The organism is Nocardioides pocheonensis (genome assembly GCF_003725535.1).
Classification (GTDB): Bacteria; Actinomycetota; Actinomycetes; order Propionibacteriales; family Nocardioidaceae; genus Marmoricola; species Marmoricola pocheonensis.
Window position 1 is genome coordinate 14,321 of sequence record NZ_RJSF01000009.1, and the last position, 55,860, is coordinate 70,180.

A 55,860-nucleotide genomic window follows, 5' to 3' on the forward strand; every position below is an offset into this window, starting at 1 on the left:
TGGTGCTTGAGGATCGCCTGGTGCTTGAGGATCGCCTGGTGCTTCAGGATCGCCGAGTGGTTCAGGATCGCCGAGTGGCTGCCGCCGTCGAGGATGGCGGCGTTGGCAGTCGAAGCAATGCCGGCCACGGGCACGGCGGCCATGACGGTCGAAGCTGCCAACAGGCCCAGCGTGCGGACGCTGCCCATCTTGCGGATACGGTCCATCTTGCGGATTCGGTCCATCTTGCGGATACGGTCCATCTTGCTGATTCGGTCCATCTTGCGGATGCGCATGGTGTTGTCCCTCCCTCTGCCTCGAGCCCCGATGACCCGAAGACGTGCTCACTATTGAGGGCAGTGGGACGGAGGGGGAACCGAATGGAACAAACCCTTCCGGCTTGACTAGACCGACCCCTTCGGCGGTTCCGATCCATACGTTACGAATGCCCGAAAATGTCCATGCCGTAAGGGCGTTTGTCCCCATAAATCGCGGTAAAAGGGCGTGTTCCTCTTGACGCCTAGACTCCGATCGTGGATGCCACGCACCCCCTCTCGGCGACGTCGCTGGCGTGGCCTCTGCCCGATCGGACCGACCTCCGCGACCAGCTGCTCGCGGCCTACGCGAACGGCCGCGGCTACCACGACACCCGGCACCTCGCCGAGGTGCTCGAGCGCCTCGACGAGCTGGGCGAGTCCGGCAACGCCGAGCTCGTGCTGGCGGCCTGGTACCACGATGCTGTCTACGACGGCCGACGCCACGCCGAGGAGCGCTCGGCCCGGCTCGCCGAGTCCGACCTGACCGGCGCCGACCTGCCCGGCACGGGCGTCGACGTCGCCGAGGTGGCCCGCCTGGTCCGGCTCACCGCGCACCACGACCCGGGGCCGGGCGACCACGCCGGCGAGGCGCTCTGCGACGCCGACCTGGCCATCCTCTCCGCCGGCCCGGAGCGCTACCGGGAGTACACCGCCGGCGTCCGCGACGAGTACGCCGCTCTCTCCGACGAGACCTTCCGGGCGGGCCGGCTCGCGGTGCTCGAGGAGCTCGCCGGCCGCGACCGGCTCTTCCGCACGGCGTACGCACGCGAACGGTGGGAGCCACGGGCCCGTGCCAACCTGCGCCGGGAGATCGAGGAGCTGCGCTCGGTCCGCTGACGCTCCGCCGGGGAGTGCCCCTCAGGGACGAGGCCCGACCGACTTCCGACCGGGCATCTTCCGACCGGGCATCTTCCGGCGGCGGAGCCCGGCCCGGACCAGCCGCTCGACGAGCTCGCGGCTGCGCACCGGCACGGCACCCGCGGCGACCAGGTCGTCGTAGGCCTCCGCCGGAACGTCGTAGTGGTCGCCGTCGAAGCCGCGCTCGGGCACGCCCAAGCGCGCCGCGAACTCGTGCAGCTCCTCGTAGGAGACGTCGGACGCGAGGTGGGACCACATCCGGCCGCGCCACGGCACCTGCGGCGGGTCGATGAGGATCGTCACCCCGTCAGGCTAGCTGCGGCTAGTGCGGCAACCCGTCGCGGTGGCGGCGCACGTGGAAGTGGACGACTCCACGACCGCGGTCGTAGCTGTGCACCGCGAGGAAGGTGCCGAAGATCAGCATCGCGAAGAACGTCAGCGTCATCGCGATGAACCAGATGAATGCGTCACTGCCTGCCATGTTGCCTGCCATGGTCGACCTCCTGCCGATCGCCCGGGACACACACGTTCTGCTCCGACGGTAGGCCGGTTCGACCCGGATCGGAAGGCCCGACCGGGAGGCCCGCGACCGGCGCTCGCCGACGTCCACCGCAGACCCGGGGCGCGGTCACCCACCGCGTGCGCACCTACCCTCTCCCTCGTGACCACCGATGAGCTGCAGATCCACCGCCGCGACGGCGTCGTCGAGGTCGTCTTCGACCGGCCGGAGCGCCGCAACGCCTTCACCGCGGCCATGTACGCCGGCATGCGCGCCCTGGTCGACGAGCTGGGCACCGACCCGAGCACCCGGGTTCTGGTGCTCCGCTGCGCCGGCGGCAAGGCGTTCGCCGCGGGCAACGAGATCTCCGACTTCCTCGACCGCGACGCGGTCGCCTACGAGGAGAGCATCCGCGAGCTGCTCGTCGCGCTCTTCGAGCTGCCGCAGGTCACGATCGCCGCGGTCGACGGCGCCTGCGTCGGCGGAGGTCTCGCCGTGGCGACCCACTGCGACCTGCGGATCTGCACCCCGCACTCCCGGTTCGGCTACCCGATCGCCCGTACGCTCGGCAACGCCCTGTCCGCCTCGATCGTGTACCGCTGCGCCAGCGTCTTCGGCGAGTCGCTCACCCGCGAGATGCTGCTGACCTCGCGGCTCACCAGCGCCGACCGCGCGTACGCCGCGGGCGCGGTGATGTCGGTCGTCGAGGACCTCGACGCCGAGGTCGGCCACGTCGTCCACGGCCTGCTCGAGGCCTCGGCCGTGACCCTGCGCGCGACGAAGGGGCAGCTCACCCACCGGGCGCGCCTGCTGGAGGCCGAGCCCGACACCGACGCGGCACTGCTGGCCGAGGTCTACCAGGGCCCGGACTTCGCCGAGGGCGTGCGCGCGTTCCTCGCCAAGGAGAAGCCGGCCTTCCGGCGCTGAACCCGGCGGACGCGCTGACGAGCGAGCCCTCGGAACAAGCCCGCGGTCACTCCGGTTCCACCGACATGCGGAGCAAGCCCGTCCTCACGCCCGGCCCGCGGCACCCGATCACGATCGAGCCGGCCGCGGGACGCGTGCGCGTGACCTTCGCCGACCGCGTGATCGCCGACACCGACCGCGCCCTGGTGCTGCGGGAGGCCGGCTACCCGCCCGTCCACTACCTGCCGCTCGCCGACGTGGACACCGCGGTGCTCGAGCCCTCGACCCTCCGAACGTACTGCCCGTACAAGGGCGACGCGACCTACTTCACCCTCCGCGCGGGCGACCGGATCGCCGACGACGCGGTCTGGCGCTACGAGTCGCCGTACGACGCGGTCGCCGCCATCGCCGGCCATGTCGCCTTCTACCCGCAGCACGTCACCATCGAGCAGGTCGACGAGCACGAGCCGGCCTGAGCCCGGGCGCCGGGTATTGCGTGAGCCGTCGAGGCGTGGGTAAGTGGGACAGGTCACATTCGCTCGTCCCGAGGAGTGTCATGTCGTCCAGCAGAACCAAAGCCCTCGTTGCACTCGGAGGAGCTTTCGCCCTCGTCGCCGCCGCACTCATGCCGGCGCAGGCGGGAACCGCGGTCCGGCAGAGCGCCGACCGAAGCGGCCAGTCCAGTCGGCTGGTCACCGTCACCAGCGACCTCACCGGGCCTCGCGGGCTCGCGGTGATCTCCAAGAGGAAGGCCGTCGTCGGTCAGGCGGACGGCACCATCAGCCGCGTCGTCAAGCACCCCGGCATGCCGGCCACGGTCACCACCCTGACCCACGTGCCCGCCACCTTCATCGCCCCGGCCGTCGCGCGCGGTCGGCACCACCTGATCTGGATCCTCACCGCCGGCGGCGACCCCGGCACCGGCGCCGCCACGCTGTACAAGTGGAAGCCCGGCTTCACCGCTCCCAAGGTGGTCGCGGACATCGGCGCGTTCCAGCAGACCGACCATGACCCGTTCAACCTCGCGGACGACCCAGGCGAGAGCGACCCGTACGGCGTCGTCGCCCTCGGGCGGGGAGCGCTCGTCGCCGACGCCGCCGGCAACGACCTGCTGAAGGTCAACCGCCACGGCCGGGTCCAGCGCGTGGCGGCACTCAAGCCGCGTACCGTCGCCGTCCCGCCCGGTCTGCCGGCCACGGATCCCGAGTCCGGTCAGCCGATCCCGCCGGCCGGCACGATGATCCCGTCCGAAGCGGTCGCCACGTCGGTGACCGTCGGCAGCGACGGCTTCTGGTACGTCGGCGAGCTCCGCGGCTTCCCGGCCACCCCGGGCACCTCGGAGGTCTGGCGGATCAAGCCGGGCACCAGGAACGCCGTCTGCGACCCGGTGCACCCGAACCGTGGCCCGTGCAAGCGGTACCTCGACGGGATGACCTCGATCGAGGACCTCGCCCCCGCCCCGCACGGTCGGCTCTACATCCTCGAGCTGTCCAAGATGAGCTGGCTGAAGATGGAGCTCGGCATCGCCGGCTCCGACGTCGGCGGGCTGTTCAAGGTGCGTCGTCACCACGTCATCCGGGAGATGGCGAAGAACAAGCTGACCCAGCCCGGTGGCGTCGACCGCCGGATGGACGCGCTGTTCGTCACCGGCCCGGTGTTCGGACCCGGCAAGCTGTTCCAGTTCCGCTGACGCCGGTCCGGCGCAGCTGACGATCGGCCGGCCCGGCTCCCCCACAGGGAGCCGGGCCGGATCGTTCGCGTCAGGGCCGTTTGGGTCAGGGCCGGTTGCGGCCCAGCTCGTCGTGGGCCTGGACCCACTCCTCGACGACCACCGCCGACCCCAGCGACAGCTCGCCCGCGAGCACGGTGGCGGCCACGATCTCGGCGAGCTTCAGCACCTTGCCGGCGCCGTAGCAGCCGAGCAGCTCCAGGCACTCCCGCTGCGTGGCCAGGCCGGTGCCCCCGCCGTACGTCGCCACGATCAGCGCCGGGATCGTGACGGCTGCGTAGTAGTCGCCGTTCGGCAGCAGCTCGGAGAACCCGTAGGCCGCCGAGCTCTCCGCGACGTTGGCGACGTCCTGCCCGGTGGCGATGAACAGGGCGGTGATCCCGTTCGCCGAGTGCAGCCCGTTGTTGTTCACCCCGGCCATGAAGCCGCCGAGGTTGCCGACCAGGCGGGCCTTCCAGAGCTTGTCGGTGCTCACGCCCATGTGCTCCTCGACGAGCGCCGCCGGCAGCGTGATCTCCGCGACCACGCGCTTGCCCCGGGTGTGCAGCATGTTGACCGTCGAGCTCTTCTTGTCCGTGGCGAACTGCCCCTCGAGGTAGAAGTGCAGCTCGCCCGGGTAGTTCTGCTTGATCCACGCGCACGCGGCGAAGGTCGCCTTGCCGGTCATGTTCTGCCCCGCGGCGTCGCCGGTCGTGTAGTTGAACCGGGTGTAGAGCATCCGTGCGGCCGAGAACTTCTGGATCTCGATCAGCCGGCCCGAGCGCGTCGTCGCCTCGGCCGCCGCGGCGATCTCGTCGAGGTGGGCGTCCAGCCAGCCGCTGAACTCCTTGACCCCGCGCGCGCTCTCGAAGAGGAAGACCGGCGCCCGCTGCATCCGGTCGTCCAGCACGGTCGTGGTGATCCCGCCCGCCTCGCGCATCAGCTTCATGCCGCGGTTGTAGGAGGCGACCAGGGTGCCCTCCGTCGTCGCCAGCGGCACGTAGAAGTCCCCCTGCGCGTGCTCGCCGTTGACCAGCAGCGGGCCGGCCAGCCCGATCGGCACCTGCGCGACGCCGAAGAAGTTCTCGACGTTGCCCGGCAGCGTGGCCGGGTCCAGGGAGTACGACGCGACGTGCTCGAGCGTGCTCCCGGTCCGCTCGCGCACGAACCGCTGCCGGGCGGCGACGGCCTCGGCGCCGTAGTCGTCGTCGCGGTCGCGCGGGATCCGGTCGTCCGCGGTCTGGCCGGTCGGGGGCTGGCCGGTCGGGGGCTGGCCGTTCGAATCCTGGGGAGCGCTCATGCGCAGGAGGATGCCACGACCCCGTGCGCCGACCTCTTCCCGGAACCAGGGTTCGGATCAGGCGTGTCAGCATATGCTGACAGCATGAGGACACGACCATGAAGACGTCCGTGGGCACCGGCGACCACGACCCGATCGGCGAGCTCGCCGCGGTGCGCGAGGCCAAGCGCGAGCTGAGCCGCCGCGAGGAGGTCGCCGTCCGCCGGGCCCGCCACCACGGCCTGAGCTGGGCGGAGATCGGCACGCTCCTGGGCGTCACCCGGCAGACCATCCACCGCAAGTACCGCAAGGTCGGCTGAGGCCGGAAACCCGGGCGCCGACCGCTCCACACCGTCGACGCCCGGGGCGGCCCACCAGAGGGGGGCACTCCACACGCCCGGGCTGCGCGCCGCGAGGCCCGCAACCCGGTTCCCCCGCCACTCTCCCGCACGGGAGTAGCGCGTCGCGTCGAAGTCCGGCAGATCCACCCGAACGGCGGCCGACCAGGACCCAAGGTCCCGGCCGGCGGCGCCTCACGCGGTCGCGTCGAGCACCTGCTCCTCCCGGACGAAGTCGACCACGGCCTTCACGACCGCCGCGTCGCGCAGGATCTTGCGGTGGCCCAGACCGTCGGTGGTGAGCAGCGGCGCCCGGATCGACCGGGCGAAGTCCTCCACGTCGGCGTACGGCGTCTGCCGGTCGTCGCGGTCGGCGATCACCAGGGTCGGCACCGGCCCGGCGTACTCCGCCTGCACGCGTGCGTCGAACTCGCTGACCGCGATGCCCACGAAGTCGTCGACGGCACGGTCGAAGGCCCGCCGCGTGCGCGGCCCGAAGCCGAGCGAGGCCTGGAAGGCGTCGAACAGCGACTGCGACTCCACCATCGGCGCCACGAGCACGAGCCGGTCGGTGCCGAGCCAGCCGAAGCGAAGCGCCAGGTACGTCGCGATCGTCCCCAGCGAGTGCGCGACGACGGCCTCGGCCGGCCCGAACCGGCAGAACACCGCGTCGAGGGCGTGCGCGAACTCCAACCCGCTGGTCCGGCGCCGGCCGGCCACGCCGTGCTCGGAGTCGCCGTGCGACGGAGCGTCGAACAGGACGACCCGGAACCCCGCGGCGAGCAACGGCTCGACCATCGCGCCGAACTGCGCGCCGCGGCCGCCCCACCCGTGCACCAGGTAGACGGTCCCCGGCGATCCCTCCTCCGGTGCGCCGGTGACGGCCGGCTCCCACACCGCACCGCGGACGACGTGCCCCTGCGCGTCCACCTCGAACGGCGCGCCGCCGTCCGGGACGGGCAGTGCCGGCATCCGCGGCGGCGCGGTGAACCACAGGTCGCGGGCGAGCCGGCCGGTGCGGCCCGGAGCGACGTGCTCGCCGTACCGGAAGACCGCGCGCGTGGCCGCGTTCCTGAGACGAACGATCGTGCTTTTTTGAGCCCAGTCCATGGTTGCTGTCCTCCTGCGGGTGGTGGTGGCGGTCGGGTCCGGGCTACGCCGCGCTGGCGGCGATCAGCTGGTCGAACGCGACCCGGGTGCGCTCGAGCGCCTTGGGGTCGTGCATGAGCCGGGAGGCGTGGTGGAAGCCGTACATCAGCGCCTGCACCTGGAACGCGAACTGCTCGGTGTCGAGGTCGGCGCGGAAGTCGCCCTCGCTGACCGCGGTGCCGGCGACGGTCACGATCAGCTCGGTCCAGTCACGCTCGCCCTGCACGAGGGCGTCACGCACCGGGCCGGGGCGGTCGTCGTACTCGATCGCACCGGTCACGAAGATGCATCCGCCCTCGAGGACCTCGGTCGCCCAGTACAGCCACAGGTCGAAGAGCGCCCGGACGCGCTTCACCCCCCGAGGGGTGGCCAGGGTGGGCCGGACGACGACGTCGGTGAGCCGCTCGCGGGCGCGAGCGAGGGTCTCGAGCTGGAGCGCCTCCTTGGACCGGAAGTGCGCGAACAGCCCGCTCTTGCTCATCCCGGTGCGCTCGGCGAGCTGCCCGATGGTGAGCCCGGTGAAGCCGACCTCGGACGCGATCCCGACGGCGTCGTCGAGGATCGCCGCCTTGGTGTCCTGGCCCTTGCTCATGCGGCCAAGAATCGCACGGTCGTGCTTTTCAGGTCAACGGTTTTCCGCGGGCCTCCTCCGGCCGCTGCGCTCACTCGTAGCCGCTGGGCAGCCGCGGCGTGTACGGCGCCTCGAGCGCCGCGATCTCCTCGTCGGTCAGGTGCACGTCGAGTGCGGCCACCGCGTCGGCGAGGTGGTGGTCCCGGGTGGGGCCGACGATGGGTGCCACGACCGACGGGTTCTTCAGCACCCACGCGAGCGCGACCTGAGCCATCGCGAGGCCGCGTGACTCGGCGACCTTCTGCACGGCGTCGACGACCGGCTGGTTCTCCTCGCCGACGTACCGCCGGCCCATGGCGTCGGTCTCGGTGCGTTTCGTCTCGGTGCCCCAGGGACGTGCGAGCCGCCCCTTCGCGAGCGGGCTCCACGGGATGCTGCCCACGCCCTGGTCGGCGAGCAGGCCGAACATCTCGCGCTCCTCCTCACGCTGGAGCAGGCTGTACTGGTTCTGCATCGAGACGAACCGGGTCCAGCCGTGCACGTCCGCCGCGTGCTGCATCTTCGCGAGCTGCCAGGCCCACATCGAGGAGGCGCCGAGGTAGCGGACCTTGCCCGCCTTGACCACGTCGTGCAGCGCCTCCATGGTCTCCTCGACCGGGGTCTCCGGGTCGAAGCGGTGGATCTGGTACAGGTCGACGTAGTCGGTGCCCAGGCGCGTGAGCGAGGCGTCGATCTGCTCCATGATCGCCTTGCGCGACAGACCGGAACCACCGGGCCCGTCGTGCATCGGGAAGAACACCTTGGTCGCGAGGACCACGTCCTCGCGCCGGGTGTACGTGCGGAGCGCGCGCCCGACGATCTCCTCCGAGGTGCCGCTGGAGTACACGTTCGCGGTGTCCCAGAAGGTGATCCCGAGCTCCACCGCCTGCCGGAAGATCGGCGCCGCGGCGTCGTCGTCGAGGACCCACTCCGGCGCGCGGCCGCGCGACGCGTCACCGAAGCTCATGCACCCCAGCGCGATCCGACTGACCTTCAGGCCCGAGCTTCCCAGTCGTGTGTAGTCCATGGTTTCGAACCTACCCACCGGCGCCACGGCATTTCCCGGTCGCGAGCGGCCCTCACCAGCGCGCCAGCCGGACGTCGCACGGCTCCGCCGGTGGGGCCCCGCGCGTGACCCCGTCGCGCAGCAGCAGGGGGTGTCCGCAGACCGCGCCGACCGCGCGGTAGTGCGCGGCGACCACGGCGGCGAGGCGCTCGCGTGTCGGCGGGGGGAAGGAGGGACGGTTCCAGGGCACCAGCCACGTCGGCGCGCCGGGGCCGTTCAGCAGCGCGATCAGCCGGGTGAGGTGCGGGTCGTCGACCTGGGCGGGAAGCGTCCACAGGTAGGGGTACGGCGACATCAGCCCGGACGCCTCCACCGTCTCGGCGTCCCCGACCAGGCTGACCACGGTGTCCCCGGGTGCGGCCACGGCCGCGATCGCCGTACCGGCTCCGACGCCGCGGTCGGACGCCTTCGTGCCCCAGGCCAGGGCCCAGTGGGTCAGTGCGACCAGGACCACGGCAGCGGCGGCGAGCGCGGGGACGAGCCGGCCGAGCTCCCGGCGGCGGAAGGACCCCGTCCCGCCCAGCGCGAGACCGCCGGCCACCGACACCGGCACGACCAGCTGGACCAGGTAGTGGTCCCAGAAGCCTCCGCTGAGCAGCACCGAGGCGGCCGCCCAGACCAGCAGCGCGCAGAGCCCCCAGGCCACGGGCTCCGGCACGCGCCGGCGGACCGTCGCCCACACGAACGCGCCGACCACGAGCAGCACCCCGCTGGAGAGCCACGCGTCCATGAACACCCCGAAGCGCTGCGCCTGACCCTGGTCGGGGAGGGTCGCCAGGACGACCGCGGCCCGGACGCGGAAGGGGTACATCGCACCGAAGACGCTCGTCAGTGAGGCGCCGCGGATCATCGTCCAGGTGCCGACCAGGACCAGTCCGGTCACCAGCCCGCCCGCCGCGCCGACCGCGGCACGGCGTACGACGCTGCGGTGCACGGCTCCCGTGCCCCAGGCCGCCGCCAACGCGCTGGCCGTGCCGAAGACGATCGGGTCGGCCATGTTCTGCTTGACCAGCACGGCGCAGGCCGCGAGCACACCGGCGCCGAACGCGGCCGGGGCGGCCCCGGGGCGCTTCGCGGGCAGTTCGCCTGGAGGCTGGCTGTCGAGGGGCTGGGGCAGCGCACGCAGCCAGCACGCCACCGACCACGCCACGAACGGCGCCGCGAGCAGCTCGCCGTTGACCTGGACGGTCCCGAGCTGGGGTGAGGCGAGCAGCGCTGCCGCCAGCGCCGCACCCCAGACCGCGGCGCGGTGACCCGCGACCCGGCGGGCGGCGTCGGCGACACCGAGCACCGCGACGCCCGCGGCCAGTGCTCCGAGCACGCGCACCGCCGGCATCCCGCCGAACGCGGAGGCGACCTGGAACAGCGCGATCAGCAGGGGCGGCCGGTCCACCCAGTAGTGGCCGTAGAGCGACGGACCGGCACCGTGCCACTGCCGGGCGACGGCGAGGTAGCCGCCCTCGTCGGCACCTTCGGGAGCCCCGAGGAACGGCAGTCGCAACGCGACGGCGGCAGCGGCGAGCGCCAGCACCGTCCCGTGCCGGCCGACCACGCCCGCTCGCACGTCGCCTCCTTCGCCCCTCGCGGGGGCTTTCTCCCGCAGAGGCACCATCCTCGGCCTCGCCGCCTGACCGCCGGCTGACCGGCGGGGCGGGCAGCGGGGCGGGCAGCGGTACCGTCGGAGGCGGAGACCCACCATGCCGCCACCCGAGCGCTTCACCGACCAGCACCGCGAGAAGTTCTTCGCCTACCTCGACCGCCTGCCCGCGAAGGATCGGCCGGTCTACGGCTTCTCCGGGCAGCGCCCGTCGCTGTGGGAGCGCCTGGGAGGCGGTACGACGTACGTGCTGGTGCTCTTCTTCCCCGACCACGTCGTGTTCTCGACGCGCCGGATGAGCAGCCACCGGGAGGCGGGACGGACCACGCGCCTCCTCGCCGAGATCGCGTCGATCGAGGTCAGCCCGGGCCCGCTCCGGTCGAGCGCGCTGATCCACTTCGTCGACGACAGGCCGATCCGGCTGTCGAGCATCACGCCGGCGGCAGCAGAGCCGCTGAGGAGGTTCGCCGACGTGGGCCTCACCGCATTCGCGCGATCCGACCTCGAGCGCGACGCCGTGCGGGCGTTCTTCGTCGCCTGCAGCCGGGCGCTGCCGTTGCCCGACGGGCTGTTCGACGAGGGAGACTGACCAGCGCGCACGCCCGGCGCAGCCTCAGGCGTCGGCCGGCCGCTCGTTGTACGCCGCGACGCGCTCCTGCCCGGTGAGGGCATGGATCGCGTCCATGATCTCGTCCGTCGCCTCGCGCCGCGCGCGCCCGGGAGGCACGCCGTCGAAGCGGCCGGTGAAGTCGATCGGCTCGCCGAACCGCACGGTCACCTTCGCCAGCCGGGGCCAGCTCGCGTCGACCGGCTGCAGGTCCTCGGTGCCGATCAGGCCGACCGGCACCACGGGCGCGCCGGCGGTGAGCGCGAGCTGGGCGACACCGGTGCGCCCGCGGTAGAGCCGGCCGTCGCGTGAACGCGTGCCCTCCGGGTAGATCCCGAACGCATCCCCGCGCCGGAGCACGTCCAGCGCGATGTCGAGGGAGTCGATCGCCGAGCGGGCGTCGCCACGGTCGACCGGCACCATGCCCAGGCCCTCGAACCACGTCTTCGTCAGCCAGCCCTTCACGCCGCTTCCGGTGAAGTAGTCCTCCTTGGCGAGGAACACGACCTTGCGCGGCGCCACGACCGGGATCACCACGCTGTCGGCGAAGCTGAGGTGGTTGCTGGCGATCAGCACCGGCCCCGACATCGGCACGTGCTCGACACCCTCGACGGTCGGCCGCCACACAACGCGGGCCACCGGAGGGACCACGGTGTGGAGAACCTGGTAGAGCACCCACCCAGCGTAGGAGTTCGGAGGGTCCCCGCCCGACCGGGCCCCCGGGCGCGGACGCTACAGCCGCCGCATCGCCGTCGTGGTCAGCACCAGCTCGCCGAGGTCGTCGGACGCGTGCACGTCCACCTCGGCCTCGATCACCCAGTCGTGGTGGCCGGCCGGGTCGGCGAGCGTCTGCCGGACGGGCCAGCGCGCGCCCGTCCGCTCCACGACGAACAGGTCCGGTCCGCGTGCGTCGCCCGACGTGCCCACGGTGTCGTGCTCGGCGTAGTACTCCTCGATCGCGGCGTCCCACGCGTCCCGGGTCATCAGCACCTCGCGCGGCGGGTCGAAGTGCGCAGCCGCGCGCTCCTCCAGGGCAGCGAGGCCGTCGAGGTCGTCGCGCGCCACCAGCTCCACGCGGCGCCACAGCGCGTTGCGGATCATCACCCGGAACGCCCGCTCCTGCTGCGACAGCGGCCTCGGCGGCGGAGGTGCGGCCGCGTCGAGGGTGTGCGGCAGGTGCTCGGGGTCGCTCAGCGCCTCCCACTCGTCGAGCAGCGAGGAGTCGGTCTGCCGCACCGTCTCCCCCAGCCACTCGACCAGCTCCTCGAGCTCAGGGGGCCGGTGCGCGTCGGGCACGGTCTGGCGCAGCGTGCGGTACGCGTCGGAGAGGTAGCGGAGCAGCAGCCCCTCGGACCGGGCGATCTGGTAGCGACCGACGAAGTCGGTGAACCCCATCCCCTGCTCGTACATGTCGCGCACGACCGACTTCGGGTCGAGCGCGTCGATCGGCAGCCACGGGTGCGTCTGCCGGTAGGTCTCGAACACCGGCTCGAGCAGGTCGGCCAGCGGCTGCGGCCAGGTGACGTCCTCGAGCAGGGCCATCCGCTCCTCGTAGTCCAGCCCGTCGGCCTTCATCTCCGCGACCGCCTCACCGCGCGCCGCCTGCCGCTGCGCCATCAGGATCTGCCGCGGCGGGTCGAGCACCGCCTCGATCACCGACACGATGTCGAGCGCGTACGTCGGGGCCTCGACGTCGAGCAGGTCCAGCGCCGCGATCGCGAACAGCGCGAGCGGCTGGTTCAGCGCGAAGTCCGGCGGCAGCTCGACGGTGAGCACGTAGCGGCGGCCGTGCTCGTCGGGCTCGTCGAGCCGCTTGAGCACGCCGTTGTGCACCAGGCTGCGGGCCAGCCGCAGGGCGCGGCGGGCCAGCCGCAGCTGGGTGCGCCGGTCCTCGTGGTTGTCCATGAGCAGGCGCCGCAGCACCGGGAACGCGTCCTCCTCGCGCGCCACGACGTTGACCAGCATCGCGTTGTCGACCTTCATCCGGGACCGCATCGGCTCGGGCTCGCCGGCGACCAGCTTGTCGAAGGTCTTCTGCGTCCAGACCACCGTGCCCTCGGGCGGCTTCCTCAGCTGCGCCTTGGACTTCCGCTTGGCCAGCTTGGCCTCGCTCATCGCCGCGTTCTTCGCGGCCGCCTTGGCCTTGGCCTTCTCGTTCTCGATGACGTGCTCGGGCGCCTGGACGACGACGTACCCGTTCGTGTCGAAGCCCGGCCGGCCCGCGCGCCCGGCGATCTGCAGGAACTCCCGCGTCCGGAGCACCCGCTGCTTCTGGCCGTCGTACTTCGCCAGTCCGGTGAACAGGACCGTCCGGATCGGCACGTTGATCCCGACGCCGAGCGTGTCGGTGCCGCAGATGACGGTCAGGAGGCCCTCCTGCGCCAGCTGCTCCACCAGCCGCCGGTAGCGCGGCAGCATCCCCGCGTGGTGCACCCCGATCCCCCGGCGCAGCAGCTGCGAGAGCGTCCGGCCGAACCCGGCGCCGAACCGTACGCCGGCCAGCCGCTCCTTGAGAGTCTCGGTCGTCGAGCCACCCCCGGTGGTTGACCCGCCCCCGGTGGTCGAGCCGCCCCCGGTGGTCGAGCCTGCCGCGGTGGTTGAGCCTGCCGAAACCCCGCCTGCCGGTGGTTGAGGTGCGAGCTTGCGAGCCTCGAAACCCCCGGCACCCTTCAGCAACGACCCGGCGTGCTCCACCGCCCCCGCCTGGGTGAAGTGCACGACGTACACCGGGGCCTGCCCCGTCTCGACCAGCTCCTGCAGGGTCTCGTCGAGCGGCTCGAGCGACCAGCTGAAGTGCAGCGGCACCGGCCGCTCCGCCTTGTCCACCACCGCGGTCTCGCGGCCGTTGCGACGGGTCAGGTCGTCGGCCAGCTCCCGGACGTCGCCGAGCGTCGCGGACATCAGCACGAACTGCGCGTCGGTGAGCTCCAGCAACGGCACCTGCCACGCCCAGCCCCGCTGCGGGTCGGCGTAGTAGTGGAACTCGTCCATGATCACGAGCCCGGCATCAGCCGCCCGCCCCTCGCGCAACGCGATGTTCGCGAGCACCTCCGCGGTGCAGCAGACGATCGGCGCCTCGGGGTTGACCGAGGCGTCGCCGGTGAGCAGACCGACGTCTTCGGCGCCGAACACCTCGCACAGCGCGAAGAACTTCTCGCTGACCAGCGCCTTGATCGGCGCGGTGTAGAACGACCGACGGCCCTCCGCCATCGCGGCCATGTGTGCCGCGGTCGCCACCAGCGACTTGCCGGACCCGGTCGGCGTGGCGAGCACGACGTTGTTGCCCGACAGCAGCTCGAGGATCGCCTCCTCCTGGTGCGGGTAGAGCTCCAGCCCTTGCTCCCCCGCCCAGCCCAGCACCCGCTCGTACGCCGCGTCGCTCACCGGGCGGCCACCTCGCCCGACCGGCGCCCTGCGGTACCGATCGGGCGGTGCCGCGCTGTGCCGATCGCGGTGGGGTCCATGCCGAGACCGTACCCATGCCACCCGATTCCCCGGCCGATCCCGGCCCGGCCCCGCCGCCTGAAGCAGCCCGACACGGCCGTACCGCCGCCCCGTTCCGCTCGTTGGACGCGACATGACTTCTGCCGACCCCATGTCTCCGGACGCCTCCACGAGATACGTTGCCCGCGAGGGCGATGCGAAGGCAGGAGGGGGCATGGACGACTTCGTCGTCGAGACCCGCGCGGACGGCGTCATCGTCGTGTCCGGTGAGCTCGACATCGCGACCGTGGACGAGCTCAGCGCGGCTGCCCGCGCGGCGCTCGAGACCACCGCCTCGACGCTGGTGCTTGACTTCGGCGGAGTGACGTTCGTCGACTCCACCGGCCTGGGCGCGCTGGTGCGCCTGCGCAAGGAGGCCGAGCACCGCGGTCTGGGGCTGCGCCTGGACGGAGTCCGTCCCGAGGTGCGCCGTGTCCTGGACCTCACCGGGCTGTCGGAGATCTTCCCCGACCAGGCGGAGCTCTGAGCCGGTTGGCCGGCACCCAGACCACGTCACCGGCCGGACGTTCGTCCGACGAGGCCCCGCCGAGCGCGCCGCGGCCGGGCCCCGCTGGCGGCACCGTGGGTGCGGAGGCCGAGCCGCCGGGACCCTCGCAGCCCGCGGCTCGCCCGGCTGGGCCGCGGCGCCATCCCGGGCGCGTCGCCGCAGCCATCACCCTGGTCGGCCTCGTGCTCACCGCCGGCTCCACGCTGGCGACGGCCAGGATCGACCGCACCACCGAGCAGCGCCTGCTCGACGGCCAGACCCGGCAGGCCGCCACGGTCCTGTCGACGGCGATCATGGTCATCGAGCTGCCGCTCCAGTCGACCCTGGCCGCCCAGCGTGCCAGCGCGCCCGCCGGCTCCACGGCGCCGTTCGAGCAGGTGATGGGTGCGCAGGTCGGCGCCGGCAAGATGTTCCAGACCGCCTCGCTGTGGCGGCGTCAGGGCGCAGACCTGCGCCTCGTCGCGACGCTCGGCGACCCACCGGCGCTGAGCCCCAAGGCGGCCTCGACCCTCACCTACCTGCGTCACGCGTTCGACACGAAGACGACCACCGTCCGCCTGGTCACCGTCGGCAGTCGCTCGGAGGTCGCCTACGCCCACGCCGATCCGACCAGCGGCTGGCTCGTGTACGCCGAGCGGGAGATCCCGGCGAACCGGCGCGCACCCGTCGACCGTGACTCGGCGTTCAGCCAGATCCACTACGCGATCTACCTCGGCCGGCACACCACCGCCGACACGCTCTCCACCACCGACGTGGACCCGCGCACGCTGCCGTTCCACGGTGTCCGGTCGAGCCAGACGGTGCCGTTCGGCGACACCAGCCTGACCCTGACCACCACTCCCCGGTCCCGGCTGGGGTCCGACCTGAGCGGCGCGCTGCCCTGGCTCCTGCTGGGCGGTGGCCTGCTGCTCACGCTGGCCGCCGCGCGGGTCGGGCAGCGGCTGACCCGCGACCGCGAGTCGGCCGAGCACGACGCAGCGACGATCACGACCCTCTACCAGCAGACCGAGACGCTCTACGACCAGCAGCGGGAGCTCTTCGTGAGGCTGCAGCGGGCGCTGCTGCCCAGCGCCAACCCGGAGCTGCCCCACCTCGAGGTCGCGGCCGAGTACGCCGCCGGCGCCCGCGGGCTGGACATCGGGGGCGACTGGTTCAGCGTCATCGAGCTCGACGGGGAGCGCTTCGGCTTCGTGGTGGGCGACGTCTCCGGCCGCGGCGTCGACGCGGTGGCGGTGATGGCGCGCGCCAGGTTCACGATCCGCGCGTACCTGACCGACGGCGACGACCCGGTGACCGTCCTCGAGAAGTGCTCCCAGCAGTTCGACATCCTGACCGACGGCCACATGACCACGGCGCTGGTCGGCGTCGGCAGCTGGCGGACCGGCGAGGTCACGCTCGCGAGCGCCGGTCACCCGCCGCCCGTGCTGCTCGGCGACGGGCCCCCGCATTTCGTGGAGGTGACCCCGGGCCGCCCCCTCGGAGCCGGCGTCGCGCCGTACCCGGTCTCGACCTTCACGATGCCGGCGGGCGCCACGTTGTTCTGCTTCACCGACGGCCTGGTCGAGCGGCGCGGCGAGGACATCGACACCGGGCTCACTCGGCTCGCCGACGTGCTGGCACGCGCCGCGGAGCGACCGGTCGGAGACCTGGTCGCCCACGTCCTCGCGACGTTGCGCCACGAGGACGCCCCCGACGACATCGCCACGCTGGCGATCCGCTGGACCGGGGAGTCATGAAGACCGACCTCCGCGCCGACCACCGTGCGCCGGCCGCCGCGCGGCGGTTCATCGCCGCGGCGCTCGCTGCCCTGCCGCGCGCCGAGGGACCCCGCGGCGAGGACGTGATGCTCGTGGTGAGCGAGCTGGTCACCAACGCGGTGCGAGCCGGGGCCACTGCGGTCGGCGTCGAGCTCCGGGCCACCGCCCACCACGTCGTGCTCGACGTCAGCGACGACGCCGAAGGCTGGCCCGCGACGCGACACCCGGCGTGGGACGACCCCGGCGGGCGTGGCCTCGCCATCGTCGAGGACGTCGCCGACGAGTGGCACACGACCACGCTCATCTCGGGGAAGCGGGTCAGCGCCAGCTGGCTCCTGACGCCGGCCGCGACCGTCGACTGAGCCTCGTCGTCGGGCGGGCCCGACGGGTCAGCCCTCGTCGGGCACCCTTCAATTCTCGTCGAGCACGCTTCAGTCCCCGTCGAAGACGCTGCGCAGGGTCGCGCCGAACTCCACCGGCTTCCCGGCGTACGGGTTCTCCGGGCCACCGCCGATGAAACCGCCGTGATGGCTCGGGAACAGCACGGCCTCCTCACCCAGCCGCTCGGCGAGGGCTCGCGCCGTGCGCGCGGTGATCGTGTCGCCGGTCTCCTCACCGACGCCGGCGACGACGCGGGTCGGGGCGGCTGCGATCGCGTCGAGGTCGTAGCGGTACGTCGTGACGGTGGCCGAGCGCTCCGAGAGCAGCGGGTCGTCGCGGCTGCCGTCGTCGTCGTTCGGCATGCCGAACATCGCCGGATCGGCCGGAGGCTGGGCGAAGTAGGCGTCGGTGAGCTCGCCCGGCCACATCGTCAGGGCGATGAACTGCGCCATGCCTCGCCCCTGCCCCCCGGCCTGATAAGCCTCCCGGACCGCACCGAACGCCCGATCCACCTCCGCGGCGTCGGGCAGCAGCCAGGTCGAGGGCGGCTCGTGCGCGACCAGCGTGGCGACGTCGTCGGGGAAGAGCGCGACCCAGGCCAGCCCGGCGACCGCGCCGCCGCTGCTGCCGAACACCTCGACCCGCCCACCGGGAGCGAGGTGCTCCTTGAGCGCGTGCAGGTCGGCCGCCTGGTCCTCCGGGCGCTGGTCGGTGCGTCCGTCCCGGCGCACCGTGCTGCGGCCGAGCCCCCGCGGGTCGTAGGTCACGACCGTGCGGTCGGGGAACTGCGCGGCCAGGTCGGCGAACCCGTCGGCGCACATCGGCTGCCCGATCATGAAGAGCAGCGGCCGCCCGTCCGCGGGCGGAACCGGCCCGTGCAGGTCGTGCACGAGGTCGACGTCGGGCAGGTGGAGGGTGCGGGTCTCGCTCACGGATCGCTCCTTGCGTCGGTGGGTCCTTGTCTACCCGTCGTACGACGCCCGCGGTCCTCGACACGGGGCTGGAAGTTCAGCTCTTCGGGCCGCCGCGGACCCGCGCGTCACCAGCCCCGCGTCGTCCGCTCGACCAGGTCGGCCAGCAAGCCGGGCATCCCGCCGGTCGCGTGCACCCGCCGCTGCCGGTCGGGCTCCGGCTCGTTCGCCAGGATCCGCTCGACCTCGGCGAGCGGAGCGTCGGCCCCGAGCGGGCGCAGCGCCGTCCGGGCCTGGTCGACCAGCTCGGCCGCGATCTCCCGGACCGGCCGCATCGAGCCGGTCGGGTCGGCCATGGTCGTCTCCAGGCCGTGGCGCATCGCGCGGAAGTCGTTCTCGGCCAGCACCTCGCCGGGCACGTCGATGACGACCGGGTGCTCCAGCGCGTGCGCCGCGATCCCCTGCACCAGCGCGGCCAGCCCGGCGGTGGTCGCCAGCGACGGCTGCGGATCCATCACCCGGATCTCGACGGTGCCGAGCCGCGCCTGGATCCGCGCTCCCCACCAGACGAACGAGGGGTCCGGTGCCTCCGCGGCGGCGAGCACGGCCGCGGTGAGGGCGAGGTACTCGTCCCAGGAACGCACGACCGGCGGCAGGCTGCTGCGCGGGTAGGACGCGATCACCGCGGCCCGCGCGGAGGCCAGCCCGGAGTCGCGTCCGTGCCAGTACGGCGACCCGGCCGCCAGCGCGCGGAGCACCGGCAGCTGCTGCCGCAGCGCCCGGTACGCCGTGACGGCCGCCGCCGCGTCGGGCAGACCGACGTGCACCTGCAGCGCCGCCGTCGGGGTGCGCAGCACGCCCGCGAGGCTGTCGCCGATGTACTGGTAGCGCGGGGCGTGCGTGACCCGTGGCTCCCCGAACGGGGCCGCCGGGTGCAGCCCGACCGCCATCGCCCGCGCCCCCGCGCTCACCAGCGCCGCGCGCAGGTCGGCGAGGTGCTGCGCCGCCGACGCCGCGTCCGGGCACACGACCGTCGCGAACTCGATCTCGCTGCCGAAGAGCTCCCCCGACACCACCCCCGAGCCCGGCCCGCCGAGCTCCTGCACCCGGGCGATCCAGCCCTGGGAGCGGCGCTCCTCGACCAGCTGGTCGGCCTCGTCGACCAGGAGCAGCTCCTCCTCGACCCCGAGCGTGAGCTCCCCTCCGGGGCCGAACGTGTCCGTCCCAGCGTCGGGCCCAGCGTCGGGCCCACCGCCGGGCACCGGGTCCGGCCCGGGTCCGTTCCTGAGCAGCGAGAGGACCATGAGCGCGCCCTTTCCGTCCCCGCGGGGCCAGCCCTCTGAACCCGGTCCGTCTCGAGGTACCCACTTCGCGCCCCGGCGAACCGGTGGAGGGCCACTTCTGCGAAGGAACGGTGACAGCGACCCTCGGAGCGGCATCCACGGTCGCGTCGCGCGTGACGGTGGTGCCCGCCACCGTCATGACGGATGATCGGACTCGCGTGCGGGGCAGGACCTCGGCACGCCGCGGCGTGCTCACCGGGCTGGTGGCCGCGGTCACGGGCAGTGTCGAGGAGGAGCACGCGGCTTGAGCGAGACCGAGACCGAACCCCGGACGGAGGCGGCGCCCCCGACCACGGGAGTCGGCCGGCTGCGCGTCGTACGCCGGCTCGCCTTCGTCGCCTACCTCGGCGCCCTCGCCTTCACCTTCGGCACCCAGGGCGCGCCGCTCGACCGTGAAGGCGTGGTGCTCTGGGTCGTCCTCGGACTTGCCGTGGCCTCCATCGGCCGGCGACCGATCCGGATCCTGTGGCTGGTCCTCGACTTCCTGCCGTTCGTGCTGGTGCTGGTGTTCTACGACTACCTGCGCGGCCTGGCCGACACCGTCGGGATGCCGACCTGGTGGCGTCCGCAGATCGAGGTCGACCGGTTCCTCTTCTTCGGGCACGTGCCGACCGTGTGGTTGCAGGAGCACCTCAAGCACCAGCGGTACTCCGGGGTGCGCTGGTACGACCTGATCGCCTGCCTCAGCTACTACTCGTTCTTCTTCCTGCCCTACCTGACCGCCGGAGTGATGTGGCTGCGCAGTCGCGCCGACTTCTACCGCTGGGCCGTGCGCTTCGTCGCCCTGAGCTTCTCCTGCTTCCTGCTGTTCATGCTGATCCCGACGGCGCCACCGTGGGCCGCCGGCCACTGCACGGCCGCCGACGTGGCCGATCACCCGAGCTCCGCACCCTGCATGTACGCCATCGGCGTGCCCCCGGCCGACGGACTTCTCGGCCGCTTCACCACCGTGCAGGCGGGCGCCAACCCGTGGGTCGAGCGGATCGCCGGCGACGGCCTGCAGCAGCTCCACCTCGGCGTGGCCCACGAGCTGTGGACGAAGGGCTTCTCCACCGCCGACCCGGTCGCCGCCGTACCCTCGTTGCACCTCGGCGGCACCGTGCTGTTCTGCCTGTTCCTCTGGCGCCGCACCAGCACCACCTGGCGACCGCTGCTCGTGCTGTATCCGCTGGTGATGATGTTCAGCCTCGCCTACACCGGCGAGCACTACGTCGCCGACGGCATCGCCGGCGCACTGGCCGCCTGGCTGGTGCACACGGCGGCGAACCGGCTCGAACGTTGGCGCGAGCGTCGCCGGGTGCGGACCGACCCCGCCGCGACTCCCGCCGAGAGCGCGTCCGTCTCGATCTGAGCAGCACACGCGACGGGGGGGTCATGCCGCCCCACCTTGCCCGCCCCTGACCACGGAGCCGCGGTCCGTCGGCCGGGCTCGCCGCAGCTCGAGCTCGCCGTCCGGACATCGTCGGACGTCGACGGCCGGGTCGTGGGCACGATGGTGGTGGAAGGAGCACAGCAGGACCCCGTCCGCCAGATCGGTCGCGCCACCGCGCGCCCACGGTTTCAGGTGGTGGGCCTCGCACCACGTCGCCGGGATGCTGCAGCCCCGGGCCCGGCATCGTCGATCGCGCACGCGCAGGGCCTTGCGCTGCGCCCGGCTGAACAGGCGGCTGGTGCGGCCGAGGTCGAGGACCTCCGACGCACCGCCGAGCACGACCGGGACGATGCCTGCCGTGCAGGCCAGCCGTCGCGCCTCCGCGGCCGTGATCCGGTGGTCGTCGCCGCTGATCAGGCCGGCGGTGGCGAGATCGCTGCGCAGCTGGTCGAGGGTCATCGTCACCATGACCGTCGTGGCGTCACCGCCGTGCACGGGGAGCTGGTCGGGGTCGAGGTGCTCGAGCAGGGCGCAGAAGGCCCGACCCCGGCGACGCTCGATCGGGCCCGGAACGACGGCGCGGTCCTCGGAGCGGCGCGGCGACGTGAACGCGTCCAGGTAGGTGGCCAGTCGATGTGCCGTCGCGTCGGGCAGCTGACCGCGGACGCGGGTGGTGCCGTCGCCGTACGGGGTCAGGGAGAGGGTCGTGCTCTCGGCCGCGCGCCGTTCCTCGGCCTCGAGCGCCCGCGCCTCCGCGGCCTCGGCGACCTCGGGCGCAACGACGTCCAGGATGCGACGGCCCAGGATCCGCAGGTCGCGCGGACCGAACTCCGCGGCGTACGCGACGAGCTGGGCCTGGGCTCCCGACACCACGTCTGCCGGTACGTCGCCCGGCAGCTCGTCCAGGGCGTGCGCGATCACGCGCGCCTGTGCGAGGTTGACCGTGCCGGCGGCGAGCGCCGTCGCGACAGCCTGCCAGCGCTCGGCCAGGGCCACCCCGAGCCGGAGGGCGCGTTGCTGCTCGCTCCGGTCGGCCCGCACTTCATGAGCCAGCCAGGCTCCGGCGTCCCGGGCGCCGCACTCGGCGGCGACGTCGTCGGCCGAGGCCAGGAGGCGCAGCCGCAGCGCCTCGAGCCGGTCGGCGGTCGCGCTGATCGCGACCAGCGCCGCGGCCTTGTCGTCCGCGCCCATCAGCTCGACCGGCACGTCGGCGATCGCACCGACCTCGTCGGAGACGTGCCTGGCGCAGGCGAGCACGGGGTGGACGCCGTACGCGTCGCGGGCCACCGCCATCGCACACCTCCCAGCACGCAGGATCGAGGGACACTCGTCCTCACGCGTGATGGGCAGCAGGCCCGTGAGAGGCCGACCCGACGCTCGGGCCAAGGTCCGGGGCCTCAGCCATCGCGTATCACCACCGTACCTAGGCTTATCGTACACCCATTCGATTGTGATGGCCAACGGCAAAAGCGCTAGGGCCGCACCAGGAACGTGGCGAGCCAGCTGTCCATGTCCTCGCCGTCGATGGTCAGGTGGAACTCGTACTTCTCGCCCGCCGCGAGCGGAACGCCGCCGGCGAGTGCGATCGCGAGCTGGTGCCGCATGGGCGTCCCGGCGGGCACGCCGGGAGGTCGACCGACCTCGAACTCGGCCTCGACGTGGAGGGCGGGCAGCGGCTGGCCCTCGGGACCGCGCTGGAACGAGACGGCCCGGCCGTCGGCGTCACGCAGCTCGATGACGAGCTGGTGCTTCTGGTTCGTCTGGTCCCACGGGACGTCGATGACGGCCACGAGCGCCATCGGGGGCGTCGGGGTGGCGGTGACGCTCCACCCGGCCCCGAGCGACGAGACCTTGCCGTTCGTCACCTCGGCGGCGTCCGCGAGGAGGAGGACCGCCTTCACGAGCTGAGCACGCGAGCGTCGACGAGCGTGCTGTCCAAGGGGACTGGGGTCATGACGGTGGACTCCTGGCGGGTCGGGGCTCTTCGCACAGTCTGTACCCGAGGTCACGAGTCCGGAGACGTTTGACGCCGCCTGGTCACACCACCCAGCGCACCGTCCGCGCCAGCCCGGGCCCGACGTCGAGACGCACGGACGCGATCCGTACGTCGCTCGGCACCTCGAAGACCAGCGCGCCGGACAAGGTGTGGTGGGCCCGCACCGTCGGCGACCCGCTGACCACGCGGCCGCCCTGCACAGCCGGGTAGTCGGCGCTCGGCGCATAGGTGACGCCGGCACTGTCGACCAGCGCGAGCCGGGTGTTGCCGTCCCACACCCAGCGCTGGTCGCCCCGGTTCTCCAGGCGCATCGTCACCGCCACCAGCCGGTGCCCTGCCGGGGGCTTCGTGCCCTTCCCGACCACGTGGGTGTCGACGACGGAGGCGACGGTCATCGCCAGCTCCGGGTGGCCGTCGCCCGCGGCCACCGTCTGCGTCGTACCCACGGGCTTGGCCGGAGCGACCAGGTTCTGCACGCGCTGTGACGCCGCGTTCGTCAGCGCATGAATCACTGTCGGCACCATCGCGACGGCGAGGACGAGGGCGGACACGGCGAGGGCGAAGCGCGTCACGCGCGGCCCGCGCCGTCGGGGGCCGAGCCGGGGCCGTGGACGCGCGGGGCGTGGACCCCACGGGTCGCGGACCGGCACGCCCTGCACCGGCGGAGGTGCCGCCGTCGCAGCCGGGAAGAGACCACGGGTGAGCACCGGCAGCAGTCGGTCGATGGTCGCGGCGTGCAGGACGGCCGGCCGCGAGGTGAGCATGTCGTTGAGGTTCGCGGTCGAGCAGACCATCACGTCGCGCGCCCAGCCCGCGACCGGCTCCTCGCGCACGAAGCACAGCACCGGCACGGCCGGCACCTGCCCGATCACCCCGGTCACGGCGAGGGCGGCGTCGGCGATCGACGCGACCTCCTTCTCCCGGGACCGACCGTTCTGCCGGAGCACGTCGCCGGCCACGGCCACCGTGCCGCTCCAGTGCTTGCTGTCGATCACGAAGACTCCGCCCGGACCGATCACCACGTGGTCGATGTTGGCGCGCCGCCGACCCGGCCACCGTACGTCGTGCAGGACCGTCCACTCCGGGGGCAGCAGCGCCAGCGCGCGGGCGGTCGCCTCCTCGCCGGCCGCGCCACGCTCCCAGGCGTCGGCGACCCGCGTCAGACGCTCGGCCTTCTCACGCCGCTTGCGCGCGATCTCGCGCGCGGACTCCCCCGCGCTCATGGCATCCCTCCTGCCCCCTCCCGGCGAGGGTAGGGGCGACCGGAGGACGCGCGCGGGGAAACGGTGCAAATCGGGCGCCGCCTGCCGGTTGAGGTGCGACGCCCCCGCCGCTCACATCGACATGGTCTGGTGCAGGCCCGGCAGCAGCGCCGGGTGAGCGGGCACCAGGACCGCGAACCCGATGATCGCGAGCCCGAGCACCTTGCTCAGCCCGACTCCGTGGCGCCACGTCTTCTCGAGGAGCACGACTCCCGCGATCGCTGCCATCCAGACCAGGCTCATGATGCCGACCACCAACAGGACGACCATCAGCCCCCAGCAGCAGCCCACGCAGAACGCCCCGTGACGCACCCCGACCTTGAGGTCGCGCGCGCGACCCGTCACGGCTCCGTACTGCAGCAGGAACGAGACCGGCGACCGGCAGTGACCCAGGCAGAAGTCCTTGGCCGGCGTGAGCTGGTACATCCCGGCCGCGACGAGCGCACCCGCACCGACCCAGGGCGCGCCGCCGGGCGACTGACGGGCGAGCTCGTCCCCCGCGCGAGCCAGCCCGAAAGCCACCAGACCGACGGCACTCCACGCCGTGAGGTAACCGGCCACGAGGCTGGTCGTGCGCCACGTGCGCACTCGACGCGAGGGCTCGCCGCGGAGCCGGTGCAGGTACAGCGACACGACGGGGTGCACCGAGGGCAGCATCATCGCGGCCATCATCACGGTCCAGAGCGCGACGAACCCGACGACGTCGAGGCCCATCGTGCCCGGCGCGGCGGGCATGTCCGCGGCGTACCAGACCGTCACGACCCAGGCGGCCAGCGAGCAGCCGACCAGCACCACCGTGCTCGTGGAGCGGAGTGCCGCTCCACGAGCCGTGTCCGTCATCGCGCTAGCCCGACCAGGCGAACGGCGCGGAGAAGGAGTTCTTCCCGCTGGTGTCCCAGCTCAGGCCGAACGCGTCGACCTTCGCCGAGGTCGCGGTCCCGGCGGCGAGCGTGTCCGCGGGGAAGCCGACCCCGCTGACCCGGATCCCCTTGCCGGTGGCGTCCAGCGGGGAGACGAAGTCGGCGACACTCACGTCGACCATGTCGCCGACCCGGACGCTGTGGTTGCGCCCGTCGTCGGCGTACTCGATCGGCGCCGGGCCCCCGCCCACCATCTCCCCGATCAGCGGAGCGAGGTCGGCCAGCGGTCCGCCGGCCTGGCCGCCGAAGATGGCGTTGATCGCCTCCGTCTGCTCCGCGCTGGCCTTGTCGTCGACCAGCAGCGCTGCGCGCCAGTTGCCCTCGGTCATCAGGGCCGGGGTGTCGGCGAGCATGCACACGGTGATCCCGGAGAGGTCGAGGTCGTCCGACCTGCCGGAGTCGATGTGGAAGGCGAGCATGACGGTGCACCGCTCGGTGTCGGCGGCCACGGTCAGGCCGGACGTCGAGCACGGGCACACCATGTCGCAGCTGCAGTTCTCGAAGTAGGTTCCCTCAATCTGCCAAGCCATGGCTGATCCCTTCAGGTCGAAGAGGGTGGATCCGGACGACGGTCACGCGGACGCGAACCACGGGTGGCGCAGGTCGTAGTAGCGCGCCCCGGCCATCGCCTTGCCGAGGACGTCACGGACCTCGGGCGGCGGCTCGAGCCGCTCGCCCTTCCGCGCGCTCTCCTCGTCGGTGAAGGCGACAGTCTGGGTGAACGTCCCGTCGTCCGCGACGCCGACCACACCGCCGATCACCTCCGGGCGCATCTCCCGCAGGTCGTCGGTCGTGGACATGAGCGTCTCGATCAGGCGGCGATCGTCGACCTTGCCCTGGATGACCTGGACGAAGCCGGCGTCGTCGGACCCGCCGTCGAGGAAGGTCATGGCGTCGTCGTAGTCGTGGAACTCCAGTGGAGCGTCCAGCGCCGCGGCGAGCTTCGCGGCCCAGGCGTCCTGCTCGGGCCGGGCGGAGTTCGCCATCGCCTCCTCACGGGAGTTGAACCGGACCACAGCGACGAACTGGTCGTCGTCGGTGACCCCGAAGGTGGCGCCGAGCCAGCCCTTGGCCCCGGCGGCGAGCTCGGAGCTCCACGTGTCGAGGACGGCACGTACGTCGTCGGGGCGACGGCACGGAGCCTGCATCACCTGGATGAACATGCGCTCTCCCGACGGATCGCACGGTGGGCCTGGTCGAGCGTGTGGACAACAGAGGTCATCGCAACGCCTCTCGCTTGCATCAACGTTGATCGCGATTCGCGGATCCCCGGCGAGCACTCCCGTCCGGGTAGATCCGGCGGGCCCGACCCCGAGCTCGGGTCTTGGCGGTGTCGGGCCGACGTGTCGGCCTCCGCTGAGAGTAATCCCGGCCGCTCGTCCCACGCGAGACCCGAATAGACCACCTGGTTCAGCAAATCCGTCGGGGCATGCGGTTCGTCGCTGCGTCGCGACTCGAGGACGGGCCGTCCTCCCCCGCCCTCCCGGGAGCGCCGAAAAGCAGACGGGGCGCGGGCTCCTCGTCGCCTACCATCCAACGATGCCCGACGACTGGCTGTCCGACGCCCGCACCTCCTACGACGCCGACGCCTCCGGGTACGCCGACGAGGTGCGCGGCCTCCTCGACGAGCACCCCTTCCTCCGCTTGAGCCTCGCCTGGCTGGCCGAGCACGTGCGCGACGTCGGAGGGGGTCCGGTCGCGGACGTCGGCTGCGGCCCCGGTCACGTCACCCGCTACCTCCACGATCTCGGCCTGGACGCCTTCGGCATCGACCTGTCCCCCGAGATGGTCGAGCTCGCGCGGCGCGACCACCCCGGCCTGCGGTTCGAGGTCGGCTCGATGACCGACCTCGACCTGCCCGACGACGCGGTCGCCGGCGTGCTCGCCTTCTGGTCGGTGATCCACGTGCCCGACCCCGTCGTACCGACGGTCTTCGCGCAGTTCCGCCGCGTGCTCCGCCCCGGCGGCCCGCTGCTCGTCGGCTTCCACGTCGGCGACCGGACGATCCGCTCGACGCAGGGCTACACCGGCCGCGAGATCGGCGTCGACAGCCACCGGCGCCGCCCCGAGCAGGTGTCCCGCTGGCTGCGCGACGCCGGGTTCACCATCGACGGCGAGCTCCTCATGCGCCCGTACGACGACGTCCCGGGCGCGATCGTCTTCGCCACCAGCCCCGCCTGAGGCTCACGTCGTGCAGCTGACCCGCTTCTTCACCAGCGAGCACTGCACGGTGCGCGTCGCCCGACTCTGTTGCCCGTCGGTGAGCGTCACGGTGTAGCTGCCCTTCGCGGCGTACGTGACACTCACCGGCGATCCAGAGGCGCCCTTGCCGTTCCCGAAGGTCCAGGTGAGCGTCGGCGTGCCCTGCCCCGCGAAGGTGCAGGTGGCGCCGCTGCACGACGCCGACGTGATCGTCGCAGGCGTGGTGACCGTGACCGGGCCGGCGGAGGCGGAGGTGCCGCAGCCCACGCTGTTGCACGCCCGCACGGCGTAGTAGTAGCTCCCCGCGGCCGGCTTGTCGGTCGCGCTGGTCGCGCTGCCGCTGTAGATCGGCGTGGTCGACGTCGAGACGGTCGACGTCGCGCCCCGGAAGACTTCGTACCGGCTGATCGCCGCTCCTCCGTCGCTGGTGGGCGCGGTCCACGAGAGCGCGACCGACCCTGCGCCGCCCGAGGCGGTCAGGCTCGACGGGGCCGCGGGCGCGGTCGCGGTCGAGCCGGCCATCCGGCTCGCGACGTCGCTGCGGATCGTGGGCAGCTGGGCGTACAGGTTGCCGCCGGGACACGCGGTCGCCTCCCAGTCGCGGTGACCGGAGATGGTCGCGACGTCCTTGGCGGCGCCCGTGACCGGGTTGACGTAGTGGACGCTGCCGGTCGGCTTCAGCCCGTGGCGGGTCGCGAGCGAAGCGAGGAGGCCCTCGAGGCCGTCGACCGCCGCCGTCGGCGGCGTGGTGCTGCCCGAGCACGCCGTGGTCGGCTCGTAGCAGCCCATCAGCGCGACGCCGGCGTTGCCGGAGTTGTAGTTCGCCACGTGTGCGCCGGTGACGACCTGGTCCGTGCTCGTCTGGTGGGCGAAGTCCGAGCCGTCGCCGCCGTCGTACAGGCAGGACCGGCTGGTGTGTCCGGAGTTTCGGCCTTCGTAGACCACGCCGTGGCCGTCCACGAGGTACTGGTAGCCGATGTCGGACCACCCGTTGGTCTGCACGTGGTAGCTGTAGATCGCGCGGACCGTCGCGCCGTAGTCCTGGGTGAGGTCGTTCGAGCCGGCGGTGTGGTGCACGGTCAGCGCCTGCAGGGGGAAGTAGGTCTGCGTGTCGCCCTTCGCCCACCCGCTCAGGGACTCGTCAGCACCCCAGTCCGCGCGCGACCGGCACGACGCGGAGGCGGACGCGGCGTCCGACCGGGCCTTGCCGACGGTGAGGGTCGGGCCGTCGGTCGTGTTGATCGCCGCCGCCCGCCAGTGGCTCGCGCCCGCCGGCAGGTTGCGCACCTGGTACGCCGTGGCGCGGTCCACGCTGACCAGGGCCCCGGTGAAGTGACCCGTGGACTGCGCTCCGTCCTGGTCGAGGTCCTGCCAGGCGGTCCACGCGCCGTCGACGCGGAACCGCGCCTGCCCGTACGCCGAGGGGTCGTGGGCCTCGAGCGGCGCACCCGAGGGCAGGTCCGCGACGAGTCCGAAGTACTCGATCGGGAAGCCCACGGCGACCGCGCCCACGCCGACCGGACGGGTGTCGTTGAGAGCACGGTGGCTGCTCACGGCGTACGCCGCGGGAACGGCGGCAAGGACCACCGAGGCGAGCAGCGTGGCGACGGCGACCGCTGCGGCGCGTGCGAGGAAGGGGCGGTGAGGAGACATCAGGGGCCTTCCGAGGCGAGTGTGGACCCGACGGGAAAGCCACCATCCGACGAAAGGCCGAACCCGGTCCCCCCACTGGGCCGAAGGAGCCATCGTAGGTGACTTTCGGCCCGATACCCACCGATCGTGAGGACCTCGCTCGAGACGAGCGCGACCTGACCGACCACCCGCACGGGGCATACCGGGGAGCAGCCCCCGCCCCTACAGTCGCGGTGGGAGGAAGGGGCGCACATGCGGGTGCTCGTGCTCGGCGCGGGGTTCGGCGGTCTCGAGCTCAGCACGCGTCTCTCCGAGGCGCTCGGCGACGACGTCGAGGTCACCCTGCTCGACAAGGCCGACGGCTTCGTCTTCGGGTTCTCCAAGCTCGACGTGATGTTCGGCCGGACCACCGCGCCGGCGGTCCAGCACGCCTACCGCGACCTCGCCCGGCCCGGCGTACGGTTCGTGCAGACCGAGGTCCTCGCCATCGACCCGGTCGCCCGCGCCGTGAAGACCGATGCCGGCACGTTCGAGGGTGACGTCCTGGTGATCGCCCTCGGGGCGGACCTCGACCCCGCCGCGACCCCGGGGCTGGTCGAGTGCGGCCACGAGTTCTACACCGTCGCCGGCGCGTTCGCTCTCCGCGAGGTGCTGGAGCGGTTCGACGGAGGACGCGTCGTCGTCGGCGTCACCTCGACGCCGTTCAAGTGCCCGCCGGCACCGAGCGAGGCTGCCCTGCTGGTGCACGACCACCTCCTCCGACGCGGCCTGCGCGACCGCAGCGAGGTCGCCCTGGTGATGCCGTTCGGCATACCGATCCCGCCGTCGCCGGCCGCGTCCCGCGCGCTGCTGGACGCCTTCGCCGAGCGCGGCATCGCCTGGCACCCGGAGCGACTCGTTCGCTCCCTCGACCCGGACCGCCGTGTCGCGGTCACGGCCGAGGGCGACGAGCTGCCGTTCGACCTCTTCCTCGGCGTACCGAAGCACTGCGCGCCCCAGGTCGTCGCCGACTCCGGCCTGTGCGTCGACGGCTGGATCCCGGTCGACCCCGCGACCCTCGAGACGGCGTACCCGGGCGTCTACGCCGTCGGCGACGTCACCAGCGTCGGCACCCCGAAGGCCGGCGTCTTCTCCGAGCGCCAGGCCGCGGTCGTCGCCGACGAGATCATCGCCCGCGCCAGCGGCGGCCGCTTCGAGCCGTACGACGGCCGCGGCATCTGCTACCTGGAGTTCGGCAACGACGAGGTCGCCCGCGTCGACGTCACGTTCCTCCCGGGCCGGGCGCCGTCGGGCGACTTCGACGCGGCGTCCGACGAGCTCGCGGCCGACAAGGCGGAGTTCGGCACCAGCCGGATCCGGCGCTGGTTCGGCCGGGAGTGGTCGGCGCACTGAGCCGACCCTTCGCCCTGCTGTCGGGCCATCGGTGACGACACCGGGCTGCCTGCGGTCGGGTCCACGCCGACCACGGCGAGCCAAGGGCTGACGGCGAAATCCGTCGGGAACCAGGACTGCCGCTCGCGCCTCGTAGGGATGAGACTCGAACCGGACGGAGGTGGCTCATGCGCGACGCGGTCGACCTCCACGAGCTGTTCGACGCGGCGTACGCGCGCCTGGTCGTCCAGCTCTACGCGATCTGCGGCGACATGGCCGACGCCGAGGACGCCGTCCAGGACGCCTTCGTCACCGCGATCCGCAAGCAGCGTCAGCTCCAGCACGTCAGCAACCCCGAGGCCTGGGTCCGCACGGTCGCGGTGAGCCGGGTGCGGGGCGGCTGGCGGCACGCGGCCGTCGTACGCCGCTACCAGCCGCGGGTGCCCGGGCCGCAGACGCCCGTCGAGGTCGGGCCGGAGCACGTCGCGATCGTGACGGCGTTGTCCGACCTCGACGTCGACCAGCGCATCGTGGTCGTGCTGCACCACCTGGTCGACCTCGGCACCGCGGAGATCGCCGCGGAGCTCGGGATCCCCGAGGGGACGGTCAAGTCGCGGTTGGCCCGCGCGCGGGCGCGGCTCGCAGCGCTGTTGGAGGAGGAGCCTCGTCATGCTTGATCTCCAGCCGCTGACCCGCCTGCGCGAGCAGGTCCAGCCGCCGTCGTACGACGCACTCACCGACACCGCGCGCCGCCGCGACCGTCGCGCCGTCGTCCTCACGGCAGCGGGATCCGCCGCCGTCGTCCTCGCCGTCGCCGCGGGCGCCCTGGTGGCCGCCCGGGGCGAACCCGACTCCGCGCCCGCACCGGTGATCACGCCGACCCCGACCCCGACTCCGTCGCCCACGCCATCCCCGACGCATCACTCGGCGACCTCGATGACGCCGCGCGAGGTCGTGCTGTCCGACAACGCGCACCTGCAGTGGACCGCTGTGTCCGCCGACGACCCGGACTTCCGGGTCTCGGTCTGGGAGGCGGTGTGCACGTGGTGTCCCCGGTCGCCACGCGACTCGCGGTTCGCCCATCCGTCGTTCCTGGGCATGGCGATCACGAAGGACGGGTTCGCCACCGCGACGTACCGGCACACAGGTCCGCTCGAGTTCGAGGAGGGCGGACTGCGCCCGGTCCACGTGGTGTCGCCCGGGCCCGGACTGCTGCTGCTCGTGGACGGCTCGAACGGCGGCGTGTGGCTGGTGCGCGACGACGGGACGGTCACCCATGAGGCAGAGTCGACTGACGCGACGCCGACCGGCGACCCGCGGGCCTGGTTCGTCTGCCAGACCGGCTACGACCACCCGCCCTGGGTGAATCCGCCCATCCCCTCGACCACGTGGTGCAAGCTCGATCCCGACGCGAACACCGTGCACGTGCTCGGCAGCTCCTGGTGGGGAATGGACGAGATCGGGCACGACACGGTCTCCGTCGCCGGCCCGGCGTCCGGGTCCGTGCGCTGGGGGCTTCGCAACCAGAGCTTCGACCGGCTCGTCGGGTGGTGGGACGCCGGTGGCTCGCGGCACGCCAAGGACTTCGGGCCGGCGGACGCGAGCGGCGCCGTCGGCAATGCCCCGGCCGGCGTGATGTCCTACTGGGCCTGGTCCAAGGGCTCGGCGACGCTGACGGTCTACACGAGCTCCGACCAGGGCGCGTCGTGGCAGAGGTCGACGTTGCCCGCGCCGTACCGGCCGATCAGGTACTACGACTTCAAGCTCGCCTGGACGCCGGACGGCGCCCTGCTCGGGCGACAGGAGGACGCCTTCGAGGTCACCGACAGCTCTGGCAACACGGACCTCGGCATCCGGCTGTGGCGCAGCGCGTCCGGCGGCGCCTTCACCAAGGTCTACGAGGGGAACGCGGGAACTCCCGCCCCCGGGTACACCTACCCCACGCTCACCGTCGTCGGCGGCCGGATCTGGTCGAAGGGGCTCTGGTCCGACGACGACGGCGTCACCTGGAACGCCGTCCCCCGCTGGCGCTGAACGGCTCAGCCCTTGCCGAACCCGGCCTCGCGCGCCTTCACGATCGCCTCGGCCCGGCCGTTCGCGTGCAGCTTGGCGTAGATGCCGGACACCGTGTTGCGCACGGTCTTGTTGGAGACGAAGAGCTTGCGTGCGATCGCGTCGTTGCTGGCGCCGGCCGCGAGCAGGTTCAGCACCTCGCGCTCGCGCTCGGTCAGGTCGGCCAGCGTCGGGAGCGTGGGCGTTGTCGAGGCAGGGGCCTGGAACAACGAGGCCACGCGCCCGGCCAGCCGCGCGCCGAACACCATGCCGCCCTCGTGCGCCGCGCGCACTGCGCCGAGCACCTCCGTGGCGCCCGACCCCTTGAGCAGGTAGCCCGACGCTCCCGCCCGGATCGCGCTCACCACGGTGTCGTCGTCCTCGTTCATGGTCAGCATCACGACCCGCACGTCCGGATGCGCGGCGGTGATCCGCCGCGTCGCCTCGATGCCGTCGAGCTCGCCGGGCATCTGGATGTCCATCACGACCACGTCCGGCTGCTCGGTCGCGACCAGCGCCAGGGCCTCCGCGGCGTCGGCGGCCTGGCCGACGACGTGGGTGCCCTCCATCGCGGTGAGCAGGGAGACCAGCCCGTCCCGCACGATCGCGTGGTCGTCGACGACGACCACCCCGATGCTGTCGCTCATGCCCCGTCCTTCCCGTTGACTCCCAGCGGCAGCACCGCCCGGACGACCGTCCCACCCGACGGCGGGCAGCTGACCTCGGTGTGCCCGCCCAGCTCGGCCGCACGCTCGCGCACCGACAGCAGGCCGACCCCGGCCTGCACGTCCGCGCCGATGCCGACCCCGTCGTCGGCGATCTCCACCACCAGCTCTGTACCCGTCCGCTCCAGCCGCACCCGCGCCGAGCCGGCCTGCGCGTGCCGCGCGACGTTGGTCAGCGACTCGGCGACGATCCGGTACGCCGCGACCTCGACCGCGGCCGACAGCGTGCCGAGGTCGGCCGCCTCCACGGACACCGGCAGCTGCTGGTGCTCGGCGAGCTGGCGCACGGCTCCGACGAGGCCGCGGTCGTCGAGGGCCGGGGGCCGCAGCTCGTGCACGAGGCGGCGTACGTCGGCGACGATCTCCTGCACGTGGTCGCGCACCGTGTCGATCTGCGCGGTCGCGCCGTCCGGGTCGGACGACACGAGCAGCCGCGCGGTCTCGAGCTGGTAGACGACGCCGGCCATCGCCGGACCCAGGCCGTCGTGCAGGTCGCGCCGGATCCGCCGGCGCTCCTCCTCGCGCGTGGTCACCAATCGCTCGCGGATCGCCTGCAGCTCGTCGGCGAGCCGGCTCGTGCGGGCGGCGGTCGCGGCCTGCCGCACCAGGTCGCCGAGCAGCTTCTCGTCCCGGCTGGACAGCCGGCTGCGCATCCCGCGCGCCGGCAGCACCAGCCGGCCGACCTCGGCCTCGCGGTAGGTGATCGGCAGCATGCGGGTCTGCGTCGGCCGGTCGCCGTACGTCGCGGTGAGCCGCTCGCCGCCGGGGCGGTCGACCTCGACGGCGACATACCCGATCCCGAAGGCGTCGGCGACCGCCTGTGCGACCGCGGCGAGCTGGGCCGGTCCGTCCTCGATCGACTCCAGGCTGGCCGCGAGGCCGGCCATCACGTCGTACCGGTTGCCGCGGCTGCCGAGCACCCAGCCCTGCACCAGGCGGGACAACCGCTGTCGCAGCGGCCCGTACGCGAGCGCGGTGACCAGCAGCACGACCGTGACCAGCTGGCGCTGGCCGAGGTCGCCGAGCGCGTGCGAGAGCAGGGCGACGACGAGCAGGTCGACCCCGAGCAGGCTCAGGGCGACGGCGCCGAGCACGAGCGTGCGGACCAGCAGGTCCTCGACCGGTACGACGGTCGGCCGCACCACCCCGACGGTCATCGCCGCGACCGGCAGCACCGCGACGGCGACGATCACCGCGTCGACGGCCGACCCGAGGTCCAGGAGGCCTACCGCCGTGAGCGTCAGCGCCATCACCAGCACGGCCCAGATCAGCCAGCGCATCCGGTCGCGGTCGGCGGCCGTCGACCGCCGGTAGCGCAGCACGGCGCTGACCATCGCGAACAGGAAGCCCGCGATGGTCAGCACTCCGGTCACCGGCCGGAGGCCGTCGGCCGAGGCGAGCGGCGACAGCGTCAGGTAGTTGAGGTCGACCTCGGGTGGCAGGTGCGCGACGTCGGGCGCGTTGGTCGCAGGCGTGAGCACCACCAGCGCGGCGGCCACGACCATGCCGCCGAGCGCCGCGATGCCGAGGCGACCCAGCCAGCCCGGGAGGAACCGGCCGGTCGGGAAGATGAGGAGCAGCAGCGCGATGCTGAGCGGGAGCACGGAGCCGAAGCGGTTCAGGAACCACAGCGCGAGGTTCGCCCCAGGATCGATCCCGTCGGCGCTGATCGACACGCGCACGTAGGACTGCGAGAACCCGTCCAGCACCCAGACCGCCGCGATCGGGAGCAGCGCCCAGCCGAACCGCTGCCGCGGGTCGTCCCGCGTCACCAGCAGCGCGCACAGGGCGATCGCCAGACCGCCGACGGCGTACGTGACGCCGTACCCCTCGGCCAGGTCGGCTCCTGGCCCGTGGTCGGGCCCGGTGACGTCGAGCACGAGGGACGCGGCGACGAGCAGCAGGCTGGCGACCGCGGTCAGCCAGGCCGCGACGTACGCCGCCCGCGGCGCGCGCCGAAGGCCCGGCATCGTCGATGCCGGGCCTTCGGACGTGATGGTGGTGCTCATGGGTGGTCGTACCGTAAGCCGTCGGCCGCTCAGGCGTTCGCGGAACGGTGCGCCCGGTCGCCGACCAGGAAGCCCACCGAGGTGACGACGAGCCACAGCGCGGCGATCGGGCCGGCCAGGTACTCCAGGGGCGAGATGCCGACCAGCATCGCCAGACCGCCCATGACCAGGCCGACGCGGCCGATCCAGCGCGGCACCACGGACAGGCGGCTGGTGGCGTAGACGGCCACACCGGCCAGGCCGGCGAGCACCCACACCCACGGGATGGTGCCGATCCAGTTGTTGTAGAACGACGCGGTCGAGTCGGGGATCGTCGGCCCGTCCCCGACGCCGAGCGGCATCATGATCTCGGTGTCGAGCCCGGCACCCATGACGGACACGACCGCCGTGCCGAGCAGCCCGGCGAACGCGACCGTCGGGGCGATCGAGTCACCGGCACCCCGACGGAGCCGGCGGAAGAGCCCGGCCGCGAACACGACCATGAGCACCGCGCCGAGCGTGGTGATCGAGTGGAAGGCGAACAGCACGCCCGCCTTGTGCTCGAGCGCGTTCGCGACGCCGTCGGTGGTCCCCTTGAACTCGTCGCGGTAGACGACGTCCACCATCGAGGAGGTCACGATCGTGGCGACGCCCAGGAGGCCGGCGCCCAGACCGCTCAGGGCCCACAGGCGGGAGCCGCTGGGGGTGGTGGTCGCGGTGCGGTCGTCCTCGAAGCTGAGGTCGGAGCGGACCGGGTTGCTGGTGGCGACATGAGTGGACACGGTGTTTCCTTTCTGGTCGGCCGGGGCACGTCGCCTCCGGCAGTGGCCAAACCGTGCCGGGCCCGCTGTCCCGTTGCACAGGGACAACGGGGCAAGGGTTTGTCCCGTCGTCGTCGGCGGTCAGGCGAGGCGCTGGGCGAGGTACGGCGCCGTGCGGCTGTCGCGCGACCGGGCGACCTGCGCCGGCGTGCCGGTCGCGACCACCTGGCCACCGGCGTCGCCGCCGCCCGGGCCGAGGTCGATCACCCAGTCCGCCGTGGCGATCGCGTCCAGGTCGTGCTCGACCAGCACGACCGTGTTGCCGACGTCGACGAGGCGGTGCAGCTGGCGCAGCAGCAGCGCGATGTCCGCAGGGTGCAGCCCAGAGGTCGGCTCGTCGAGCAGGTAGAGCGCGTGCCCGCGCCGGGCGCGCTGCAGCTCGGTCGCGAGCTTGATCCGCTGGGCCTCGCCTCCGCTGAGCTCGGTGGCCGGCTGACCGAGCCGGAGGTAGCCGAGCCCGACGTCGCGCAGGGTCTCCAGGCTCCGCGACGCGGCCGGGACGTCGGCGAGGAACTTCGCGGCCTCGTCGACCGACAGCGCCAGCACGTCGGCGATCGACTTCCCCTCGTAGGTGACCTCGAGGGTCTTCTCGTCGTACCGCGCCCCGTGGCAGGTCGGGCACTTGGCGTACGTGCCCGGCAGGAACAGCAGCTCGACCGCGACGAAGCCCTCCCCCTGGCAGGTCTCGCACCGACCCTCCGGCACGTTGAACGAGAACCGTCCGGCCGAGTAGCGCCGCCTCCTCGCCAGCGGCGTCGCGGCGAACAGCTTGCGGACCGTGTCGAACATCCCTGTGTACGTCGCCAGGTTGGACCGTGGCGTCCGGCCGATCGGGCGCTGGTCGACGACCACGAGCCGGTCGAACGCGTCCAGGCCGCTGACGTCGTGGACGTCGACCTCGAGCTCCGCCGCGTCCGGGTCGTCGGGGGCCAGGCCGAGGTGGCAGCGGACGACCTCGGCAAGCACCTGGGTCACCAGCGTCGACTTGCCGGAGCCGGACACGCCGGACACGGCGGTCAGCACGCACTGCGGGACGTCGACCGAGACGTCTTCGAGGTTGTGTCGGGAGACGCCGCGCAGGTGCAGCCAGCCGTGCGGCTCGCGCAGCGTGTGCTCGAACCCGGCTGCCCGACCGAACAGGTACGCGCTGGTCGCGGACTCCGCGACGTCCTCGAGGTCCGCGACCGGCCCGGAGTGGAGGACGCGCCCGCCCTCCTCACCGGCACCGGGGCCGATGTCGACGACCCAGTCGGCGCGGCGTACGACGTCGAGGTCGTGCTCGACCACGAACAGCGAGTTGCCCGACGCCTTGAGTCGGCCGAGCACGTCGAGCAGCGGCTCGGCGTCGGCCGGGTGCAGGCCGGCCGAGGGCTCGTCGAGCACGTAGACGACGCCGAAGAGTCCCGACCGCAGCTGGGTCGCGATCCGCAGCCGCTGCGCCTCGCCCGGCGAGAGCGTGGTCGAGGAGCGGCCGAGACTGAGGTAGCCGAGCCCGAGGTCCAGCAGCACCTGGATCCGGGCGACCAGGTCGGCGCAGATCCGCACCGCCACCTCGCTGGTCTCGCCGGAGCCTGCGGTCGGGACCGCTGCCCCCGGGTTCGCCAGCTCGGCGATCGGCCGCAGCAGGTCGGCAACCTGGGCCAGCGACATCGCGTTGACCTCGGCGATCGAGTGGGCGGCGAAGCTCACCGCGAGCGCCTCGGGCCGCAGACCGCTCCCGCCGCAGACCGGGCACGGCACGCTGCGGACGAACCGCAGCGCCTTCTCGCGCATCCGCTCGCTCTTGGAGTCGGCGAGCACGTGCATCACGTGCTTCCGCGCGCTCCAGAACGTCCCGTAGTAACCGTAGTCGACCCGGTCGCGCTCCGGCTCGACCAGCACCGACGGCTGCTCGTCGGTGTAGAGCAGCCAGTCGCGGTCCTTCTTGCGCAGCCGGTGCCACGGCTTGTCGATGTCGATGCCGAGGCCGCTGACCACGCTGCGCAGGTTCGCGCCCTGCCAGGCGCCCGGCCAGGCCGCGATCGCACCCTCACGGATGGTCAGCGACGGGTCCGGGACGAGCAGGTCCTCGGCCACGTCGTGCACGACCCCGAGCCCGTGGCAGTGCGGGCACGCCCCGGCCGCGGTGTTCGGGGAGAAGTCCTCCGCCTCCAGCCGCCGAGCACCCTTCGGGTAGGTGCCGGCGCGGGAGAACAGCATGCGCAGCAAGTTCGACAGCGTCGTGATCGTCCCGACCGTCGACCGGCTCGACGGCGCCCCGCGTCTTTGTTGAAGCGCGACCGCGGGAGGCAGCCCGGTGATCTCCTGCACGTGCGGAGCCCCGACCTGCTGGAGCAGCCGCCGCGCGTACGGCGCCACCGACTCGAAGTACCGCCGCTGCGCCTCGGCGTACAACGTGCCGAACGCCAGCGACGACTTCCCCGACCCCGACACCCCGGTGAACGCCACCATCGCGTCCCGCGGGATGTCGACGTCGACGTCCCGCAGGTTGTGTTCACTGGCGCCCCTGACGTGCACGAAGCCGTCGAGGGAAGTCACCCGCGCTCGTTACCCGATCGCCCCGTCCGCACGCCCCGGCGCGCGCTTCGCCGGATCCTGATGGCCCTCTCGAGGAGATCTTGATCCTCGCTCCACCGACCGCGCATCACGGAATGAGCCACTCCACGCTCTCGCCTGAGCCCAGGCCCGTCTGCACAGACACGCGTACAAGCTTCGCTCCATCCGGCACCGCGAAGACGACGAGACCGCGCTGTGCCTTGCCGGGGCGCAGGTTGAACGCCGCCGGCATGAGCTCGCTGGCAGGAAGCGCGGCGTAACTACCGACGCCGGCGTGCTGGCCGTTCGACAACAACGCGGAGAAGCTCAAGTACGGCACCGCAGCACCCCACATCCGGTCGCCGTCGTTGCGGATGGTGTAACGCACACCGACCAGGTGTTCGCCGCGGTGCAGGGCAACGCCTAGGTCCGTCATGGCCACGCGCGTCACTCCGTCGGCCCGGACCCGAAGTGCGGGGTGCGACTCTGTCGCCGCCACGCGCACCACCTCTCCAAATGTGGGCTCGGATGCTCCTGGAGTGTCCCCTCCGCCGTTGCGGCTGTGCGTCGCGCCGGCGTCGATCCCTTTGAGCACCACGCCGATAAGACCGACCGCGAACAAGAGGCCAACCAGGATGAGGAGCAGCCCACAGCCCGCCTTGCCCAGACGGAGCGCAACGTTCCTGGAAATGGGTGGCCGAGGCTGAGGAGGGCTGGGCGGAGGCCATGCCTGGGACACGGACTGAGCTGTCACCGGCCGCCGGGCAGAGGTCAGCTGCCACTGCAGGATCGTGACGGCGCGCCTGATCGACTCCGGCCCGAGGATCGGAGGCATGGCTGCTAGCAGCGCCGCGAGATTCGAGGTCGAACAGATCGTCACGCCTCGTGCCTGCACATCGATCGGCTCAGGCCGGACAAAGCAGAGCACTGGCGTAGCCGGCAGTCCCTGGAGTAACTGAGTGACCGCCAAGGCTGCGTCGGCAGCTGATGCGACTTCGCGCTCTCGACGTCGACCGGACTGATAGAGCACCCCATCGCTTACCCGGATGTCTCCGGTCCAATTCTTGCTGTCGATGACGAAGACACCACCGGGACCGACGACAACGTGATCGATGTTCGCTCGCTGGCGTCCCGGCCACCGCACGTCGTGGAACGTGGTCCAGCCGCGAGTGCTCAGCGTGGCCAAGGCGGCCGCCGTGGCCGCTTCTCCTTGCGCACCGCGCTCCCACAGCGCGGCGCTCCGCTCCAGTCGTGCAGCCTTCTCGCGTTGGCGTCGCGCGATATCGCGAGCCGAGTCCCCCGCCATATTCCTCCCCCTGCAGGCAACTCACGCTAGGGGACCGCACGCGGCCGCACGGGCAATTCCCCTGAAATCGTCCGATCGGCCTGGCAAGCTCGCGCGCATGACCTCACCGCTAAGTGAGGGCCTCCATGAGGCCCTCCTGACGCGTGAGCTCCAGGGCGCCTTATCTCGGGAGACCACGCTCCTGCCAAACCTCGGTCGAGTCGATCCCGAAGATCAGGTGCACGTCCTCGCGCGTCATCTCGCCTCGGCCGCGCTGCGGCGCCTCGAAACCGTGCGCGACCCCGCGAAGCGGCTGGAACTGGCCAACGCGCTCCTGGCTCACATCGCCGATGATTCCCAGCTCGTGATCGATCCAGTGGAGCAACTACAAGCGCTGCGCCCTCCTGCTCGGCCGGGCAGCGTGTCCCGTTACACCGAGCGACCACGTACGCCGCTCAACGACGCGGCACTCCTCACGAATGCGCACGGCGAGCCCTCATTGGCCGCTGAGCTCCGGGCCGAGCTCGATTCGGCTGACTCCGTCGACCTGCTCTGCGCGTTCGTCATGTGGCACGGCCTGCGCCTTCTCGAGAAGCAGCTCGCCACACTCAAGGCGGCCGGCATACCCCTGCGCGTCATCACGACGACCTACATCGGAGGCACAGAGCGTCGCGCGCTCGACCGGCTTGTTCGCGAGTTCGGTGCCGACGTTCGCGTGCAATACGACGCAGCGCGGACTCGTCTGCACGCGAAGGCCTGGATCTTCCATCGCAACACCGGCTACGACACGGCGTATGTCGGCTCGTCTAACCTCACCACCAGCGCCATGTTGGAAGGTGTCGAGTGGAACGTGCGGCTGAGCAACGCGGCGACGCCGGCGCTGATGCAGAAGTTTCGCGCGACCTTTGACTACTACTGGAACGCCGGTGAGTTCGAGCCCTACGACCCTGACCGGGACGGCGAACGGCTTGACCAGGCGCTTGCGCAGGCGCGGGGCGGGAAGCGCAGCGACCGAGTCACGATGTCTCTGTCGGGCTTGGAGGTCCGGCCCTTCTCGTACCAGCAAGAGATGCTGGACATGCTCGAAGTCGAACGAATCGTGCACGATCGCCACCGCAACCTCGTCGTCGCGGCGACCGGAACCGGAAAGACGGTCATCGCGGCGCTCGACTACCGCGGCCTTGTTGAGGGAGCAAACGGCCGCCGCTTAACACTGCTGTTCGTCGCCCACCGCAAAGAAATCCTTGAGCAGTCCCGTCGCATCTACCAAGAGGTCCTCGGTGACGCGAGCTTTGGCGAACTGTACGTCGGCGGTGCCCGACCAGACACGTGGCAACACGTCTTCGCGAGCGTTCAGTCCCTGACGTCGTACGGCGTTCCCAACCTTCCCGCAGACGCCTTCGACATCGTGGTGATCGACGAGTTCCACCACGCCGAAGCGCGCACCTACCGTCGCATCCTCGATCACTTGAAGCCACGAGAATTGCTCGGGCTTACTGCGACGCCGGAACGAGCGGACGGGGTCGACGTTCGCAGCTTCTTCGACGGGCGCACTGCAGCAGAGCTGCGACTTTGGGACGCATTAGGCGCCGACCTTCTGTGTCCGTTCCATTACTTCGCAGTCGCGGACGGCACCGACCTCAGGACCGTGAAGTGGAGTCGTGGACGCTATGACGAGGCCGAGCTGGACAACGTCTTCACCGGCAACGACGTCCGCTCACGGATCGTGCTGAGCCAACTTCGCGACAAGATCTCGGATCTGAGTGCGATGCGTGCCCTCGGGTTCTGCGTCAGCGTTGCACACGCGGAGTACATGACACGCGTCTTTAACGACGCTGGTGTCCCAGCCAAGACTGTGACGGGAGCGACCGCCCCGCACGAACGGGAACTGGCCCTTCGAGAGCTTCGCGACGCGAGCGTCAACGTGCTCTTCACCGTCGACGTCTTCAACGAAGGACTCGATGTGCCGGATGTCGACACACTTCTCATGTTGCGGCCGACGGAGAGTTCCACGATCTTCATGCAGCAGCTTGGCCGTGGGCTCCGACGCACGCGGGACAAGGCCGTCCTGACCGTGTTGGACTTCGTAGGCTTGCATCGCGCCGAGTTTCAGTTCGCCGCCCGGTACCGCGCCTTAACGGGGATTGGCGGACGGCACCTCATCGACCAGGTCGAGAAGGGATTTCCGTTTCTTCCCTCTGGCTGCCAGATCGTCATGGACCGACAGGCACAGGCCTCGATTCTCGAGAACCTGCGCAGCCAGATCAGCACCCGCTGGGCGAAGATCGTCGCGGAGCTCAAGCGTGCGCCGGAACACGACCTCCACGGCTTCCTCGAACACAGCGGCCTTGAGCTGAGCGACATCCTCCGCCGCGGCAGTCATTCCTGGACCCGCCTGCGACGCGACGCCGACCTGCCGACCGCACCTGGATCAGTCTTGGAGGAGAAGTTGCTGAAGCGCGTGCGCGCATTTGCGCACGTCGACGATGACCTTCGCGCCCAGCACTACCAAGCATTGCTTAGTGATGAAGCGCGTTCGTACAGCGAACTCTCTCCACTCGAGCAGAAGCTCGCACGCATGCTCTTCTACTCGTTCTGGAGTGACGGCGGCGGTCATGAGACCTTCGACGCGGGCCTCGCTTCCTTGCGCTCCGAGCGAGCCACCCGGTCGGAGATCCGCTCGGTCATCGACATTGCGTTCGATGCTGCACGGCACGTCACGACCCCATTGCTCGGGGATCTGGGTGAGATCCCACTGCGAATTCATGCCCGCTATCAACGCGAAGAGATCCTCGCCGCCCTCGACTTCCCGCGGAAGCCGAACAGTTTCCGCGAGGGCGTCTGGTACTCCCCCGACCACAACGTCGACATCTTCTTCATCACCCTGAAGAAGTCAGAAGCCGACTACTCCCCAAGCACGATGTACTCCGACTACCCGATCAGTCCGGAGCTCTTCCACTGGGAGTCGCAGTCCACGACATCGGTTCAGTCACAGACGGGCCGGCGCTACCTCAACGGAACGAGCACAGTGCTGCTGTTTGTGCGCCACGAGCAGAAGGATGACTTCGGCACCTCGCCCTATCTGTTCCTCGGGCCCGCCACCTATGTCAGCCACACCGGAGACCGGCCGATCGCGGTCACGTGGAAGCTCAAGACACCGATGCCTACGGACTTCTTCAACTTGACGTCCGCCGTAGCTCCTTAGGCACAGGCAGTGCAAGATCACGTCGGAGCGACTTCATCGCCCAACTCTGCGTCGAACGCAATGACAGCGGTCTCAAAGCCCGCAAATACCTACACGTCATCGCTCTCGTTGAGCACCCAGGCACGCTTCAGCGGGATTTCTTGGCGCAAAGTCTCCGGTAGGTCGTCGTAAGCATCGAAGACCTGGTCAATCACGTCGTCGGCATCCCAGACGCGCATGGTCAATCGATCCTTTCGGATCTCAGTTCTCGCGTCCTTGGTGATCCCTCCCCATGCGACCAGAAGTCCCTGATCGGCCCGATGAGACAACATCGCGCCCTGTAGACCGCGCACGATCGGAGCACCGACAGCACCGGGCTCGGACTTCACTTCGACGATGAGCGTGGGGGAATCGAGGCCGAGTGGTCCAGTTCCAGCGAGGATGTCGACACCCTGGTCTTTGCCGGGAGGGGAAACGTCGCAGACGAAACCGCGGACCTCCAGGATCGCCGCGACGAGCCGCGTCAGTTCATGCTCGCGAAAGTGCTTGCGCACATGGGTCCGAACGCGATCGCGGATCGTCTCGAGTGTCGGCACAGGGTCCGGGTCCGTAGGCGTATCCGCCGAATCTGTTGGGGTCTCGACCGACGTCGGGTCCTCGTGCTCGCCCGCTTCGGGGTCGAGCCCGGTCATGATCACTTGGGCAAACCTTGATTCTGCGCCATTGCGCTTGATCCTGAACACGGTCATGAGGGAGCCCAGGGAGTTTAGAAGATCTTGTCCGAGGGCCGACCGTGGCACGTCATCGCGAATCCAATCGACCTTCACCGTGTGACGCGCGGGAGCGGTCTCGTCGAGATGCTCGTAGCCGGATGTGCAGCGGCCCATCACCAGCAAACCAGCGCCGGAGAGCGGCATAATGACGATGTCGCCAGGCTCGATCGACCGGAGGCCCCACAACTGGCCCGCGAAGTTCGCGGCCTTGGCATTCGAGACATCAGGATTCACCGACCGGTACTTCGCCAACACATCGTCGCGGGTTGTGGCGTCCCCTAGCGAAGGGACGTTGTTCCACGCCGCGGCCGCTCGACCCTCCTCGATGCACCATTGGGCGTACGAGTTGCCGCGGCCGCCCCGGACTACCCAGACCGCCATATCGCTCCCTTCGTTTGATCGCCACTTGCCCCATCAGAACAGAGTGACGCTGCACGCGGTAACGGCGATGGCCCGACGAGTTGCGTCGGGCCATCGCATGTTGGCGTAAGTCAGCTACAGCCCGACGTACTCCCGCAGCCCTCGCACACGTAGCAGCTGCCCGCCGGCCGCATCTTGGTCCCGCAGGTCATGCAGAGCGGGGAGTCGACGGCGGTGCCGGTGATCTGCTCGAGGAGCTCGGCGGAGGTGTGGGCCTGGCCGGTGTGGAGCTTGGCGGGGACCTCGCGGTCCTCGTTGCCGTGGGTGTCCTTGGTTTCGACGTCGGCGCGGTCCTCTGCGTCGGCGTCGATGGTTTCGAGGCTCGCTTCGCTTCGCACCTCAACCACCTCGTCGTGGTTCTTCAGGGACTCGGCCTCGCTGACCTCGATGGGCTCGTAGGAGCCGGTCTCGAGGTGGCGCTGGCGCTCCTCGGCGGAGTAGATGCCGAGCATCGAGCGGTCCTCGAAGGTCATGTAGTCGAGGGCCAGGCGGCGGAAGATGTAGTCCATGATCGACTGCGCCATCCGCACGTCCGGGTCGTCGGTCATGCCGGCCGGCTCGAAGCGCAGGTTGGTGAACTTCGAGACGTAGGTCTCCAGCGGCACGCCGTACTGCAGCCCGATGGACACCGCGATCGAGAAGGCGTCCATCACGCCGGCCAGGGTCGAGCCCTGCTTGCCGAGCTTGAGGAAGATCTCGCCGAGCTCGCCGTCGTCGTGGGCGCCGGAGGTCATGTAGCCCTCGGCACCACCGACCGTGAAGCTGGTCGTCCGCGACTGCCGGCTCTTCGGCAGGCGCTTGCGGAACGGCTTGTGCACCTCGACGACCTTGGTTTCGGCAGGCTCAACCCCCGAGCCGGCGGCAGCGGCGGCCGCGTTGCCGGCCATCGCCTGGTCCTTCTTCGAGGCGTCGGACTTGCCGTCGGAGAGCGGCTGGCCCACCTTGCAGTTGTCGCGGTAGACCGCGGTCGCCTTGAGGCCGAGCTTCCACGACTGCAGGTAGATGTCCTCGATCTCCTCGACCGTGGCGGTCTCGGGAAGGTTGACCGTCTTGGAGATCGCGCCGGAGAGGAACGGCTGGCAGGCCGCCATCATCCGCACGTGGCCCATCGGCTTCAGCGCCCGGGCGCCCATCGCGGTGTCGAAGACCTCGTAGTGCTCCTGGCGCAGGCCGGGGGCGTCGATCACGTGGCCGTGCTCGGCGATGTAGGCGACGATCGCCTCGACCTGCTCCTCCTGGTAGCCCATCTTGCGCAGCGCCCGCGGGATCGTCTGGTTGACGATCTGCATCGAGCCGCCACCGACGAGCTTCTTGAACTTCACCAGCGAGAAGTCCGGCTCGATGCCGGTGGTGTCGCAGTCCATCATGAAGCCGATCGTGCCGGTGGGCGCGAGCACGGAGGCCTGCGCGTTGCGGAAGCCGTTCTTCTCGCCCAGCTTGATCACGTCGGCCCACGCCTTGGTGGCCAGCTTGTGCACCTGGCTGTCGGCGACCGACAGGGTGCGAACCACGTCGTTGGCGGCCTGGTGCTTGCGCATCACCCGCTTGTGCGCCTCGGCGTTGCGGGCGTAGCCGTTGTACGGGCCGACGACCGCGGCCAGCTCCGCCGACCGCTTGTACGACGTGCCGGTCATCAGCGAGGTGATCGACGCCGCCATCGCGCGGCCGCCGTCGGAGTCGTAGCCGAGGCCCATCGCCATCAGCAGCGCGCCGAGGTTGGCGTAGCCGATGCCGAGCTGGCGGTAGTCGACGGTGGTCTTGCCGATCGACTCGGTCGGGAAGTCGGCGAAGCAGATCGAGATGTCCATCGCGGTGATGATCAGCTCGACGGCCTTGGCGAACAGCTCGCCGTCGAAGGTGTCGTCGTCCTTGAGGAACTTCAGGAGGTTCAGCGAGGCCAGGTTGCACGAGGAGTTGTCCAGCGACATGTACTCCGAGCACGGGTTGGACGCGGTGATCCGGCCGGTCTCGGGGTTGGTGTGCCAGTCGTTGATCGTGTCGTCGTACTGCAGGCCCGGGTCGGCGCACTCCCAGGCGGCCTTGCTGATCTTGTGGAACAGCTCGCGGGCGTCGACGGTCTCGATCACCTCGCCGGTGCTGCGCGAGCGCAGGCCGAACTCGGTGCCGTCCTCGACCGCGCGCATGAACTCGTCGCTGACGCGCACGGAGTTGTTGGCGTTCTGGTACTGGACCGAGGTGATGTCCTTGCCGCCGAGGTCCATGTCGAAGCCGGCGTCACGCAGCGCGCGGATCTTGTCCTCCTCGCGCGCCTTGGTCTCGATGAACTCCTCGATGTCGGGGTGGTCGACGTCGAGCACGACCATCTTCGCCGCACGGCGGGTGGCGCCGCCGGACTTGATCGTGCCGGCGCTGGCGTCGGCGCCGCGCATGAAGGAGACCGGACCGGAGGCCGTGCCGCCGCTGGAGAGCAGCTCCTTGGAGGAGCGGATGCGGGAGAGGTTCAGGCCGGCACCGGAGCCGCCCTTGAAGATGAAGCCCTCCTCCTTGTACCAGTTCAGGATGGAGTCCATCGAGTCGTCGACGGAGAGGATGAAGCACGCGGACACCTGCTGCGGCGACTGGGTGCCGACGTTGAACCAGACCGGGGAGTTGAACGAGAAGTACTGGTGGACCAGCAGCCAGGTCAGCTCGTGCTCGAACAGCTCGGCGTCGGCGACCGAGGCGAAGTAGTCGTTGTCCTCGCCGCCCTTGCGGTAGGTCTTCACGACCCGGTCGATCAGCTGCTTGAGGCTCCACTCGCGGACGTCGGTGCCGAGCGCGCCGCGGAAGTACTTGGTGGTGACGATGGTGGAGGCGTTGACCGACCAGAAGTCCGGGAACTCCACGCCGCGCTGCTCGAAGACCGACTCACCGGTCTTCCAGTTCGTCTGGACGACGTCGCGGCGCTCCCAGTTGAGCTCGTCGTACGGGTGCACACCCTCGGTGCTGAAGACCCGCTCGATCTTCATGCCCCGCTTGCGGCCCTGCACCTTTGCGTTGCCGCTCACCGTCTCGGTCATCCCGTGATCCCCTTTGTTCGCTGCTCGTGTGCTTCATGTCGGGTGCTGCTGGTGGTGCTGTGGTGGCCGTCGTCCCCTGGCCACCGCCGGGTGGTGCCCGGCGCGCGCAGCTTCCCCACTACGTGCGCCGGGCGGTCTGTGGTCAGCCCGTGGGCTGAGGTTCTCTACCGGTGGTTGAGGTGCGAGCGTCAGCGAGCCTCGAAACCTCCGGTACGTCGGCGGCCCGCTCCATCCGCAGCGCCGCGATCTCGGCCTCGAAGTCGTCGGCGGACTCGAACCCGCGGTAGACGCTGGCAAACCGGAGGTAGGCCACCTCGTCGAGCTCGCGGAGCGGGGCCAGGATCGCCAGGCCCACCTCGTGGGCCGGCACCTCCGCCCAGCCGCCGGCACGCAGGGTGTCCTCGACGGTCTGGCCCAGCCGGGCCAGGTCGTCCTCGGAGACCGGGCGGCCCTTGAGCGCCTTGCGCACCCCGGCGACCGCCTTCTCGCGCTGGAACGGCTCGCACGCACCGCTGCGCTTGAGCACGGTCAGCTGCATCTGCTCCACCGTCGTGAACCGCTTCTCGCACTCCGGGCAGGTGCGCCGGCGCCGGATCGACGTGCCGTCCTCGGCGACCCGGGAGTCGAGGACCCGGGTGTCGGTGCTGCGGCAGAACGGACAGTGCATCGGGGCCTCCTCTCCGGGAGCGGAAGGCTCGGTCATCGAGCCTGCCGCGATGTAGAACCTGTGGATGAAGCTGTGGATTCCGACGGGAGAACCCGGCTTTCCTGTGCGTAAGCCGCTTCTTCTGTGGAACTAGATGTGGAAAACCACAACGATGTAACTACTAGATGTAGGGGTTACCGTACGCCGGGCCCGTGACCTGCGCAACAACAAACCAGAATTGGCCGAGGTTCTTTTCGCGCGGTCGCAAACCCGCAGGTCAGGCCCTGTTTAGCTGTCTGCAAGCGGCGTGTCGGGCCGCTGGGAACAGCCTCTCGCGGGGCACCGACACTCCTGGTGTCCGGACTTCTCCACCCCTTGCGGCATACCGGCTCCGGCGGTTGCCGGAGTCGGACACAATGACCGGCGTGGGCAAGCACACGGGACCTCCGGTGGAGCCCCGGCCTCTCCCTCGCCGGCGGCTGCTCGTGCTCGCCGTCGGGGTGACCCTGACCGTGGTCGCGTGGGGGTTCCTGGTGTGGGCCGCGATCGACTTCGGCTCCCAGGCGCGCAGCGGCGAGAAGCTGGCCTGGGTGTTCCTGGGCCTGGCCACGATCGGCGCGACCGCCTGCCTGTTCCTGGCGCTGATCCTGCTCACCCGGCTGATCCGGACGATCACCTCAGGCGAGCAGGAGGAGGCCGAGTCGCGGCCCGTCGTACCGGGTGGGCGACGGGCGGCCCGTTGAGGCACATCTAGTCACATCGGGCCATGGCGCTCGGCGCTGTCTGTGGGTTTGCTGTCGGGAGTGCGTCTGACGACGTCCGGGGGTTGTTCGGCCGGGTGTGGACGCGGTTCCCCGAGAATCGCCCTCACACCCGGTCGAGCGCATTTCAGGGCCCGTGCTGTGGGCCGTCGACCGGGCTCAGCCCAGGTAGCCCTCGACCTCGCTCGCCGGCCGCACCGACGCGGACGCCGGGTCGCCGCCGCTGTCGCGCAGCGCCTCGCGCTGGCGGAGCAGGTCCCAGCACTGGTCGAGCTGGACCTCGAGCTCGCGCAGCTGCGCCTGCTCGTCGGCGCGGTCGATCTCGCCGGCCTGCAACTGGGCCCGCAGCGCGCGCTCGCGCGCGACCAGCTCGGAGATCTGCGCGTGGATGCCGTCGTCGGTGGTCATGTCGTCGAGTATTCACGGGCGCTGGTCACGAGACCAGAGCGGAGGGGCGGAGCGGTCAGTGGCGGTCGGCGAGACGGCGGACGAACTTCAGCCCGGACCACACCTCGTCGATCGCGCAGACCTTGACGTCGACGACTCCCGCGGCGAGGCCGATCTCGCGGACCAGGTTGTCGTCGAGGTCGGTGACGTAGCCGAGCGCGCGGGCCGCCTTCTTGGGCCAGCAGACCCAGACCATGCCGGCCTGCTCGGTGTGCTCGATCAGCTTGGGCAGTCGGCGCTCGAGATCGGCGGCGCGGGTCTGGAAGGTCAGCGTGATCGCGGCCTGCTTCGGCAGCCGTCGGGTGGTCGGCGCCGCCAGCGCGAAGTCGTCAGGCGCGCGGTCGAGGAACACCACCTGGCCGTCCTTGATGCCGAGCTTCTTCTCCAGCGGCGTCCCTGAGTACCCGGCCATGCGCCGGAGGTTATCCACATCGCCGCGCCAGGTGTAGCGCGTCGGCGCCACGGGTAGGACACTGGCGCGGTCTTCCTGTCTCGGGTCGGAAGGGGTCGCCCATGGCGCGTCGGCTCATCGGTGCGGTCGTGCTGCTGTTTGCCCTCTCCGGGTGCGGCGGCGACCCGAAGGCGGATCCGCCGCCTTCGCCGTCGCCTTCGACGAGTCCCGTGAGTACGACGCCTTCGGCGAGGGCGTCCGTCCCGGTAATGCCCGAAGCGGCGAAGGAGAACACCAAGGCGGGCGCCATCGCGTTTGCAGAGCACTACGTGGATCTAATCAATCAGGCTCAGGCGACAGGTTATGTCGCGGGCCTTCGATCAGTCGAAGATCCACAGTGCACTTCGTGCTCGAGGGTAAGGCGCTCAATTGAGGCGATCTACGGAGCTGGCGGCACGATCGAAGGTGGAACATGGCGACCGTCGTTCAAGGTTGCGCTGCAAAATGCGGACCGCAGCTGGCTGATCACTGGCGTGATCTCGTTCGATCCGGAGCAGGTCCGTAGGTCCAAAGATGGCCAGCTCGAGGTGCAACCCGGCGGCTCAGCTGTAACCCACCTGACGATCGCGAAGACCAGTCGCGCATGGAAGGTTCTGGCGTGGTCGCGGGAAAGCTAACCGCTGGAGCGCTCGTGCTCATCGGCTTGATGTTCGTAGTCCCTTGCCCCGCCTATGCGGCTGACTGTAACTCGGGCGCGAGCACAGGGGGCAACGTCATCTTCTCCGAGGTGAGTTGTGCGTCATCGGGATCAGGTGGCTCTGATTCGCACGGCTCTAACAAGCCGGTTGCCTATTACACGGCGTACCGCTTCGACGCTGTCTGCTTCATCCGAAGCGATATGGCGAACCAATCTGGGGGCTGCCCGTCCTCGGCACCCGGTGCCTGCCGGCCCGGCGACACGCTTTACCAGGAGTACGGCCTTCACGAAGGGTCGTGGGTCGCTCTCGGCCAGTTATGTCGCGGCGACGGTCCCCCACAGGCCGCTCAACCGCAGGTCACGCCGGCCGACGTCGCGCGCGCCTTCCAACGCATCCCGCTCCCCGCCCTGCGCGCGAAGACGCAGCCCGCTGACAAGACGCTGATCAACTTCGACACGATCTTCTACGTCGAGGCCACTCCCCTGCACCGCACGCTGACCCTGCTCGGCCAGCGGGTGGACCTGGAGATCACGCCGGCCACGTTCCGGTGGGTGCACGGCGACGGGACGACGACGGAGACCACGACGCCGGGAGCGGCGTACCCGGCGAAGGACGTGCTCTACCGCTACCAGCAGGCGCACGTCACCGTGCAGCACCACGTCGAGATCGTGTGGACCGCGCGCTGGAGCCTGAACGGCGGGCCGTACCAGGACGTCGCCGGCACCGTGACCACCGTCGGCCCGGACACCCCGCTCCAGGTGGCGGAGGCGACGCCGGCGCTGTCCGGCTACGGCCACTGACCTCGACGATCGCCACAACGTCATACGAATCGGTCGCCAGGACGCCCGGTTCGCATGACGTCCGGGCCGCGTCGGCGTCGGGGGCACTAGATTCAACGCGTGCCCCGACTCCTCACCTCCACCAAGCTCAAGCTCGCGTACGCCGGCCTGGCGATCGCCGACACCTGGCTCGCCGGCTCCGCCCACCCGCGCGCCCACCAGGCGCGCGTGCTCACCAAGCCGCTGCTGATGCCGACGCTGATGGCGTCCCTCGTCACCAACCCCAAGGCCGCCGACTCGCCGCTGCGCTCCAGCACGCTGGTCGCCCAGGCCGCCGGGTGGGGCGGCGACCTGGCGCTGATGGGGCACGGCACCAAGCCGTTCGCGATCGGCAGCGGATCGTTCGCGGTCGGGCACGCGGCGTACATCACCGGCTTCCTGAGCCACCGCGGCAAGAAGGCCCAGCCGGGGCCGAAGGCCGTCGCCGGGCTGTGGGCGACGACCGCGCCAGGGATGGTGTTCGGCGCCTACCGGGAGGACAAGGTCCTCGCCCCGGCGATCGCCGGGTACTCCGCGATGCTGGCCGGCACGGTCGCCGCGGCCACCCAGCTGGACCCGGCGCTGCCGGCGTCCGCTCGCCGGGCCACGCTGCTCGGCGCCGGCCTGTTCATGCTGTCCGACTCCGTCCTCGGCACGCGCAAGTTCCTCTGGAGGAACGCGCCGGCTCGGGTGGAGTCCGTGGTGATGGCGACCTACACCGCCGCGCAGTTCCTGCTCAGCGAAGGGGCCGCGCGGGCCGGTCGCCGCTGACCGACGTACGGTCCCTGCCCGCTCGCCGCACCTCCGCGCAGTAGCACCGCCCGCTCGCCGCACCCCCACGCAGCAGCACCGCCCCCTCACCGCACCCCCACGCAGCAGCACCCCCACGCAGCAGCACCGCCCGCTCACCGCCCCCCCACGCAGCAGCACCGCCCGCTCGCCGCACCTCCGCGCAGTAGCACCGCCCGCTCGCCGCACTCCCACGCAGCAGCACCGCCCGCTCGCCGCACCTCCGCGCAGCAGCACCGCCCGCTCGCCGCACCCCCACGCAGCAGCACCGCCCGCTCACCGCACCCCCACGCAGCAGCACCCCCACGCAGCAGCACCGCCCGCTCGCGCCGCCAAAGAGAACGAGGGCGGGGCACCGTGGCCCCGCCCTGTCCTCTTCCCACACAGCCGACGACCCGGGTCGAGGGAGCCGTCGGACGTCTTGATCAGGCCGCGTGCCTCACGAGGCCGGGATCGCGAGCTTCTGGCCAGCCTGGAGGCCGGCGCTCGAGAGCGAGTTGAGCTGCTGGATCTCGTGCACCATCTCGCGCACGTGGCCCGGCCGCGCGACGCGGCCGGCGATGCCGTAGAGGGTGTCGCCCTCCTGGACCTCGACGACTCGCACCGGCTGCGGCGTGCCCGCGTCGTGCGAGGCGGTGGCCCAGCCACCGAGACCGACCATCACCACGAAGGCCATCGCCAGGAACGCCAGCACGAACACGACCCGGCCACGGTGGGTGAGCCGGACGGTCGAGCGTCGGGCGCTGGTTTCGGCAAGCTCAACCACCCGAGTGGGGCGGCGCGCCGGTCGGAAGGCCGGGGAGATGCTCAGCGTGCTCATTGGTCTACCTCCTGGGGAAGTCCGGCCCGTGTGGCCGGAAGGTCGGTCTGACCCGTCGTGGTGCAGGTGCGGTGTCGAGTCGATGTCTATCGGCGAGCACCGACAGAACCGCTGCCGGATCGCTCAGACGTTCGATCGAACACATGTACGACGATAGAACAGACGTTCGAGGAACGCAAGAACATACGTTCGAACGCGGTCGGGAGTTCTTCCCGGCGCTCCCGGGAGCCGGCCCGATCCGCGAGAGCGCCCCCGCGACCGACGCTGGGACGGCCAGCCCACCCACCCACGGAGGTCACCATGACCCAGCTCGCCACTCCCCTCAGCGCCGGACCCGGGACCGGCTCCCACCCCGACACCGACACCGACCCTCGCCCCTGGCGCTGGGCCGGCGGCCTCGCCCTCGCCCACGTCGTCGTGATGCTCGGCGCTCTCTCCCAGGAGGGCGTGATCCTCGAGCACGGGGCGTCCACCGCGAAGGTCCAGCACGACCTCGCCGCCGCGTCGCTCACCCGGATGTACGCCGGCGGCTACGTCGAGTCGATGGCCTTCCTCGTGCTCGTGCCCGCCCTGGTCCTGATCGCGCGACTGCTCGGACGGCGTACCGAGCTCGGCCGGGTCGCCGCCCAGACGTTCCTCGGACTCGGCATCGCGTTCGTCGCCTCGACGCTCGCGATCGGCTTCGCGCCCGCCGCGGCCGCCGGCTACGCCGCCCACCACGGGGTCGACGCGGGTGCGATCGCGATGGTCAACGACCTCCGCAACTTCGGCTTCGTGCTGCAGGTCGCCCTCCTCGCCGCCATGACCCTCGCCCTGGGAGTCGCCGCCCTCACCGATCGCGTGCACATGCGCTGGATCGGCTGGGGCGGTGTCGCCGTGGGTGCGGTCGGCCTCGTCGTGACCCCGTTCGCGCACAACGCGATCTCGATGGTCTGGATGATCTGGTGGGTCGGGATGGCCGTGCTGCTGCTCCGCGGCGCGCCCGCGACGGACCGACCGAACCGCTGAAACCGTTCACTCGGCTGCGACGATGAGTCACCCTGACCCTGTGACCAGGACGCTGCCGCTCCTGGCGGCCGTCGTCGCGGTCGCCGGCGAAGCCGTCGCGATCGCCGCCTCGCCCGCGGGTTCGGCCCGTTGGAACGAGGTGGCGGTCGCGGCCGTCGTGGTCGCGTACGCCGGGGTCGGGGCGCTCATCCTCTGGCACCGGCCCGGCCACCCGGTCGGCCGGATCGCCACGGCGATCGCCCCTGTCTGGGGCGTCGGTCAGGCGTTCGTCGCCACGTCGTACCGCACCCTCGAGCAGCACCCCCACACCGAGCTCGCCGCCCTCGGCTCGGTCACCGGCAGCCTGCTGCGGGCGCTGCCGTGGCTGGTCGCCGTCCTGTGGCTGCCCCTGCGCTTCCCTGACGGCGCTCGCACCACCACCCGCCTGCACCGCGTCGCGGAGCGAACGTCGATGGTCACCATCGCCGGCTTCACCGTCGCGACGCTGTTCGCCCCCCACCTGACCGACCTCCGGGTGGACCAGATCCGCAACCCGATCGGTGCGCCCGGCCCGCTCGGCAACGTGGCCAACGCACTGGCAGGCATCAACCTCCTGCTCGGAGCCGCCGCGATCGGGCTCGCGATCGGCACCCTGGTGCAGGGCTACCGGCGGGGCGGACCCCTCACCCGCCAGCAGACCCTGATCTTCGGGATGGCGTTCCTGCTGCCGATCGCCGGCCTCGTGAGCAGCATCTGGGACGCGGCGGGCCCGTGGCTGTTCGGAGCCATCTCCTTGCCGCTGCCGGTGGCGATCGGCGTCGCCGTGCTCCAGCGCCGCCTCTACGACCTCCCGCTCTTGGTCAACCGGTCGTTGACCTACGGGTCCCTCTGGCTGGTGATCGCCGCGCTGTACGGCCTCGTGGTCGGCGGCGTCGGCGCCATGCTCCGCCAGCAGCACGCCGCCTGGATCCCCTGGCTCGCGGCCGGCGTCGTCGCGGTCACCTTCTCGCCGTTGCGCGAGGCGCTCCAGGCCGCGGCCAACCGGCTCACCTACGGTCAGTGGTCCCAACCCGGCGAGGTGCTGGCCGCCACCGCACGCCGGCTCGGCGACGCCTCGGACGTGCCGGCCCTGCTCGGCGAGCTGGTCGAGGACGTCGGCGCCGCCCTCGACCTCCCGTTCGTCGCGATCACGTCTCCCGACGGTCGCGTCCTCGCCGCACGCGGTGATCGGCCCGACCTGGTCGACGAGCTGCCGATGACGTCGTACGGCGTGCCCGTCGGCGTGCTCTCCTGGGCCCGGAGGCCACTGCGGGAGTCCGACCTGGGCCTGCTCGACGACCTCGCCCGCCAGCTCGGCACGGTCGTGCACGCCGCCGGCCTGCTCGAGAGCGTGCGGTCGGCCCGCGAGCGGCTCGTGCTCGCCCGGGAGGAGGAGCGCCGCCGGCTCCGGCGGGAGCTCCACGACGGCCTCGGCCCGGCGCTCGCCGGGCTGACCCTGCAGGTCGACACGGTGCGCAACCGGGTCGCCGACCAGGGTGCCGACGAGGGTGCCGACCAGGACCTCCTCGCCCTGCGCAGCGGGATCCAGGCCACCGTGGTGGACGTGCGCCGGATCGTCGAGGGGCTGCGGCCTGCGGCCCTCGACGACCTCGGACTGGCGGAGGCGGTCCGCCAGCTCGCCGCGCACACCGAGCTCCCTGTGGCGGTCGAGGCCGACGACCTCCCCCGCCTGCCGGCGGCCACGGAGGTCGCGGCGTACCGGATCGTGCAGGAGGCGCTCACCAACGCCGGCCGCCACGCCCACGCGCGGCGCGCCTGCGTGCGCCTGCACCTCGTCGACGGCGCCCTGGTCGCAGAGGTCGCGGACGACGGCAGCGGCGTCGTGACCCCGCGGCCGGACGGCGTCGGCCTCGGGTCGATGCGCAGCCGCGCGGAGGAGATCGGCGGCTCGTTCGAGCTCGCCGCGGCCGAGGGCCGCGGCACCCGGGTGATCGCCCGACTCCCCCTGGACGCAGGGGCGGTCCGATGATCCGCGTGCTCGTCGTCGACGACCACCCCTTGTTCCGGGACGGGCTCGTGGGCCTGCTGGCGACCGTGGCCGACGTCGAGGTGGTCGACGCGGTCGGCGACGGCGAGACCGCCGTACGACGGTGCGCGGAGCTGGCGCCCGACATCGTGCTGATGGACCTCAACCTGCCGGGGATGCCTGGCCTGGAGGCGATCCGCCGGATCGTCGCCCGGGAGCCGGCCCCCGCCGTCCTGGTGCTCACCATGGTCGACGACGACGACACGGTCACCGCGGCGCTGCGCGTCGGTGCCCGCGGCTACCTGCTCAAGGGAGCCGTGCAGGAAGAGGTCCTGGCCGGACTGCGGACGGTCGCCGGAGGCGGCGTCGTGTTCGGCGCCGGTGCCGCGCAGCGCGTGCTCTCCGGTGACCGGCGGGTGGGTGAGCTCACGCCCCGGGAGGCCGAGGTGCTGGCGCTGGTGGCCGACGGTCGCAGCAACGCCGAGATCGCCCGCGCCCTCGGGCTCAGCCTCAAGACGGTGCAGAACCACGTCTCCAACGTGCTGGCCAAGATGCAGGTGCGCGACCGCACCCAGGCCGCGCTGAGGATGCGCGGCCTGGGTGGTTGACGGTCCGAGCGTCAG

Annotated in this window: 53 protein-coding genes (1 of these 53 running past the window's edge); 22 read left to right on the forward strand and 31 right to left on the reverse strand. The window is 71.4% G+C overall.

Annotated features, from left to right (window positions below):
- On the reverse strand, positions 1 to 275 hold a 275-nt coding region (locus EFL26_RS24035), incomplete at its 3' end, for a hypothetical protein (protein ID WP_183408033.1).
- Between the two features lie 237 nt (positions 276 to 512).
- Here EFL26_RS24035 and EFL26_RS04955 point away from each other — a divergent pair.
- Positions 513 to 1,133: an HD domain-containing protein gene (locus tag EFL26_RS04955; RefSeq protein ID WP_246000024.1), complete on the forward strand. Its 621-nt coding sequence runs from the start codon at positions 513 to 515 to the stop codon at positions 1,131 to 1,133.
- Positions 1,134 to 1,154: 21 nt separating this feature from the next.
- On the opposite strand, the gene EFL26_RS04960 is transcribed toward EFL26_RS04955, so the two are convergent.
- Entirely contained in the window at positions 1,155 to 1,457 is a 303-nt protein-coding gene (locus EFL26_RS04960) for a DUF4031 domain-containing protein (RefSeq protein WP_123221797.1), read from the reverse strand.
- A 19-nt stretch (positions 1,458 to 1,476) separates the two neighbouring features.
- On the reverse strand, positions 1,477 to 1,647 hold the full coding sequence (locus EFL26_RS24040) for a hypothetical protein (protein WP_183408034.1): 171 nt from the start codon (positions 1,645 to 1,647) through the stop codon (positions 1,477 to 1,479).
- A 168-nt stretch (positions 1,648 to 1,815) separates the two neighbouring features.
- On the opposite strand from EFL26_RS24040, the gene EFL26_RS04965 reads away from it, so the two are divergent.
- The 3 genes from EFL26_RS04965 (at position 1,816) to EFL26_RS04975 (ending at position 4,249) form a co-directional block, all read left to right on the forward strand.
- Complete coding sequence (locus tag EFL26_RS04965; RefSeq protein WP_123221798.1) at positions 1,816 to 2,580, forward strand: enoyl-CoA hydratase-related protein; 765 nt, start codon at positions 1,816 to 1,818, stop codon at positions 2,578 to 2,580.
- 65 nt (positions 2,581 to 2,645) lie between these two features.
- Positions 2,646 to 3,035 carry a DUF427 domain-containing protein gene (locus EFL26_RS04970; RefSeq protein ID WP_123221799.1) on the forward strand — a complete coding sequence of 130 codons (390 nt, stop codon included), beginning with the start codon at positions 2,646 to 2,648 and terminating at the stop codon, positions 3,033 to 3,035.
- Between the two features lie 80 nt (positions 3,036 to 3,115).
- On the forward strand, positions 3,116 to 4,249 hold the full coding sequence (locus EFL26_RS04975) for a ScyD/ScyE family protein (RefSeq protein WP_123221800.1): 1,134 nt from the start codon (positions 3,116 to 3,118) through the stop codon (positions 4,247 to 4,249).
- Positions 4,250 to 4,334: 85 nt separating this feature from the next.
- Here the strand turns inward: EFL26_RS04975 and EFL26_RS04980 are convergent, their stop codons facing one another.
- A complete protein-coding gene (locus EFL26_RS04980; protein WP_123221801.1) occupies positions 4,335 to 5,567 on the reverse strand; it encodes a hydroxymethylglutaryl-CoA reductase in 1,233 nt (410 codons plus the stop codon).
- 98 nt (positions 5,568 to 5,665) lie between these two features.
- On the opposite strand from EFL26_RS04980, the gene EFL26_RS04985 reads away from it, so the two are divergent.
- Positions 5,666 to 5,866 carry a sigma factor-like helix-turn-helix DNA-binding protein gene (locus EFL26_RS04985; protein ID WP_123221802.1) on the forward strand — a complete coding sequence of 67 codons (201 nt, stop codon included), beginning with the start codon at positions 5,666 to 5,668 and terminating at the stop codon, positions 5,864 to 5,866.
- Between the two features lie 213 nt (positions 5,867 to 6,079).
- On the opposite strand, the gene EFL26_RS04990 is transcribed toward EFL26_RS04985, so the two are convergent.
- The 4 genes from EFL26_RS04990 to EFL26_RS05005 all read right to left on the reverse strand — a co-directional run bounded on the left by EFL26_RS04990 (position 6,080) and on the right by EFL26_RS05005 (position 10,273).
- The gene (locus tag EFL26_RS04990) at positions 6,080 to 6,994 is read right to left on the reverse strand and encodes an alpha/beta fold hydrolase (RefSeq protein ID WP_123221803.1); all 915 of its coding nucleotides are present in this window, start codon (positions 6,992 to 6,994) and stop codon (positions 6,080 to 6,082) included.
- 43 nt (positions 6,995 to 7,037) lie between these two features.
- Positions 7,038 to 7,625, reverse strand: a complete 588-nt coding sequence (locus EFL26_RS04995) for a TetR/AcrR family transcriptional regulator (protein WP_123221804.1) — start codon at positions 7,623 to 7,625, stop codon at positions 7,038 to 7,040.
- 70 nt (positions 7,626 to 7,695) lie between these two features.
- Positions 7,696 to 8,670 (reverse strand): aldo/keto reductase, encoded by a 975-nt coding sequence (locus EFL26_RS05000; protein WP_123221805.1) that lies wholly within the window; start codon positions 8,668 to 8,670, stop codon positions 7,696 to 7,698.
- Between the two features lie 52 nt (positions 8,671 to 8,722).
- Positions 8,723 to 10,273 carry a hypothetical protein gene (locus EFL26_RS05005; RefSeq protein WP_123221806.1) on the reverse strand — a complete coding sequence of 517 codons (1,551 nt, stop codon included), beginning with the start codon at positions 10,271 to 10,273 and terminating at the stop codon, positions 8,723 to 8,725.
- Between the two features lie 133 nt (positions 10,274 to 10,406).
- Here EFL26_RS05005 and EFL26_RS05010 point away from each other — a divergent pair, with 133 nt between their 5' ends.
- Positions 10,407 to 10,895 (forward strand): hypothetical protein, encoded by a 489-nt coding sequence (locus EFL26_RS05010; protein WP_123221807.1) that lies wholly within the window; start codon positions 10,407 to 10,409, stop codon positions 10,893 to 10,895.
- 24 nt (positions 10,896 to 10,919) lie between these two features.
- On the opposite strand, the gene EFL26_RS05015 is transcribed toward EFL26_RS05010, so the two are convergent.
- On the reverse strand, positions 10,920 to 11,588 hold the full coding sequence (locus EFL26_RS05015; RefSeq protein ID WP_123221808.1) for a lysophospholipid acyltransferase family protein: 669 nt from the start codon (positions 11,586 to 11,588) through the stop codon (positions 10,920 to 10,922).
- A gap of 57 nt (positions 11,589 to 11,645) precedes the next feature.
- The gene (locus EFL26_RS24625) at positions 11,646 to 14,399 is read right to left on the reverse strand and encodes a DEAD/DEAH box helicase (protein WP_425464100.1); all 2,754 of its coding nucleotides are present in this window, start codon (positions 14,397 to 14,399) and stop codon (positions 11,646 to 11,648) included.
- 172 nt (positions 14,400 to 14,571) lie between these two features.
- On the opposite strand from EFL26_RS24625, the gene EFL26_RS05025 reads away from it, so the two are divergent.
- The 3 genes from EFL26_RS05025 (at position 14,572) to EFL26_RS05035 (ending at position 17,023) form a co-directional block, all read left to right on the forward strand.
- The gene (locus EFL26_RS05025) at positions 14,572 to 14,883 is read left to right on the forward strand and encodes an STAS domain-containing protein (protein WP_183408035.1); all 312 of its coding nucleotides are present in this window, start codon (positions 14,572 to 14,574) and stop codon (positions 14,881 to 14,883) included.
- Between the two features lie 95 nt (positions 14,884 to 14,978).
- Complete coding sequence (locus tag EFL26_RS05030; RefSeq protein ID WP_148046633.1) at positions 14,979 to 16,640, forward strand: PP2C family protein-serine/threonine phosphatase; 1,662 nt, start codon at positions 14,979 to 14,981, stop codon at positions 16,638 to 16,640.
- Positions 16,637 to 17,023 carry an ATP-binding protein gene (locus tag EFL26_RS05035; RefSeq protein WP_123221811.1) on the forward strand — a complete coding sequence of 129 codons (387 nt, stop codon included), beginning with the start codon at positions 16,637 to 16,639 and terminating at the stop codon, positions 17,021 to 17,023. The genes EFL26_RS05030 and EFL26_RS05035 overlap by 4 nt, the downstream gene beginning before the upstream one ends.
- Positions 17,024 to 17,092: 69 nt before the next feature.
- Here the strand turns inward: EFL26_RS05035 and EFL26_RS05040 are convergent, their stop codons facing one another.
- Both EFL26_RS05040 and EFL26_RS05045 read right to left on the reverse strand, forming a co-directional pair.
- Positions 17,093 to 17,974, reverse strand: coding sequence for an alpha/beta fold hydrolase (locus tag EFL26_RS05040; RefSeq protein ID WP_246000027.1), 882 nt, complete (start codon positions 17,972 to 17,974; stop codon positions 17,093 to 17,095).
- A gap of 107 nt (positions 17,975 to 18,081) precedes the next feature.
- Positions 18,082 to 19,257 (reverse strand): carboxylate-amine ligase, encoded by a 1,176-nt coding sequence (locus EFL26_RS05045; RefSeq protein ID WP_183408036.1) that lies wholly within the window; start codon positions 19,255 to 19,257, stop codon positions 18,082 to 18,084.
- A 283-nt stretch (positions 19,258 to 19,540) separates the two neighbouring features.
- Here EFL26_RS05045 and EFL26_RS05050 point away from each other — a divergent pair, with 283 nt between their 5' ends.
- Entirely contained in the window at positions 19,541 to 20,647 is a 1,107-nt protein-coding gene (locus tag EFL26_RS05050; RefSeq protein WP_123221813.1) for a phosphatase PAP2 family protein, read from the forward strand.
- Positions 20,648 to 20,668: 21 nt separating this feature from the next.
- Here the strand turns inward: EFL26_RS05050 and EFL26_RS05055 are convergent, their stop codons facing one another.
- From EFL26_RS05055 to EFL26_RS05080, 6 genes are all read right to left on the reverse strand, one after another.
- Positions 20,669 to 21,961: an HNH endonuclease signature motif containing protein gene (locus EFL26_RS05055; RefSeq protein WP_123221814.1), complete on the reverse strand. Its 1,293-nt coding sequence runs from the start codon at positions 21,959 to 21,961 to the stop codon at positions 20,669 to 20,671.
- Between the two features lie 179 nt (positions 21,962 to 22,140).
- A complete protein-coding gene (locus tag EFL26_RS05060; protein WP_123221815.1) occupies positions 22,141 to 22,569 on the reverse strand; it encodes a DUF6941 family protein in 429 nt (142 codons plus the stop codon).
- Between the two features lie 136 nt (positions 22,570 to 22,705).
- On the reverse strand, positions 22,706 to 23,887 hold the full coding sequence (locus EFL26_RS05065) for an NERD domain-containing protein (protein ID WP_123221816.1): 1,182 nt from the start codon (positions 23,885 to 23,887) through the stop codon (positions 22,706 to 22,708).
- A 111-nt stretch (positions 23,888 to 23,998) separates the two neighbouring features.
- A complete protein-coding gene (locus tag EFL26_RS05070) occupies positions 23,999 to 24,766 on the reverse strand; it encodes a DUF2182 domain-containing protein (RefSeq protein ID WP_123221817.1) in 768 nt (255 codons plus the stop codon).
- A gap of 4 nt (positions 24,767 to 24,770) precedes the next feature.
- A complete protein-coding gene (locus tag EFL26_RS05075; RefSeq protein ID WP_123221818.1) occupies positions 24,771 to 25,376 on the reverse strand; it encodes a DUF1326 domain-containing protein in 606 nt (201 codons plus the stop codon).
- Between the two features lie 42 nt (positions 25,377 to 25,418).
- The gene (locus EFL26_RS05080) at positions 25,419 to 26,009 is read right to left on the reverse strand and encodes a hypothetical protein (RefSeq protein ID WP_123221819.1); all 591 of its coding nucleotides are present in this window, start codon (positions 26,007 to 26,009) and stop codon (positions 25,419 to 25,421) included.
- A 376-nt stretch (positions 26,010 to 26,385) separates the two neighbouring features.
- On the opposite strand from EFL26_RS05080, the gene EFL26_RS05085 reads away from it, so the two are divergent.
- Positions 26,386 to 27,027, forward strand: coding sequence for a class I SAM-dependent methyltransferase (locus EFL26_RS05085; RefSeq protein WP_123221820.1), 642 nt, complete (start codon positions 26,386 to 26,388; stop codon positions 27,025 to 27,027).
- A gap of 3 nt (positions 27,028 to 27,030) precedes the next feature.
- Here the strand turns inward: EFL26_RS05085 and EFL26_RS05090 are convergent, their stop codons facing one another.
- A complete protein-coding gene (locus EFL26_RS05090; protein ID WP_123221821.1) occupies positions 27,031 to 28,701 on the reverse strand; it encodes an N-acetylmuramoyl-L-alanine amidase in 1,671 nt (556 codons plus the stop codon).
- Between the two features lie 231 nt (positions 28,702 to 28,932).
- Here EFL26_RS05090 and EFL26_RS05095 point away from each other — a divergent pair, with 231 nt between their 5' ends.
- The 3 genes from EFL26_RS05095 (at position 28,933) to EFL26_RS05105 (ending at position 32,085) form a co-directional block, all read left to right on the forward strand.
- Entirely contained in the window at positions 28,933 to 30,072 is a 1,140-nt protein-coding gene (locus EFL26_RS05095) for an NAD(P)/FAD-dependent oxidoreductase (protein ID WP_123221822.1), read from the forward strand.
- Positions 30,073 to 30,239: 167 nt separating this feature from the next.
- Positions 30,240 to 30,728 (forward strand): RNA polymerase sigma factor, encoded by a 489-nt coding sequence (locus tag EFL26_RS05100; protein WP_123221823.1) that lies wholly within the window; start codon positions 30,240 to 30,242, stop codon positions 30,726 to 30,728.
- Positions 30,721 to 32,085, forward strand: a complete 1,365-nt coding sequence (locus tag EFL26_RS05105; RefSeq protein ID WP_123221824.1) for a hypothetical protein — start codon at positions 30,721 to 30,723, stop codon at positions 32,083 to 32,085. The genes EFL26_RS05100 and EFL26_RS05105 overlap by 8 nt, the downstream gene beginning before the upstream one ends.
- A gap of 5 nt (positions 32,086 to 32,090) precedes the next feature.
- On the opposite strand, the gene EFL26_RS05110 is transcribed toward EFL26_RS05105, so the two are convergent.
- The 5 genes from EFL26_RS05110 to EFL26_RS05130 all read right to left on the reverse strand — a co-directional run bounded on the left by EFL26_RS05110 (position 32,091) and on the right by EFL26_RS05130 (position 39,478).
- Complete coding sequence (locus EFL26_RS05110; RefSeq protein ID WP_123221825.1) at positions 32,091 to 32,750, reverse strand: response regulator; 660 nt, start codon at positions 32,748 to 32,750, stop codon at positions 32,091 to 32,093.
- Positions 32,747 to 34,837 carry a sensor histidine kinase gene (locus EFL26_RS05115; protein WP_123221826.1) on the reverse strand — a complete coding sequence of 697 codons (2,091 nt, stop codon included), beginning with the start codon at positions 34,835 to 34,837 and terminating at the stop codon, positions 32,747 to 32,749. The genes EFL26_RS05110 and EFL26_RS05115 overlap by 4 nt, the downstream gene beginning before the upstream one ends.
- A gap of 29 nt (positions 34,838 to 34,866) precedes the next feature.
- On the reverse strand, positions 34,867 to 35,598 hold the full coding sequence (locus EFL26_RS05120; RefSeq protein ID WP_123221827.1) for a hypothetical protein: 732 nt from the start codon (positions 35,596 to 35,598) through the stop codon (positions 34,867 to 34,869).
- A gap of 120 nt (positions 35,599 to 35,718) precedes the next feature.
- Positions 35,719 to 38,175 carry an excinuclease ABC subunit UvrA gene (uvrA, locus tag EFL26_RS05125; protein WP_123221828.1) on the reverse strand — a complete coding sequence of 819 codons (2,457 nt, stop codon included), beginning with the start codon at positions 38,173 to 38,175 and terminating at the stop codon, positions 35,719 to 35,721.
- Positions 38,176 to 38,281: 106 nt separating this feature from the next.
- Positions 38,282 to 39,478 (reverse strand): NERD domain-containing protein, encoded by a 1,197-nt coding sequence (locus EFL26_RS05130; RefSeq protein WP_123221829.1) that lies wholly within the window; start codon positions 39,476 to 39,478, stop codon positions 38,282 to 38,284.
- Between the two features lie 97 nt (positions 39,479 to 39,575).
- Between EFL26_RS05130 and EFL26_RS05135 the strand changes: the two genes are divergently transcribed.
- Positions 39,576 to 42,662, forward strand: a complete 3,087-nt coding sequence (locus EFL26_RS05135; protein WP_123221830.1) for a DEAD/DEAH box helicase — start codon at positions 39,576 to 39,578, stop codon at positions 42,660 to 42,662.
- Positions 42,663 to 42,751: 89 nt separating this feature from the next.
- On the opposite strand, the gene EFL26_RS05140 is transcribed toward EFL26_RS05135, so the two are convergent.
- From EFL26_RS05140 to nrdR, 3 genes are all read right to left on the reverse strand, one after another.
- On the reverse strand, positions 42,752 to 43,795 hold the full coding sequence (locus EFL26_RS05140; RefSeq protein ID WP_123221831.1) for a restriction endonuclease: 1,044 nt from the start codon (positions 43,793 to 43,795) through the stop codon (positions 42,752 to 42,754).
- Positions 43,796 to 43,905: 110 nt separating this feature from the next.
- Positions 43,906 to 46,854, reverse strand: coding sequence for a vitamin B12-dependent ribonucleotide reductase (locus EFL26_RS05145; RefSeq protein ID WP_123221832.1), 2,949 nt, complete (start codon positions 46,852 to 46,854; stop codon positions 43,906 to 43,908).
- Positions 46,855 to 46,996: 142 nt separating this feature from the next.
- Positions 46,997 to 47,521 (reverse strand): transcriptional regulator NrdR, encoded by a 525-nt coding sequence (nrdR, locus tag EFL26_RS05150; protein WP_123221833.1) that lies wholly within the window; start codon positions 47,519 to 47,521, stop codon positions 46,997 to 46,999.
- 404 nt (positions 47,522 to 47,925) lie between these two features.
- Between nrdR and EFL26_RS05155 the strand changes: the two genes are divergently transcribed.
- Positions 47,926 to 48,243, forward strand: coding sequence for a hypothetical protein (locus tag EFL26_RS05155; protein ID WP_148046634.1), 318 nt, complete (start codon positions 47,926 to 47,928; stop codon positions 48,241 to 48,243).
- Between the two features lie 177 nt (positions 48,244 to 48,420).
- Here EFL26_RS05155 and EFL26_RS05160 read toward each other — a convergent pair whose 3' ends face one another.
- Together EFL26_RS05160 and EFL26_RS05165 are read right to left on the reverse strand one after the other, a co-directional pair.
- Complete coding sequence (locus EFL26_RS05160; protein WP_123221835.1) at positions 48,421 to 48,669, reverse strand: DUF2630 family protein; 249 nt, start codon at positions 48,667 to 48,669, stop codon at positions 48,421 to 48,423.
- A gap of 55 nt (positions 48,670 to 48,724) precedes the next feature.
- Positions 48,725 to 49,120 (reverse strand): DUF3052 domain-containing protein, encoded by a 396-nt coding sequence (locus tag EFL26_RS05165; RefSeq protein WP_123221836.1) that lies wholly within the window; start codon positions 49,118 to 49,120, stop codon positions 48,725 to 48,727.
- Between the two features lie 101 nt (positions 49,121 to 49,221).
- On the opposite strand from EFL26_RS05165, the gene EFL26_RS23840 reads away from it, so the two are divergent.
- The 3 genes from EFL26_RS23840 to EFL26_RS05175 all read left to right on the forward strand — a co-directional run bounded on the left by EFL26_RS23840 (position 49,222) and on the right by EFL26_RS05175 (position 51,386).
- Positions 49,222 to 49,776 (forward strand): DUF6318 family protein, encoded by a 555-nt coding sequence (locus tag EFL26_RS23840; protein WP_148046635.1) that lies wholly within the window; start codon positions 49,222 to 49,224, stop codon positions 49,774 to 49,776.
- 221 nt (positions 49,777 to 49,997) lie between these two features.
- Positions 49,998 to 50,597: a hypothetical protein gene (locus EFL26_RS05170; RefSeq protein WP_123221837.1), complete on the forward strand. Its 600-nt coding sequence runs from the start codon at positions 49,998 to 50,000 to the stop codon at positions 50,595 to 50,597.
- Positions 50,598 to 50,696: 99 nt separating this feature from the next.
- Positions 50,697 to 51,386, forward strand: a complete 690-nt coding sequence (locus tag EFL26_RS05175) for a lysoplasmalogenase (RefSeq protein ID WP_123221838.1) — start codon at positions 50,697 to 50,699, stop codon at positions 51,384 to 51,386.
- A gap of 457 nt (positions 51,387 to 51,843) precedes the next feature.
- Here the strand turns inward: EFL26_RS05175 and EFL26_RS05180 are convergent, their stop codons facing one another.
- Positions 51,844 to 52,224 carry a LysM peptidoglycan-binding domain-containing protein gene (locus tag EFL26_RS05180; RefSeq protein ID WP_123221839.1) on the reverse strand — a complete coding sequence of 127 codons (381 nt, stop codon included), beginning with the start codon at positions 52,222 to 52,224 and terminating at the stop codon, positions 51,844 to 51,846.
- A gap of 300 nt (positions 52,225 to 52,524) precedes the next feature.
- On the opposite strand from EFL26_RS05180, the gene EFL26_RS24055 reads away from it, so the two are divergent.
- From EFL26_RS24055 to EFL26_RS05195, 3 genes are read left to right on the forward strand one after another with little or no spacing between them, the layout of a single operon-like run.
- Positions 52,525 to 53,232, forward strand: a complete 708-nt coding sequence (locus EFL26_RS24055) for a hypothetical protein (protein WP_123221840.1) — start codon at positions 52,525 to 52,527, stop codon at positions 53,230 to 53,232.
- Positions 53,233 to 53,272: 40 nt separating this feature from the next.
- Positions 53,273 to 55,240: a sensor histidine kinase gene (locus EFL26_RS05190; protein WP_123221841.1), complete on the forward strand. Its 1,968-nt coding sequence runs from the start codon at positions 53,273 to 53,275 to the stop codon at positions 55,238 to 55,240.
- Complete coding sequence (locus EFL26_RS05195) at positions 55,237 to 55,845, forward strand: response regulator (protein ID WP_123221842.1); 609 nt, start codon at positions 55,237 to 55,239, stop codon at positions 55,843 to 55,845. The genes EFL26_RS05190 and EFL26_RS05195 overlap by 4 nt, the downstream gene beginning before the upstream one ends.
- 11 nt (positions 55,846 to 55,856) lie before the next feature.
- Here EFL26_RS05195 and EFL26_RS05200 read toward each other — a convergent pair whose 3' ends face one another.
- Positions 55,857 to 55,860 carry the 3' end of a hypothetical protein gene (locus EFL26_RS05200; RefSeq protein ID WP_123221843.1) on the reverse strand. 440 nt of this gene lie beyond the right edge of the window, so the window shows 4 of its 444 coding nt (coding positions 441-444); its start codon lies beyond the right edge, outside the window; it ends in the stop codon at positions 55,857 to 55,859.

Bases quoted from the DNA above. Each gene is read 5' to 3' on its own strand.
- EFL26_RS24040 (WP_183408034.1), bottom strand. From the start codon at position 1,647: ATGGCAGGCAACATGGCAGGCAGTGACGCATTCATCTGGTTCATCGCG.
- EFL26_RS04970 (WP_123221799.1), top strand. From the start codon at position 2,646: ATGCGGAGCAAGCCCGTCCTCACGCCCGGCCCGCGGCACCCGATCACG.
- EFL26_RS04975 (WP_123221800.1), top strand. From the start codon at position 3,116: ATGTCGTCCAGCAGAACCAAAGCCCTCGTTGCACTCGGAGGAGCTTTC.
- EFL26_RS04980 (WP_123221801.1), bottom strand. From the start codon at position 5,567: ATGAGCGCTCCCCAGGATTCGAACGGCCAGCCCCCGACCGGCCAGCCC.
- EFL26_RS04985 (WP_123221802.1), top strand. From the start codon at position 5,666: ATGAAGACGTCCGTGGGCACCGGCGACCACGACCCGATCGGCGAGCTC.
- EFL26_RS04990 (WP_123221803.1), bottom strand. From the start codon at position 6,994: ATGGACTGGGCTCAAAAAAGCACGATCGTTCGTCTCAGGAACGCGGCC.
- EFL26_RS04995 (WP_123221804.1), bottom strand. From the start codon at position 7,625: ATGAGCAAGGGCCAGGACACCAAGGCGGCGATCCTCGACGACGCCGTC.
- EFL26_RS05000 (WP_123221805.1), bottom strand. From the start codon at position 8,670: ATGGACTACACACGACTGGGAAGCTCGGGCCTGAAGGTCAGTCGGATC.
- EFL26_RS05010 (WP_123221807.1), top strand. From the start codon at position 10,407: ATGCCGCCACCCGAGCGCTTCACCGACCAGCACCGCGAGAAGTTCTTC.
- EFL26_RS05025 (WP_183408035.1), top strand. From the start codon at position 14,572: ATGGACGACTTCGTCGTCGAGACCCGCGCGGACGGCGTCATCGTCGTG.
- EFL26_RS05035 (WP_123221811.1), top strand. From the start codon at position 16,637: ATGAAGACCGACCTCCGCGCCGACCACCGTGCGCCGGCCGCCGCGCGG.
- EFL26_RS05045 (WP_183408036.1), bottom strand. From the start codon at position 19,257: ATGGTCCTCTCGCTGCTCAGGAACGGACCCGGGCCGGACCCGGTGCCC.
- EFL26_RS05055 (WP_123221814.1), bottom strand. From the start codon at position 21,961: ATGGCGGTGGCCCGCGACGCGTACGGCGTCCACCCCGTGCTCGCCTGC.
- EFL26_RS05065 (WP_123221816.1), bottom strand. From the start codon at position 23,887: ATGAGCGCGGGGGAGTCCGCGCGCGAGATCGCGCGCAAGCGGCGTGAG.
- EFL26_RS05070 (WP_123221817.1), bottom strand. From the start codon at position 24,766: ATGACGGACACGGCTCGTGGAGCGGCACTCCGCTCCACGAGCACGGTG.
- EFL26_RS05075 (WP_123221818.1), bottom strand. From the start codon at position 25,376: ATGGCTTGGCAGATTGAGGGAACCTACTTCGAGAACTGCAGCTGCGAC.
- EFL26_RS05080 (WP_123221819.1), bottom strand. From the start codon at position 26,009: ATGTTCATCCAGGTGATGCAGGCTCCGTGCCGTCGCCCCGACGACGTA.
- EFL26_RS05085 (WP_123221820.1), top strand. From the start codon at position 26,386: ATGCCCGACGACTGGCTGTCCGACGCCCGCACCTCCTACGACGCCGAC.
- EFL26_RS05090 (WP_123221821.1), bottom strand. From the start codon at position 28,701: ATGTCTCCTCACCGCCCCTTCCTCGCACGCGCCGCAGCGGTCGCCGTC.
- EFL26_RS05095 (WP_123221822.1), top strand. From the start codon at position 28,933: ATGCGGGTGCTCGTGCTCGGCGCGGGGTTCGGCGGTCTCGAGCTCAGC.
- EFL26_RS05100 (WP_123221823.1), top strand. From the start codon at position 30,240: ATGCGCGACGCGGTCGACCTCCACGAGCTGTTCGACGCGGCGTACGCG.
- EFL26_RS05105 (WP_123221824.1), top strand. From the start codon at position 30,721: ATGCTTGATCTCCAGCCGCTGACCCGCCTGCGCGAGCAGGTCCAGCCG.
- EFL26_RS05110 (WP_123221825.1), bottom strand. From the start codon at position 32,750: ATGAGCGACAGCATCGGGGTGGTCGTCGTCGACGACCACGCGATCGTG.
- EFL26_RS05115 (WP_123221826.1), bottom strand. From the start codon at position 34,837: ATGAGCACCACCATCACGTCCGAAGGCCCGGCATCGACGATGCCGGGC.
- EFL26_RS05130 (WP_123221829.1), bottom strand. From the start codon at position 39,478: ATGGCGGGGGACTCGGCTCGCGATATCGCGCGACGCCAACGCGAGAAG.
- EFL26_RS05135 (WP_123221830.1), top strand. From the start codon at position 39,576: ATGACCTCACCGCTAAGTGAGGGCCTCCATGAGGCCCTCCTGACGCGT.
- EFL26_RS05140 (WP_123221831.1), bottom strand. From the start codon at position 43,795: ATGGCGGTCTGGGTAGTCCGGGGCGGCCGCGGCAACTCGTACGCCCAA.
- EFL26_RS05145 (WP_123221832.1), bottom strand. From the start codon at position 46,854: ATGACCGAGACGGTGAGCGGCAACGCAAAGGTGCAGGGCCGCAAGCGG.
- nrdR (WP_123221833.1), bottom strand. From the start codon at position 47,521: ATGCACTGTCCGTTCTGCCGCAGCACCGACACCCGGGTCCTCGACTCC.
- EFL26_RS05160 (WP_123221835.1), bottom strand. From the start codon at position 48,669: ATGACCACCGACGACGGCATCCACGCGCAGATCTCCGAGCTGGTCGCG.
- EFL26_RS05165 (WP_123221836.1), bottom strand. From the start codon at position 49,120: ATGGCCGGGTACTCAGGGACGCCGCTGGAGAAGAAGCTCGGCATCAAG.
- EFL26_RS23840 (WP_148046635.1), top strand. From the start codon at position 49,222: ATGGCGCGTCGGCTCATCGGTGCGGTCGTGCTGCTGTTTGCCCTCTCC.
- EFL26_RS05170 (WP_123221837.1), top strand. From the start codon at position 49,998: ATGGCGAACCAATCTGGGGGCTGCCCGTCCTCGGCACCCGGTGCCTGC.
- EFL26_RS05180 (WP_123221839.1), bottom strand. From the start codon at position 52,224: ATGAGCACGCTGAGCATCTCCCCGGCCTTCCGACCGGCGCGCCGCCCC.
- EFL26_RS24055 (WP_123221840.1), top strand. From the start codon at position 52,525: ATGACCCAGCTCGCCACTCCCCTCAGCGCCGGACCCGGGACCGGCTCC.
- EFL26_RS05195 (WP_123221842.1), top strand. From the start codon at position 55,237: ATGATCCGCGTGCTCGTCGTCGACGACCACCCCTTGTTCCGGGACGGG.